This is a genomic window from Lysobacter sp. cf310 (assembly GCF_900114355.1).
Taxonomy (GTDB): Bacteria; Pseudomonadota; Gammaproteobacteria; order Xanthomonadales; family Xanthomonadaceae; genus Lysobacter.
In genome coordinates, this window is record NZ_FOSS01000004.1 from 194,827 (window position 1) to 250,944 (window position 56,118).

Here is a 56,118-nt window from a genome sequence, read left to right on the forward strand (position 1 = left end):
GGCTGGCTGCAGATGCTGGGCAGCGCGCTGGTGATGGGCGTGGCGGTGTGCGGCATGCACTACACCGGCATGCTCGCGGCCAGTTTCGCGCCCAACGAGGCCGGCGCGGCCGCCCTGGCCGGCGGCATCAGCGGCGCCAACCTGGGCATGGGCATCTTCGCGGTGACCACGCTGCTGCTGGCCACGGTGCTGGTCCTGAGCATGCTGCGTCAGCGTCAGCGCGCGATGGTGCAGATCTGAGCTAGCCCGCCAGCGCCGCGGAATGCGAAGGGCCCGCCGATGCGGGCCCTTCGTTTTGGCGCACCGATGCGGGCCGCCGCCGCGTTCTTCGACCGCGCTCACGCGGCCTGCGCGCGACGCCGGTATCATCGCCGCGTCCCGCGTCCCGATGCAGCCAGGCCCCCGAATGAAGATAGACGGTACCCGCAGTCACGACCGTGCCACCGAGGTGGTGCTGGCCTATTACGCCGCCTTCAACCGCGCCGATTGGGACGGCATGCTCGCCCTGCTGTCCGACGACGTCGCCCACGACCTCAACCAGGGCCCGCGCGAAACCGGGCGCGCCGCGTTCGCCGAGTTCCTGCAGCGCATGCAGGCCAGCTACCGCGAGCAGCTGCACGACATCGTGGTGCTGGTCTCGCCCGACGGCAGCCGCGCGGCCGCCGAGTACGTGGTGCACGGCCAGTACCTGGCCAGCGACGCCGGCCTGCCGGAGGCGCGCGGGCAGAAGTACGTGCTGCCCGGCGGCGCGTTCTTCGAGTTGCGCGACGGCCGCATCCAGCGCGTGAGCAACTACTACAACCTGCAGGACTGGATCGCCCAGGTCAGCTGAGCGCGGCGGCCGCGTTTACGACCGATCCGTAACATCCGCTTCGCTAGGCTGTCGCGGCGCCCGTCCGCTCCGAACGGCCCTGCATGCCCAGACTTCCGCGTACGCCCGCCTACTGGATCGCCGCGCTCGCCCTGGCTCTGGCCTTGTGCTTCCTGGGCAGCCGCGGCATCTGGGATCCGGACGAAGGGCGCTACACCAACGTCGCCCTGAACATGCTCGACACCGGCGACTGGATCAATCCGCGTCGCAGTCACGAAGTCGCGCACTGGACCAAGCCGCCGCTGACCTACTGGGCGATCGCCTCCAGCGTGGCGGTGTTCGGCCATCACGCCTGGGCGGCGCGGCTGCCCGCGGCGCTGGCCTATCTGCTCAGCGTGTGGCTAGCCTGGCGCATCGCGCGTCGGCTCGCGCCCGGTTCGCAGGCCCAGGCCGCGACGATCTACGCGACCCTGCCGTTCACCGTCGGCGCCTCGCAGCTGATCACCACCGACTACCTGTTGTCGGCCTGCACCGGGCTGGCGATGTGGGCCTATGTGGAAGCGCGCTTCGGACCGCCGCGCGCCGAGCCGGCGCGCGAACGCTTGCGCGCGCGCGGCTGGATCGCCTGGATGTGGGCTGGCTTCGCCCTGGGCTTTCTGTGCAAGGGCCCGCCGGCGCTGATCCTGCTGCTGCCGATCCTGGCCTTCAACCTGCTCGCGCCGGGCGGCTATCGGATCCTGCAGTGGTCGGGCCTGACGCTGTTCGTGCTGCTGGCGCTGCCCTGGTACGTCGCGGTGATCGCCAATCATCCGGGGCTGTTCAAGTACTTCATCGGCGACGAGGTGGTGAACCGCGTCACCACCAACGAATTCGGCCGTCACGGCGAGTGGTACGGCTGGCTGGAGATCTACCTGCCGACCCTGCTGCTGGGCACGCTGCCGTGGACGCCGGCGCTGTGGCGCTGGGCGCGCGCACTGCCCGCGCACGTGCGCGCATGGCGCGATCGCGCCACGCGCCTGGCCGAGGCGCCGGCGCTGCTGCTGGCGCTGTGGCTGTGGCTGCCGTTGCTGGTGTTCTGTCTGGCGCAGTCGCGCATGCCGCTGTACCTGCTGCCGCTGTTCCTGCCGTTGGCGGTGATCGCGGCGCGCCAGCGCCACGGCGAAGGCCGCGGCCTGCCGGCCTGGCCGCGACTGGCGGCGCTGGTCGCGGTGCTGTTGGCGCTCAAGCTGGCCACGGTGTACTGGCCCACGCACAAGGACGCCGCGGCCTGGGCCGAGGCGATCCGCGCGCGCGCGCCCGGCCCGGTGCACGAAGTGGTGTTCGTCGAGGACATGGCGCGCTACGGCCTGCACCTGCACCTGGACACCGAGATCGAGAAGGTTTCGCTGGAGCCGGCGCCGGGCGCGCCCTTCAATCCCGAGTTCGACGAATCGCTGGCGCAGGAACTGGCCGAGCACGAGCCCGGCACGATCTGGATCTGCAAGCAAACGATGTGGCCGCGCCTGCGCGCGCGCATCGCCACGCTCGGCTATCGCGCGAGCGCGCTGGGCGCGCCCTACGAGCGCCGGGTGATCTTCCAGGTCGAGTTCGCGCCGCGTCTGGCGCGGCCGGCCGACGCGCCGCGCTGACCCGGCTCAGGCACCGCGGTCGCTGCGCAGTTCCTGGGTGCGGTGATCGTCGCCGGCCGCCGCGCGCGCGGCGACCAGGCTGAAGGCGACGATGCCGACCACCACGATGGCCGCGCCCAACAGGCTGCGTCCCTGCGGCCAGGCCTCGCCCAGCCACAGCGCGCCGATCAGGGTGGCGAACAGAATCTCCGCGGCCTGCATCGCCTCGGCCGCGGCCAGCGCGGTGGGGTCGTTGCGAACCATGCCGGTGGCCTGGAAGAACAGCACGGTCGCGATCACGCCCGCACCCAAGGCCACGCCCGCGGCCAGCCACAACTGCCCGGCCGACGGCATGCCGGCCTGCGCGAAGGCGTACACCGCCACCGCGATCCACAAGGGCTGGCTGGCCAGGGTCATGCCGAACACGCGCTGGGTCGCGTTCAATTCGACGCCGCTGCGCTCCAGATGCAGCAGCAGGCCGCGATTGCCCAGCGGATAGGCGAAGGCCGACACCGCCACGCAGATCAATGCGATCCAGCCCTCGCGGTCCAGCTGGCCGCCGCCGTGACCCAGCTGCAGCAGCAGCACGCCGGCCACCACCACCGCGCCGGCCAGCAAGGCCGGCAGCGGAATCCGCGCGCGCGCGTCGCGGTACAGGAACGGCGCGCACAACATGCCGGCGATCACGGTGAGCTGGAAGGTGCCCGCGACCAGCCACGAGGGCCCGCTCGCCGCGGCCCAGCTCAGGCAGACGTAGAACAGCACGAAGCCGATGCCGCTCCACAGCAACCAAGGCCAGGGCTGCGCGCGGATCGCGCGCCACACCGGCGCCGCGCCGCCCTGCATCGGCATCACCACCAGCAGCAGCGGCAGGGTGATCAGATAGCGCAAGGACGCCGTCCACGCCCAATGCCCGCCGCCGACCGCGGCGGCGCGGTTGAGCACATAGGTGCAGGTGAAGAAGAACGCCGAGGCGAGCGCGATCGCGACCGCGGCCAGGGCGAGGCGACGTGGGGTCATGGCGGCGCTCCAGGCGCATGCGCGTCGGGATAGCGACGCAGGCAATCGAGGACGATGGCTTCGATATCTCGCTCGGGTTCGGTATCGAAATGACGCAGGTAATCGGGATAGCGCGGCCACTCGTGCACGTTGCGCGAACCGCCGTGCACGAGTTCGTTACGCAAGTCGAACAACCAGGCCGCCCTGTCCGCCGCCGAAGCCAGCGCCGACACCCGGCGCACGCCCTCGACGATGCTGTCCTCGACCCGGCCGCGCACGCCGAACAGCGCGTCCAGGGCGATGAAGTAGTGCAGGTAGTAGGCGATGTCGTCCGAGCCCATGGCCAGGTTGACGAAGCACAGCGCGTTGCCGAGCCGTTGCGCCGCATCCGCCGGCAAGGCGGCGCGCGCGAGGTTCCAGGCGCGGATGCGCGGCGCCAGCAAGGCGACTTCGTTCTCGTCGCCATAGCAGGGATAGATCAGGCCCAGCCCGGACAGCTCGTGGCCGCTGCGCAGCGGGCCGTCCTGCAGCAGCAGACAGTGCTCCTGCGCTTCCTGGGCGACGCGATGACGACGGCGTCCGTCGCTCCAGAACGCATACACCGCGGCCATCGCTTGTTGCGCGTCGCGCTTGTAGCGTTGGCGCACGCCTTCCTTGCTGCCCTGGTAGTCGCCGACCAGCCAGGCATGGAACAGGCCTTGGCGAAAGCCGATCCTGCTGCCGGTCAGGTGGCCGCTCAGCGGGCTCCAATTCGCGAGTACGCGGCCGCCGTTCAACGAACGCCAATAGCTATCGTCGTCGGGCCGCACGATGCGCAGGTTCGCAAAGCCCAGATCGGCGCTGGCGCCGACGATCCGGTACAGCGGATGGATCGCGATCCAGCGGCCGCTGTCGCCCAGCAGTTGCGCTTCCATCGCCGCATGCAGGCGATCGACCGCGTCGGCCTCGGCGACGGCCAGGCGATCGAACAAGGAACCCTCGTGCGCCGTGAGCACGCCGTCGAACAGGTTCGGATCCAGGCAATGCGCTTGCAGGGTGTCATGGATCAGATCGACCACGTGCATCAATTCGTGATGACCGCGCTCGGCGCGCTCCAGATAGCTCGCGGCCAGCAGCTTGACGCTACGTTCGGCGCGCGGCGTGCGCCACCAAGTGACCGTCGGACTGGGCGCGAACGGATGCAGATCGACCGCGATGAAGCTGGTCTCGCGCCCGCCCTCGGGCTCGCGGCCCAGGCGAATCTCGCGCAGCAGCGACAGCCAGCCGGCGCGCAGCGTGCGCATGCTCAGCCCCGTCTCCGAATCGGAATCTTCGCCACCGGCACCTGCACTTCGTCGACGCCGCCGACCCGGATCGGCGTGCCTGGCTGCGGGCCCCAGGCGTGCGCGTACACCACTTCCCAGGTCGCGGGCAGGCGGCCGTCGGGAGCGCGCAGCGCCTCGTAGGCCTGCGCCGCGCGCGCGAACCGCGCACGGCCGGTGAGGCTGCGGCGGCGCTCGCGCATGGCGTTGGTCGCGCCCAGGGTGCGCAGTTCGCGCATCAGGCCGCCGAGGTCGTCGTGGCCGAGCACGAATTCGTCGCGGTCCAGCACCGGGTCCTTGAAGCCGGCCGCGATCAAGGCGTCGCCGAACTGCGCGATCGACGGGAACAGGCTCACATGCGGCGTGTTGTCGGCTTCGGCGAAGGCGCCGCGCAGCTCGAACAAGGTGTCGGGGCCGAAGGTCGACACCAGCAGCAGGCCGCCGGGCTTGAGCACGCGGCGGAAACCGGCGAACACCGTCGGCAGGTCCTCGACCCATTGCAGGCACAGATTGGAATACAGCACATCGACGCTGGCGTCGCGCAGCGGCAGCGCGCGCGCATCGGCGCAGATCGCGTCGGGCCGGCGCGCACCGCCGAGGAAACGCGGCAATCCGCCGCCGGCGTTGTGACGGGTTTCCTGCAGCATCGGCAGGGCTAGATCCAGCGCGACGACCTGGGCGCGCGGCCAGCGCTTCTGCATCGCGATCGCGGCGTGGCCGGGGCCGCAGCCGACATCGACCACCAGCTCGGGCGCGCGGTCCTCCAGATAATCCAGCGTCTCGGACAGGCGCGCGCCGACTTCGCGTTGCAAGGCGGCGGCGCCGTCGTAACCGTGCGCGGCGCGGGAGAAAGCGCGACGGACTTGGCGGTGGTCGAACAGATCGGTCATCGGTAGGGCAACTTCGGTGGCGCGCGTTCGTCGTGGGCGCGACGTCCGCGCAGGGAGATCAGGGCGATGCGCCGGCGGCGCTGGCCGACGGCAGGGACGCGGCGAATTCGTCGATCAGGTGCGCGACCTGCTCGGCCGCGCTCAGGAAGGGCGCGTGGCCGGCGCGGTCCAGCACCACGCTGCGGCCGCCGGGCGCGAGCGCGGCCGCGGCCGGCATCGCACCGGCCGGCACCAGGCGGTCGCGGCGGCCGGAGATCCACAGGCTGGGCACGCGCAGGCTCGGCAACTCGGCGCGCACGTCGATCGCATCGAGCAAGCGCAGGCCTTCCTGCAAGGCGTGCTCGGCCGGCTCGCCGCGCTCGAAGGCCTGGCTGCGCAGCTTGCGCAACTCGTCCTGCGCGCTGGCCGAGCCCAAGGCCTCCAGGGCCAGAAAGCCCTCGAGCGTGCCGCGGAAATCGCGCTTGAGCGCGTCGCCGAAATCGCGGAACAGGTTAGGCGACACGCCGTGCGGCCAGTCGGCGCCGGTCACGAAGCGCGGCGAGGACGCGATCATCACCAGGCCGCGTACCTGTTGCGGATGGTCGAGCGCGGCGCGCAGCGCGAACTGCCCGCCCAGCGACCAGCCCAGCCAGACCGCATCGGGAATGCGCGCGACCAGCTCGGCGGCCAGCGGCGCGGGTTCCAGCGCGGTGCGGTCCTCGCGGGCGTGGCCGTGCCCGGGCAGATCGATCAGATGCAGGGTGTAGTCGTCGGCCAGGCGCTCGACCAGCGGCGCGAACAGGCCGCCGTGCATGGCCCAGCCGTGGATCAGCGCCAGCGAAGGTCCGCTGCCGAGGGTTTGCGCGTCCATGAGCAACCCTCAGCGCGCGTCGGCCGGTCGCCGCAGCGCGGCCAGGGCCGCGACCGCGTCGGCGGCGCGCTCTGCCGGCACCAGCAGATGGTCGTGATGCAGCCCCGCGAGCACGTTGCAGGCGATGCCGCGCGCGCTCAACGCGGCCGACACCGCGGCGGTCAGGCCGACCGCGTCCAGCGCCGAGTGCACGCTCAGGCTCAGCCAGGCGGCGACGAAGTCGTAGCCTAGCCCGCGCGCATCGGCGTCGGCGCGTGCGAGCACGTAGCTCGCGCCTTCGTCTTCGCGCACGCTGGCGTGAGCGAGCGCGGCCAGTTCGGGATCGTGCTGGATGCTGGCGACGTAGACGTACTCGCCGGCACGCCGCCGCACGTCCAGGCTGGCCAGCATCAGCGCGAGGTCGCGTTCGGCGACCGGGCGCGCGGCGACGGGCGCCGCGGTCATGGTGCGGGCGTGGCGCGCAGCTCGGCTGCAGCGACGGTCGGCGCGCGGCCCAGGCCGGCGCGCTCGGCGGCGCGCGCGAACGCTTCGATCAAACCGTCGACGTCGGCCGGCGTATGCAGCGCCGACAGCGTCACCCGCAGGCGGGCACGGCCCTCGGCCACGGTCGGCGGACGGATCGCCGCGACCCAGTAGCCGCTTTCCTCGAGCGAACGCGCCATCGCGATCGCGCGCGCGTCGTCGCCGCAGATCACCGGCTGGATCGGCGTGCTCGAGGACTGCAGTTCCAGGCCCAGCTTGCGCGCGCCTTCGCAGAAGCGCTGGGTCAGTTCGACCAGCTTGTCGCGCCGCCAATGTTCGTTGCGCGCCAGCTTGACCGCGGCCAGCGTGGCCGCGGCCTGGGCCGGCGGCAGTGCGGTGGTGTAGATGTGACTGCGCGCGGTTTCGGCCAGGTGGCCGATCAGGTCGGCGTCGCCGTGCAGCGCGGCGCCGTAGCTGCCCAGGGCCTTGCCGAAGGTCGCCAGCTGCAGCGGCACTTCGCGCACCGACAGCTTCACCGAGGCGACCGAACCGCGGCCCTCGGGGCCGATCACGCCCACGCCGTGGGCGTCGTCGATGTACAGCAAGGCTTTCTGCGCGCGCGCGATCAGGGCCAGATCGCGCAACGGCGCGATGTCGCCGTCCATGCTGAAGACGCCGTCGCTGGCCAGCATGGCCATGCCTTCGGGCACGCTGCGCAGCTGGCGGATCGCGCCTTCGGCGTCGGCATGCGGATAGCGGCGCAGGCGGCAGTTGGCCAGGCGCGCGGCGTCGATCAGGCTGGCGTGGTTGAGCCGGTCCTGCACGCAGACGTCGTCTTCGCCGAGCAGGCCCTGCACCGCGGCCAGGTTGGCCATGAAGCCGCTGCCGAACAGCAGCGCGCGCGGCGAGCCCAGCCAGTCGGCGATCTCGCGCTCCAGCGCCTCGTGGATGGCGTGATGGCCGCAGACCAGATGCGAGGCGACGCCGCCGGCGCCCTCGCGCGAGGCCGCGTCCTGCAAGGCGCCGACCACGCCGAAATGCTGCGACAGACCGAGGTAGTCGTTACCGCAGAAGTTGAGCAGCTTGCGGCCGTCGACTTCGCAGCGCGCGCCGTCGCGGTGGGTGACTTTGCGCATGACGCGGGTGCGCGAGGTCGCCTCGCGCTGTTCGCGCGCGGCGGCGATGCGTTCGGGCCATTGCGCTCGTTGCATGGTGGTCAGGCTGCGCAGGAGTGGGAAGGCGCCGCATCGGTTTCGACGATGTCGGCGTGTACGGTGGCCGATTCTTCCATGATCTGCATCGGCCGCAGGCCCAGGCGCTCGAACAGCGCCATATCGCGCTCGGTGTCCGGGTTACCCGTGGTCAATAGCTTCTCACCATAGAAGATCGAATTGGCGCCGGCCAGAAAGCACAGGGCCTGGAGCTCGTCGGACATGCTCTCGCGGCCGGCCGACAGGCGCACCATCGAGCGCGGCATCAACAGGCGGGCGACCGCGATGGTGCGCACGAACTCGAACGGGTCCAGCTCGGCGGTGCCGGCCAGGGGGGTGCCCTCGACCTGGACCAGGCGGTTGATCGGCACCGAATCCGGGTGCGCGGGCAGGTTGGCCAGGGTCTGCAGCAGGCCGGCGCGCTGGCTGCGCGACTCGCCCATGCCGACGATGCCGCCGCAGCAGGTCTTCATGCCGACGTCGCGCACGTGCGCCAGCGTGTCCAGGCGGTCCTGGAACTCGCGGGTGTGGACGATCTCGTTGTAGAACTCCGGCGCGGTGTCCAGGTTGTGGTTGTAGTAGTCCAGACCGGCCGATTTCAGGGCCTTGGCCTGGTCGCCCGAGAGCATGCCCAGGGTGGCGCAGGTCTCCAGACCCAGCGCCTTGACCTCGCGGATCATGGCCGCGACCTTGGGGATGTCGCGGTCCTTGGGCGAGCGCCAGGCCGCGCCCATGCAGAAGCGCGAGGCGCCGGCGGCCTTGGCCTGCTTGGCCTTCTCCAGCACCGCCTCGGTGCTCATCAGCTTGGTGGCGTCGACGCCGGTGTGGTAACGCGCGGCCTGCGGGCAGTAGCTGCAGTCCTCCGGGCAGCCGCCGGTCTTGACCGACAGCAGGGTGCTGACCTGTACCTCGGTGGCGTCGAAGTACTCTCGGTGGGCGCTGGCGGCGCGGTGCAGCAGTTCCGGGAACGGCAGATCGAACAGGGCGCGCACTTCGGTGCGCGACCAGTCGTGGCGCAGGTTCCGCGGGGGCGAAACGGCCGACTCGGCGACGGGGACTTTACTGACGACGGACATGGAGGTTTTCCGGCAGACGACACGGGGCAGAGCCGGCAGTCTGGAAAGCATGGACGACGCTGTCAACCAAACCCACCCCTGCGCGGTTGACGGCCGCCTGGCCCGGCTCGGGCGTGGGCTGTGGCCGGCGCGCTGCCTGGTCTGCGGCGAGCGCGGCGCGGACGGCCGCGATCTGTGCCGGGCCTGCGCGCGCGCCCTGCCCTGGAACGGCTGCGCCTGCCCGCGTTGCGCGCTGCCGCTGCCGACGCCGGCCCTGGCTTGCGGGCGTTGCCTGAAACGCCCGCCGGCACTGGACGCGGTGCGCGCCGCCTTCGTCTACGGCAGCCCGCTGGACCGCCTGCTGCCGCGACTGAAGTTCCACGACGACCTCGCCGCCGGCCGCCTGCTGGCCGCCCTGATGCTGGACGATCCGTGGCGTCCGGCGCCGGCCGCCCTGATCGCGATCCCGCTGGCGCGCGCCCGCCTGCGCGAACGCGGTTACGACCAGGCCCGCGAACTGGCCCGGCCCTTGGCGCGGGCCTTGGGCGCGCCCCTGCTCGCGGGCGCACTGCAGCGCACCCGCGACACCCCGCCGCAGTCCAGCCTGGGCGCGCTGGCGCGGCGGCGCAATCTGCGCGGCGCGTTCGCGGCCGGCTTCGGTGGCGCGCCGCCGGCGCGGGTGCTGCTGATCGACGACGTCATGACCACCGGCGCGACCCTGCATGCGGCCGCGCGCGCGCTGCGGCGCGCGGGCGTGGCGCGGGTGGAGGCCTGGGTATGCGCGCGGGTGCCGTGAGCCTCGCGCTGAACTGCTGCCACGCGATCGGTGCCGTGGCGGTCGCCTGGCTCAGGCGCGCGCTACGGCATCACCGGTGGCTGATAGCTCAAGGTCAGCCCGAGCGCCCACAGCAGGCCCAGCACCAGCGGGATATGCACCAGCAACTGCACGAAGGTGAAGCCGACGATGTCGCGCGCCTTCAGGCCCAGCACGCCCAGCAGCGGCAGCATCCAGAACGGATTGATCAGGTTGGGCAGCGCTTCGGCCGCGTTGTAGACCTGCACCGCCCAGCCCAGGTGCACCTTCAGGTCGATCGCCGCCTGCATCACGTAGGGCGCCTCGATGATCCACTTGCCGCCGCCGGAGGGCACGAAGAAACCCAGCACCGCCGAGTAGGCGCCCATTACCAGGGCGAAGGTATCGGCGCTGGCGATGTGCACGAACACGCTGGACAAGTGATGGGCGAGGGTCTCGCCGCCGTGGCCCGGCGCCGAGGTCAGCAGCGCGGCGATGCCGCCGTAGAGCGGGAACTGGATCAGCACGCCGGTGGTGCTGGGCACCGCGCGCGCGACCGCGTCGAGGAAGCTGCGCGGGCGCCAGTGCAACAGCAGGCCCAGGGTCAGGAACAGGAAGTTGTAGGTGTTGAGGCTGGCGATCGCGCTCACCGCGGGCTTGCTCGCGAACTCGTAGACCAGCCAGCCCACGCCCAGCGCCGACAGCGCGATGGTGATCAACGGGCTGTACTCCAGCCACTCGCCCGGGCGCGTGCGCGGCGGCAGCGCCGGCGTGGCCTGGCGCTGATCGGCACCGAACTCGCTGGCGCGCCGCACCGAGGCGCCGCGCGGCGCGGTCACGTAGCACACCAGCAGCGACACCCCGATCAGCGCGGCGGTGAGCGCGATCGACTGCCACAGGAAGATGGTCTGGCTGAAAGGGATCACGCCGGTGATCGCCAGCAGCGCCGGCGGCATGCTGGCCGGGTTGGCCTGCAACTGCGCGGCCGAGGAGCTCAAGCCCATCGCCCAGACCGCGCCCAGGCCCAGGTAGGCGGCGGCGCCGGCGGCGCGGTAATCCATGTCCAGGTCCTCGCGCCGCGCCAACGCGCGCACCAGCAGGCCGCCGAACACCAGCGAGAAACCCCAGCTCAGCAAGGACGTCAGCATGCTCAGCAGGCCGACGTAGCAGATCGCGCCGCGACCGCTGCGCGGCACGCGCGCCAAGGCATCGATCAGGCGCGCCACCGCCGGCGCGGTCGCCACCACATAGCCGCCGATCACCACGAAGGCCATCTGCATGGTGAAGGGGATCAGGCTCCAGTAGCCCTCGCCGAACGCGCTGGCGGTGGCCTTGGGCGTGGCGCCGAAGCCCAGCGCGGCCAGCGCGACCACGATCACCGCCAGCGCCGCGAACACGTAGGCATCCGGAAACCAGCGCTCGGCCCAGGCGGCGCTGCGCAGGGCGAAACGCGCGAGCGCACCGTCGTTGGCGGGAGCGGACGCGGCGGTCGGGGTCATGGTCGAGGTTTCCGGCGGCGATGGACACGAAGATTCTGCGCGGCCCTGCGGCGAGCGCCGTTAGCACTTTAGTCGCAGCGAGGGCGCGGTTTGCGATGGGAGTCCGACATTGGCTCCTCAGTGATAGAAGACCTCTCCCGCTTGCGAGGTGAGGGGCAGCGCTTGCGAGCCACTGGTTCGCGCTGCACCGAATGCCCGACCGCTGTGCGCTCGGGCCGAGGTATGGGCCGGCGCGGGCAGCACACAAGCCCCTCTCCCGCTTGCGGGGTGAGGCGTGGCGCGAGCCACTGGCTCGCGCTGGGCCGAACGCCCGACCGCTGTGCGGTCGGGCCGGGGTGTGGGTTGGGGTGAGGGCAACGAGCGCCGTAGGCGCAAGCCTCTACTGCTGCTGCTCCAGCGGAGCAACAACAAAAGCACCCCTCACCCTAGCCCTCTCCCGCAAGCGGGAGAGGGGACCAAGCTTTGTGAGCTCAGCCTGGAACGAACTATCGCCGGACAGGGTTCAAGGTGAGTTTTTCGAACCATCTGCAGCAGGGCTCTCACGACTCCAAGCCGTGCGTGCGTCCAGCTCCGCACAGGTTGCATCGCACACCCACCCTCAATACCCACCGCTCTCCGCCGCGAACCGCACCGGCACCGTGATGGTCGCGCTGCCGCCGTTGTTGAGACTCACGCTCAGACTCACCGCGCTGTCGCCGGCGGTGCCGCCCGAGGCCGCGCAACTGCCGCCGCTGGCGACGCAGGACCAGGGGCCGTTCAAGCTCACACCGGTCGGCAGGTTGTCGCTGATCTGCGCGGCGGTGGCGACGTCCGGGCCGTTGTTGACCACGGTCAGGGTGTAGGTGGCGGTGCCGCCCGGGGTGTAGGTCGCCGCGCCGTCGCTCTTGCTGATGCTCAGGTCGGCCTGACGCAGCGCATTGGTGATGGTGCAGCTCAGGTCGTCGCCGGCGCTGGGCGAGAACTCGGGCCATTGCTGGCGATTGCCGACATTGTTGCCGCCGCCGGAGGGCAGCAGCGTCGCCGAGCCGACGCTGGCGTTGCTGCAACTCAGCGACACGCGGTAGGCGCTGGGCGCCTGGTCCGGGCCGGCCGGCGAGGTCTTGATCGCCTCTTCGAACTGCATGGTGCTGCCGGCGGGCAGGATGGTCACGCCCGTGCTCGCGCTGGTCGGCGCGGCGCCGCCGCTGGTGGCGGCGCTGGCGGCGAGGATGCCGCCGGAATAGATCCGCACCGTGGCCTGGTCGCTGGCGCCCACGCGCGCCTGCAACTGCTTGCTCAGATTGACCCAGACCGGCGTCGGCGTCGGGCGGCAGGCGCTGGCGTCGAAATTGGTGTTGCCGATCAGGCCGCGCAGCACCGCGCGCACGCCATTGTGCAGGCCGCTGCCGGCGGCGCTGGGCGCGGCGCAGGCGTCGTTGCTGGTGCTGCCGCCGCGATTCACCCGCACGCGCACGTTGATCACATAGGTATCGGTCTGCCCCGCCGTGAGGTTGCGCCACTGCCCCTGCAGCAGCCACGGGCCGCTGCCGCTCAATGCGCTCGAAGCGCCGCCGTTGAAGGTGTAGCCAGCCGAGACGATGCTGGTATCCGGATCCAGGCCGGGCGTATCGGTAAGGCTGTAGCTGGCCGTGACCAGGCTGGGGTTGTTGACCGTCACCGTGTAGCGGACGTCGGACAGATCGGCGCTGCCGGCCACCGCCACCGGCGCATCGGCATTCTTGTTGACGGCCAGGCTCGCGTCGTCGTCGGTGATGGTGTAGCTGCGCGTGTTCTGGGCGGCGCCGCCGCAACTGGTGATGGAGGTCAGCAGGAACGGCAGCGGCGAGCCGGTGGGCGGCGAGATCCGCAGCGCAATGGTTTCGTTGCCTTCCGGCAGGATGTCGTTGGTGATCGCGATCGGCAGCGTGATCAGGCTGCCGCTGCCGCCGTCGTAGGTGCCCGCGGGCACGGTCACGTTGAAGGTGGCCGCGTTGCCCGGCGTGGTGTAGTCCACGCCCAGGGTCGCGGTGCCGCCGGTGACCTGCACCTGCACGGTCAGCCCGCCCGCCGGCACGGTGCCGTTGATGCGCAGCGCCGGCAGATTGCCGCCGGTGGACTCGGGCGAGGAACTGCTGGGCTGATCGAATTCGACGAAAGGTCGCAGCACCAACTGGATCGCGTCGAGGAAGTTGCCGACCGTGAGATCGCCGCCCGCCGTGCTGATCGATTCGAAACCCAGGCTGTTGGTGCCGGTGGCGCCGGCGTAGGTGAAGTTGCCGCTGTAGTCGACCCAGCCGTTGCCGCCGGCGACCGGCGCGTTGGCGGTGCCCTGCGAGACCGTCGGGGTATCGAAGGCGCCGTTGCTGGTGGTGCCGACCCGGATCACGGTCGAGGACGCGCCGACCTTCATCTCGGCCACGTCGCGCACGCTGGCGCTGCTGCGGCCGCGGTGGCTGAACACCCAGTCGATGCGCTCGCCGTTGATCATGCACACGTTCTGATACATGCGCGAAGTCGCGGCGGCGTTGAGCTCGGCGAATTGCCTGCCCTCGCGCGCAGGCACGCCGTTGAAGCTGTTGGCCCAAAGCTCCATCAGCCGCCCGCTGGTGCCGACCGAGGCCGGCGGCACGCAGCTGCCGCCGGCGGTGCCGATGGGATGGGTGGTGGTCCAGCCGGGAATCGCGCCTTCCGGGATCAGCGCGTAGCAGGCCGTGGTGCCGTTGCCGAGCACGGGCGCTTCGAAACCGATGTTGATGAAGCTGCGTTGGACCTGCGCGGCGGCAGGCAAGGCGAGGCAGGCGATGGCGAGCGCGGACAAGCCGCGAAGCAGACGACGTTGAGTCATGTATCCCCCTGTTACGTGACCAGTGTCACAAAAAAACAGGAGAGAAGCCTGAATTGGTCTTCACGTCGTCCGCCCAGCGGCGCCGGCGGCGCCCCACGCGGCGCCCTATCAGGGCTTGGGCGGCGGGCTCGGCCGGGGGATGTCGGCGCGCGGGCGGCGGCCGGAGCCGATCACCGCTTCGGCACGGATTTCCATCGACGCGCCTTTCGAGAACAGCGCCGTGGTGCCGACCGCGGTCCAGGCCGGGTAATGGTCCTTGAAGAATTCGCGGTGCACTTTCAGCACCGGCTCGACCACGCGGCGGAACTCTTCGTGGTTCTGGGCCACATGGAAGCTGTTGAGTTCGACCACGTCCTCCAGGCTCGCGCCCGCCTGCTTGAGGTGGGCCTCGAGTTGCTGGAAGGCCCAGCGGATATTGGCTTCCTCGTCGGGGCCCGAACGCGAGGGAATGCCCGACACGATCACCCGGTCGCCGACGCGCAGCACCGGCGTGTAGTGGATGTCGTGATAGGACCCCTCCCAGCCGGTCGGCGCGAGGTGCTCGCGCGTGGGCGCGGCGGCGCTCGGGGTTTCGGCGGCGTGGGCCGCGGCGCACAGCATGGACAGCACCAGCACGACGGGCAGACGCGGCATCGCAGCACTCCGGTGACGGACGGTGCCGCGATTGTAGGCACGGGGCCGGCGCGAAGACTGCGCCGGGCCCGACGCTTCAGGCCGCGGCCGCGCCGCCGCCCAGGGCGTAGTCCAGCGCCAGGCCGGCGAACACCGTCAGCCCGACCCAATGGTTGTGCAGGAAGGCCTTGAAGCAGGCCGCGCGATCGCGGCCGCGCGCGATCGCGAATTCGTAGATCACCAGCACGCCCGCCAGGCCCAGGCCGCCGTAGTACCACACGCCCAGCCCGGCGCGTTGCCCGGCCAGCGCCAGCGCGGCCAGGAACAAGGCGTACAGCACGCCCTGGGCGATCAGGTCCAGCTCGCCGAACAGGATGGCGGTGGACTTGGCGCCCATCTTCAGATCGTCCTCGCGGTCGACCATCGCGTACCAGGTGTCGTAGGCGGTGGCCCACAGGATGTTGGCCGCGTACAGCAGCCAGGCCACCGCCGGCACTTCGCCGCGCACCGCCGCGAACGCCATCGGGATGCCCCAACCGAAGGCCATGCCCAGGTAGACCTGCGGCAGATAGGTGTAGCGCTTGAGATAGGGATAGCTGGCGGCCAGGATCACGCCGATCACGCTCATCAGCACGGTCAGGCGGTTCAGGCTCAGCACCAGCGCGAACGCCGCCAGCATCAGCACCGCGAACACCATCAGCGCCTCGCGCCCGCGCACCTCGCCGGTGGCCAGCGGGCGGTGCTTGGTGCGCTCGACGTGCGGGTCCAGCCAGCGGTCGGCGTAGTCGTTGATCACGCAGCCGGCCGAGCGGGTCAGCCAGACCCCGGCGCTGAACACGAACAAGGTCCACAGCGGGGGCACCCCGCGCGCGGCGATCCACAGGCCCCACCAGGTCGGCCACAGCAGCAGCAGCCAGCCGATCGGGCGGTCGCCGCGGACCAGCTTCCAGTACAGCCCCAGGCGGACTTTCCAGGCCGGCGGCGGCACCGATTCGGGGGTTTCGTAGCGCTCGTAACTCATCCGATCAGAGTACCAAGCCCCGCAAGCGCGCCGCGATGCCGGCCGTTCGCCGCCGCCGCGCCACGTCCTGGCGCGTTTGCGGCTAGAATGCCGGTCCCGCGTGGCCCCGACTTGACCGGTCGGAGCGCCGGGATCTCAGCCAGGCGCCCGTAGCTCAGCCGGATAGAGTAGTGGCTTCCGAAGCCATTGGTCGGGGGTTCGAATCCCTCCGGGCGCGCCATTCTCATGTCTACGGCATGGGAGCCGGCTTTATACTGGCGCGCGGCCGCACCTCGGTGCGGTTCTTGTTGATGGCTCCGCATGCCCGGCCGGGTGTGCGCAATAGGTGGATCGTGCGCAATTACGACCTCGAATTCCTGAAGAAATTCTCGATGGTGATCGGCTTCCTGATGCTGGTCACCCTCGGGCTGATGATCGCTGCCTACTTCGTGCACCAGCAGATCCCGCCGGAGATCGACCCGGCCGTGGTCAAGCGCACCGAGCAGCGCATCGCTCCGGTCGGCGCGGTCTACGCCGGCACCACCGGCGCGTCGGCCCAGGCCGCCGCCAAGGCCGCCGCGGCCGCCAAGGCCGCTTCGCAGGTCGCCTACGGCGGCACCACGGACGGCGCGGTGATCTTCGACAACCTCTGCGCGGGCTGCCACAAGTCCGGCGCCGGCGGCGCGCCGACCCTGGATCAGGCCCATTGGGGTCCGCGTCTGGCCAAGGGCAAGGACACCCTGCACAAGCACGCCATCGAAGGCTTCACCGGCACCACCGGCATCATGCCGCCCAAGGGCGGCAACCCGGCCCTGACCAACGAGCAGGTCTCGGCCACCGTCGACTGGATGCTGGCCAACCTGAAGTAAGCGCGGCCGCATCGCGCTGCGCCAACGACGCCGCCTTCGGGCGGCGTCGTCGTTTCCGGGCCGCGCGCATTACGGGACCGTAATACGGATACGCCCGATCCGTTCGATAATGCGCGACCTCTCCGTGGCGCCCACGCGATGCCTGCCTTCCGTTCCCGTTCCGCCGCCCTGCTGCTGCCCTGTCTGCTGCTGGCCGCCTGCGCCAGCCTGCAACGCGATCCGCTGCGCGCCGACGGCATGCCGTCGACGCCGATCGGCAGCGTGCAGGGACATGACGCGGCCAGCCCGCTGGTCGGGCGTCGGCTGGTGATCGAAGGCACGGTGACCGCGGCGCTGACCGGCGAGAACGACCGCTTCGTGGGCTGGTTCGTGCAGGACGGCGGCGACGACGACGAGGCCAGCTCCGACGCGCTGTTCGTGCGCGCCACGCCGGAGGTGTCGCTGCACACGGGCGACCGCGTGCGCGTGATCGGGCGCGTGCTCGAACTCGACACCGGCCGCGGCAGCCACCTCACCGCACTGGATCCCGAAGCCGCGCGCGTGCTCGGCCCCGGTCGCACCGAGACCCTGGTGCTGGACGCACCGCCCGCGGACTGGTCGCGCTACGAAGGCATGCGCATCGGCATCGGCCGCGCCCTGACCCTGGCCGACACCGACGACATCGCCCAGGACGGCCGCGCCCTGGTCGCCTTCGACGGCCCCTTGTGGCAACCCGGCGAACGCGCCGCGCCCGGCAGCGACGCCGCGCGCGCGATCGCCGCCGACAACGCCCGCCGCCGTCTGTGGCTGGACGACGGCCGTATCGTCGGCGCGCCCGCGCTGGACGCCGGCGTGCTCCCGCCCGGCTACGCGCAGGCGCGCAGCGGCAGCACGTTGGAAGGCGTGGAAGGCGTGCTCGACGCCCGCGACGGCGGCTGGCGCCTGCAACTGACCGCCACCCCGACCCTGCACGCCGCCGCGCGCGAACCGGCGCCGCAGGCCGGCGACGCCAGCGACCTGCGCATCGCCGCGTTCAACCTGGAAAACCTGTTCAACGGCGACGGCCACGGCGGCGGCTTCCCGACCCCGCGCGGCGCCCGCGACGCGGTCGAGTACCAGCGCCAGCAAGCCAAACTGATCGCGACCATCCAGGGCCTGAAGCCCGACGTCGCGGCGCTGATGGAACTGGAGAACGACGGCTACGGCCCGGACTCGACCCTGGCCCAACTGGTCGAAGGCCTGCGCCGCGACGGCGGCGACTGGCGCTTTGTGGCCACCTGCCACCTGCCCTGCGCGGCCGACGCGCGCGGCCCCGGCAACGACCAGATCCGGGTCGGCCTGATCTACCGCGCCGACCGCGTCGCCCCGCGCGGCGCCGCCGTCACCCTGACCGGCGGCCCCTTCGACAGCGGCAGCCGGGTCCCGCTGGCTCAGGCCTTCGTCGCCCTGCGACGCGGGCGCCCGGCCGGGCCGGCCTTCACGGTCGCGGCCAACCACTTCAAGTCCAAGGGCTGCGGCCAGCAGGCCCAAGGCGCGGACCGCGACGCCGGCGACGGCGCCGCCTGCTGGAACGCCCTGCGCACCGAATCGGCGCGCCGCCTGGACGCCTGGCTGAAGACCGACCCCACGCATTCCGGTAGCGATCTTGCCGTCATCCTCGGCGATCTGAACGCCTACGCCGAGGAAGAGCCCGTGCGCACCCTGAAGGACGCGGGCTGGCGCGACGCCTTCGCCGTGGCCAAGGTCGCGCGCCCCTACAGCTATGTCTATAAGGGCGAGCTCGGCCGCCTCGACCACGCCCTGCTCAGCCCCCGCCTGGCCACCCAGCTGCGCGGCGCGGTGGAATGGCACATCAACGCCGACGAGCCGCTGTCGGCCGGCTACCGCGCCGGCGCCGACGGCCCCTGGCGCAGTTCCGACCACGACCCCCTGCTGCTGACGTTCCGCCTGGCGCCGGCCCGCTGAGCGCCGGCCCGCTCACCACCGCTCGGTATGATGCGCGCATGACCACCCCCGCTTTCCCCGGCGACGCCTCGACCGCGCTGAGCCTGACCGGCCCGGCCGGCGCCCTCGAGGCCATCGTCGAAGCCGCCGAAGACACGCCGCGGCCGCTGGTCGCGATCGTCTGCCACCCGCTGCCCACCGAGGGCGGGACCATGCACAACAAGGTCGTGACCATGACCGCGCGCGCCCTGCGCGAGAGCGGCGCGGCCACGGTGCGCTTCAACTACCGCGGCGTCGGCCAGTCCGAAGGCGAGTTCGACCAGGGCCGCGGCGAAGCCGACGACCTGCGCGCGGTCGCCGCCTGGGTGCGCGCGACCCGTCCCGACGCCCAGCTGTGGCTGGCCGGTTTCAGCTTCGGCGCCTACGTCTCGCTGAAGCTGGCCGACGAACTCAAGCCCGGCATGCTGATCTCGATCGCGCCGCCCGCCGGACGCTGGGATTTCGCCGGCATCGTGCCGCCCGACTGCCCCTGGCTGGTGATCCAGGGCGAGGCCGACGAGATCGTCGACCCGCAGGCGGTCTACGCCTGGATCGACAGCCTCAAGCAGCCGCCGGACCTGGTGCGCATGCCCGACACCAGCCATTTCTTCCACCGCCGCCTGATCGATCTGCGCGGCGCGATCAAGAACGGCATCAAGCCCTACCTGCCTGCGCATCCGCATGAGTGAAGCCACCGCGGCGGCGCTGCCGTCCGCCGCCTATGCCGCCGGCGTCGCGCGCGGCGACTGGAACGACGACCCCGCCCAGCACCCCGCGCTGCGCGAACTCGACCGTCTGCACACGATCCTGAGCGAGCCGCCCAGGCGCGGCCTGTTCGACGGCCTGCTCGGCAAAAAGGCCGAGACGCCGAAAGGCCTGTACCTGTGGGGCGGCGTCGGGCGCGGCAAGACGTTTCTGATCGATCTGTTCTTCGACGGCCTGCCGATCCGCGAGAAGCGCCGCACCCACTTCCACCGCTTCATGCGCGAAGTGCATGCGCAGCTGCGCGCGCACGCGGGCGAGAGCGACCCCTTGGCCAAGATCGCGCGCCAGTGGCGGCGCGAACTGCGCGTGCTGGTGCTGGACGAATTCTTCGTCATCGACATCGGCGACGCCATGCTGCTGGGCCGCCTGCTCGAACGCCTGTTCGCCGAAGGCGTGGCGCTGGTGACCACGTCCAATACCGCGCCGCCCAATCTCTACGCCGAAGGCCTGCAGCGCGACCGCTTCAAGCCCGCGATCGCGCAGATCGAACAGCACTGCCAGGTGCTGCTGCTCGACAGCGCGCACGACTACCGCCTGCGCGCGCTGACGCGCTCGCCGGTGTACCGCACCCCGCTGGACGCCGAGTCCGACGCCTGGCTGGGCGCGCGCTGGAAAGAACTGTCGATGGCCTGCCCCAAGGAACAGGGCCCGCTGCACATCGACGGCCGCGACATCCCGGTGCGCGGCCTCGCCGAAGGCCACGCCTGGTTCGACTTCGCCGCCCTGTGCGAAGGCCCGCGCGCGGCCAGCGACTACATCGAAATCGCCACCGAGCATCACACCGTGCTGCTGGGCGACATCCCGCTGTTCGACGGCCGCAACGAAGACCCCGCGCGCCGCTTCGTCACCCTGATCGACGAGCTGTACGACCGCCACGTCAACCTGGTCTGCACCGCCGCCGCTGCGCCCACCGAGCTATACCGCGGCCACAAACTGGGCGGCGCCTTCGAACGCACGGCCTCGCGCTTGATCGAGATGCAGTCGGCGGAGTATCTGGCGTTGGAGCATCGGGGTTGAGGGGCATTGCAGGCATTGGTCGCGGCCTTGAGCGTCACGGCGGATGCTTTAAGGCCTGATCGGGCTGCAAGAGCAAATCCCCCTTAATCCCCATTTTTCAAAGGGGGAAAGGTGCTGGACTCAGATCACTTCGGGTACGTCTCCACGCGCGGTGGTGCGGAATAACTGTGCCGCATCGTGTGCATAACTCGTGCCATAAGGCCATGCATCTCCTGCCTCGTCACCACACGTATCCATTGCGCACACACTCCCGCAACAACCGACTCCGTTACCCTGCCGCTGGATGGAGCTGACGCAATAGGAGGGGGGAATGGGAGGATTAAGCCTGTGGCACTGGATCATCGTTCTGGGCTTGGGCGGCTGCTTCGCCTTGGTGGTGATCCTGATCATCGCCTTGTTGCGCATGCGCCGCGATAACTGACCGTGCGCGGCGCCGAGGCCGTCGTTGTGGCGCCTCAACCCGTAGGGTGCGGTGAGCGCAAGCGAACCGCACCAACGCAACTTCGGCACGGTCGCGAACCTTAAGGAAGCGCGTCTATGGCCAAACCCCGCTGGTCGCGGAGGCCACGACGATGCGGTTCGCTTGCGCTCACCGCATCCTACGATGGAGCGAACCCCGCGTGCGACGACCGCTGACCGTTGCGCCCGCGCCGCGCGATGGCCGTAGGGTGTGGTGAGCGCAAGCGAACCGCACCGGCGCAGCTTCGGCACGGTCGCGAACCTCAAGCAAGCACGGCTATAGCCAAAAACCGCTGGTCACGCAGGCCACAACGATGCGGTTCGCTTGCGCTCACCGCATCCTACGATGGAGCGAACCCCGCGTGCGACGACCGCTGACCGCCGCGCCCGCGCCCGCGCCCGCGCCCGCGCCGCGCGATGGCCGTAGGGTGTGGTGAGCGCAAGCGAACCGCACCAACGCAACCTCGGCACGGTCGCGCACCTCAAGCAAGCGCGGCTATGGCCAAACTCCGCTGGTCACGCAGGCCACGACGATGCGGTTCGCTTGCGCTCACCGCATCCTACGCAGGCCGAACTCCGGGCGCGACGACCATCGTCCGCCGCACCCAGCCCCAGTTCGTATGGGTCGCTCAGAACCGATAACGCGCGATCAGTTGATACACCGGCCCGGCCTGCTCGCTCTCGCGCTCATACTCGTCGTAATCGCGGTCGATCTGGTCGGCCAGGTTGTCGAACTTGTTGAAGCTCTCCTGCTTCTTGGCATCCAGCAGGTTCGAGCCGGTCAGGCGCAGCGAGAAGTTCTCGCCGAAGCGCTTCTCCAGGAACACCTCCAGATCGGCGCCGTAACGCGTGGTCACTTCCTCGGCCAGTACGCGCGAGCGCACATCGCCCTGGCGACGGTAGCTGGCGCCGAAGGCGATGCCGTAGTCGGCGATGTCGTGGATGAAGCCGACGTTGTAGACGTAGCGCGACTGGTTGTTGAAGCGGCGCTCACCCAGCTCGTCGTCCACCGAGCTGTCCAGCCAGGAATAGTTGGCGAACACGCCCGTGTTGGGCAGGCCCAGCGCGGTCAGCGGCGTGGACAGGTCGAACTCGATGCCGTAGACGTAGCCGTCGCCGACATTGGCGGCGGTGTAGACGAAACTGTCCGGATCGAACTGCGGATAGCCTGGCGTGGCGGGCGTCGCGCCCGGATGGTCGTCCAGGAACTCCTCCAGCTCGTCCTCGTAATCGTCGCGCGAGGTCGCGCTGGGTTCGCCGGTGTTGGCGATCTCGATCAGGTCCTTGACGTCGCGATAGAACAGGTTGACGCCGACGATGCCGTGCCGGCCCAGGCGGCGCTCGAAGCCCAGGTCCAGGCCCCAGGCGGTCTCCGGGTCCAGCTGCGGATTGCCGACGAAGTCGTTGTCGCCGTATTCCTCTTCCAGGGTCAGCGGCAGAATGTAGTTGAAGTTCGGGCGACGCACCGTGCGCGCCAGCGACAGAGTGATGCGGTCGTTTTCGCTGACGTTCCAGCGCAGGTGCGCCGACGGCAACAGGGTCGCGTAGTCGTTGGAGGCGCGCTCGTCGTCGTTGCGCACGTCCACGTCGGTGGTCTCGTAGCGCAGGCCCGCTTCCCAGTCGAAGGCGCCGCCCTTGCCGGAGAACATCAGATAGGGATCGACCCGGCGTTCCTCGATGGTGCTGCGGCTGCGCTCGAAGTCCGCGTACGGCGGCAGCGGCGCGCCCTCGTCGTCGCTGTCGACCTCGCTGGTGCGCAGGGTGGTCTCGCGGTTCTTGGCGGTGGTGTCGACGCCGAACTCCAACCGCACGCCGCCGCTGAGATCGCGCTGGTGCGACAGCGACGCCGTGCGCTCGCTGTCGACCTGATCGGTGAGGATGCGAGTGCCCTCGCGCTCGTCGAACGAGGGCGGCGTGTCGTCGTCGTCGAAACTGCTTTCCTCCTCGGTGTCGGTGTGCTCGTCCTCGAAGCGGGAATAGCCCAGGTCCACGGTGGTGCGGCCGCCCAGCATGTCGAAGCGGTAGCTGCCCGACAGCGCCAGGTTGTTCTGGTCGATGTCCACGACCTGGTCGTTATCCGACAACAGGTGCGCGCGGTCGTTGAGACGGGCGTCGTTGTATTCCAGCGAATGCTCGCGCTCGGTGCGGTCGGTGCGCACATACAGGCCGCTCAGCGACAGCCGGCCGCTGCCGATGTCGCGGGTGTAGGACAGATTGGCCGAGTAATCGGTGCCGTCGCGGGTGTCGGTCTGGTTCTCGGCATCGGTGAAGTCGCCGCCGGGCTCCTCGAAACGGTCGCTGCGCTTGAGCTTGGGGTTGTAGCGGCCCTGCACGTTGAAGCCGCCGAGCAAGCGGCCCTCGCCGACCTGGCCGCCCATCACCGCGCCGGCCGTGCCCTTGACCTCGCCGTCGTCGAAACGCAGCGCGCCGGCGCGCAGGTAACCGCCGTCGAACTCGTAGGCGTCGCGCAGCACGATGTTGAGCGCGCCCGCGACCGCGTCGCCGGAACGATTGGCGCTGGGGCTGCGGATGATCTCGATGCGCTCGACCAGTTCGGCCGGGATGCGGTCGACGAAGAAGGAACGGTCGTCGCCCGCGCCCGGCACCTTCTTGCCGTTGATCAGGATCTGGGTGTAGGCCGAATCCAGACCGCGCAGACGCGCGCCGTCGTACTCCAGCACGTCCGATACGAAGGTCACGCTGGGCACGCGCTTGAGCATGTCGCCCACGGTCAGCGGCTCGAAGCGCTGGAAGTACTCCAGGTCGTAGGACAACGTCGGCGCGACCGCCTCGGTGCGATTGCGATAGACGATCTCGCCCTGCACCACCACGGTATCGAGATCGCGCGCATCGGCGGCGGCGCTGGCGGCGGTGGTGCTGGCGGTCTGCGCGAGCGCGCCACCGGCGACGGCGAACAAAGCCGTGCCGGCGAGCGCGCGCGCCAGGCCGATGGCCAGGAGGGTCTTGGTCATTGCGGGTGTCCGCTTCGGGGAAGCGCGACTATCTACGTCACCTGCATGGCGGGACGATGACACCGCGCGCATTTGCCTCCGACAGGCCGATGTCCGCAAGCTGTCATCTGCACCGGCTACGCTCCGCGCGCCGCGGGCCGTCGCTCCGCTCCCATCCAACGAGACCCTCATGCGCCTGCGTATCGCGCCGCCAGTCACCCTGCCTTTGATCGGTTTGTTGCTGTTGTCCGCCTGCGCCAGCGGCCGTGTCGAACGCGAGCCCGACGAAACCGGCGCCGAGCCCATGCTGGCGACCGCGAACGTGCCGCACCAGGTGATCCGCGAAGCCTTCCTCACCGCGCGCACGCCGGAAGAGAACGTGGACTCGCCCGCCTCGTGGATCGCGCCCGACGGCCGCGTGCTGCTGCTGGCGACCTCGAAGAAGACCAGCCGCCTGATGATCTACGACGGCGACACCGGTACCGACCTGCGCCGCTACGGCAGCGCCGGCGCCAAGCCCGGCCAGTTCCTGCGCCCGAACGGCATCGCCATCCACGGCGATCGCGTCTACGTGGTCGAGCGCGACAACCACCGCGTACAGGTACTGCAACTGCCCGGCCTGGAATCGCTGGGCAGCTTCGGCAGTGCCGAACTCAAGCAACCCTACGGCTTGTGGGTACGCGACAACGGCGACGGCCGCGTCGAAGTGCTGGTCAGCGACGCCTACATGGCCGGCGAAGACGCCAACGGCGACGAAATCCCGCCGCCACTGGCCGAGTTGAACGCACGCTACAAGCGCTACCAGGTCGGCACCAGCGCTGGCGCGTTCGAAGCGCGCTACCTCGGCGCCTTCGGCGATACCACCGAAGCCGGCGCTATCCGCGTACCCGAATCCCTGTGGGGCGACGTCGCCCACGACCGCCTGCTGATAGCCGAGGAAGACCTGAAGACCGGCACCGCCGTGCGCGAGTACGACCTGTCGGGCAAGTACCGCGGCCGCACCCTAGGCTTGGGCCTGTTCAAGGCGCAAGCCGAAGGCATCGCCCTATGGACCTGCCCCGACGGCAGCGGCTACTGGATTGCCACCGACCAGTTCAAAGACCGCAGCCTGTTCCACGTCTTCGACCGCCAGACCCTCGCCCACCTGGGCGCGTTCTCGGGCGAGATCGTGGGCAACACCGACGGCGTGTGGCTGCAGCAGCACGCGACGAAGCGCTTCCCGCAAGGCGTGTTCTACGCCGTGCACGACGACATGGGTGTGGGCGCGTTCGACTGGCGGGATATCGCCAAGGCGTTGTCTTTGCGCGAGAGTTGCAGCGGCTGAAGCGCTACCGTCTGCCTGATGCCGGTCCGGCAGCGCGGTTGAAAGCCCCAGAAACGAAGAACCCCGCGAGCGATTGCGGGGTTCTTTGTTTCCACGCCATGGAAGCCGGCATCACTGCTGCGGATCAGGGCTTGGAAAGTGCACTCTGGCCCCTGTTCGCTGGAGCCGATCGCGCGCTTGGCCGCACGCTTCTCGCGCCGCGACAGCGAATTGAATCCATATACGAGACCGGGGGCGTACAGTTCCCAAGTCACGTCGCAACCGCTCGCCGCAGCCGTTGTAGACGCAGAAATGTAGGTTGCGACAGCATCACCCCCGATCTCAATCCATGAATTGAGGGTCACCTAATCGACCATACTTGGCTGCCTTCTGCTTATCGGGCTTCAAGCCCATCCGCCCCCCCATGTAAGCGATAGATAGGTGGGTGCAAGCCAGCTTGTTGCCCGCGTGGCATGCAGTGCGAAGCCACCCGACAGCCTCGTCATTTGCACCGTCTTCCGCACAAATAATCGCAGCTGCATGTGCAGCTGCGCTTGACCCTTGCTTCGCTGCAATGACGTAGTACCTCTTCGCCTCATCACGAGAACCGGTCGCCAAGTAGTGTTCCGCGACCGCCATCGAAGCGTCCCTATCCCCTCGTTGACTTTTGATGTCCGCCGACGCAAGTTCGGGTTCCGTCAGAGTCCTCATAGCTTCCTCGGGCCAAGTTCGTAGAACCATTCAGGTTTAATAAGCAGATAGCCAAGTGGGCCGCAGGTTCCGTTCCAATCAGCGGCGGCGGTATTCCACGCGAGCTTCTTTGCGGTCAATTCATAGTCATATACTCCAAGAACATGTTCCAGCGCGGTCTGAGCGTCGATCTGAAAGATGTTGAAGAGCTTCTACTGGTGCGCTTGAACTCCGACAAAAATTTGTCGCCGGACAGTTCACGCGGCGTCCGAATATAGATTCCGCCCGCAATCAGCACGGCGACGGAAATCGGAATTGCTATAGGTATCTTCATTTGAGCCTCAAGAAAGAAGGGGCAGAGCGGAATTTCTCAAGAAATCGACTCTGACCCCTGCTTCGTGGTCGCCTAGGAGATACCGGCAACCTGCTTGCGGTTGCATGTGAGACCGTACTCCGAGCCCGTTTCTCCTACTTTGTTGGGATTGCAGCCCAGCGAACGGGATCTCATGTCCTTCGACCGTCTAGAAATTTCTTCTCAACAGCCTTAGCCCTGGAGGCATGTTGAAGATATATACGATCAATTGGACTAATAAGTGTGCAGTTCGCATCCAGGAGAAATCCAATGAAATCTTCTGGGGAACCGATGTATTTCCCTGCGCGGCGAGCCCCCTCCTCAAGCAGCAAGCTCATCGGGATCGCCCCTAACTTTAGGAAATCATTGACAACCGCAGAATCGCCTTCCTCCAAGATGATCACAGCCAGCTCCAACGTGGAGCACGCCCGCAATGCGGCGACTATCTCTTCATTAACAGTCACAAGGGCTTAACCTCATTACAAAGTGCAATCTGCAACCCAGAATCAACGCACAACATGATGTTCTGAAGGCAGAGCGCCACGATAGCGCTCTGCTGTGAAACCAAAGTCTCGTACGCAACTTCACCGAGCAAGGGGGTGCTCGGCACTGCTACCGGGAGAACAGAAGGCGTCGTTTTATCTCGTCGTACTCGCGATCCCGCCCTCGATCACATACCTCTAGGGGCTCTCCGTAACGCTCAATGGCATCGACCAAGTCAAGCAACTTACCGGTCTCGTTCCCCATAGCGACCTTCGTGACAACCAGGCCCTTCGCCAGGCAGATGTCTACGGTATCCCTCGGTGATTCCAGGAGATACGCGATGTATGCATCGACATAGAAGTCAAAGGCGACGTCGCCCATCCAGGCCAAGTCCTCTATGTAGACATGGTCAAGTTCTCTGAACAGAGCAACACCTTCTTCGAGTGATTTTCCGAAGAAATGCTCATACGCAACTCGTTCATCCAACTGGACCAGGTTGCTCGGACTAATTTCCAGCAAGGTCGGGATGCTCAGAATACGTCCTCCATAAAGCATAGACCGACCCTTGCGCATCACTCGTTCCTCGCGATTTACCCACAGGACGACCTCGGCACCTAATGAGTTTCGAGCCGGTGGAATCGGCCCACCTCTAGATGCTGAGTCAGTCATTGCCGTCTGACTCTTGGCGCCCCGAGATCTATCGTCGCGTCGCGACCAGGCGTTCCCTTCGCGATTTCCAGGCCATCGCAGATCAGTTTCGCGACCAGGCCGCTTGTCGGTGGACGAACAGCATATGCCTCATCGAATCGCCCGCTGACCGCAAGATCCGAGATGACTTTTCCCCGCTGCGTAACCACCAACTCGCAAGCATGCGATTCCGGAGCCACTCCCACCACCTTCAACCGAAGGTCCCCCATGCACGCGGCCAGGATCAGCAACGACGCGACACTCAGAATGCGCAGATTCATGGACATGGCTCGCTGCTACTTGCCGATGATCTTCGGGATTTCTTCGACCATCGCATCGATCGCGACCCGCGTCTTGGACGGAAGATAACGCGACTGCGGCCACACTGCGTGCACGTCGTTGGGAAACACCAACTCGTGGCCCATTACGCACTCCAGCTCGCCGCTGGCGAGATGGCGCGACAGCATCCAGCACGGCAACCAGGCCAGGCCGACACCGGCGATCGCGGCATCGGCGATCGCCTGCAGATCGTCCATGCGCAGCCTTACGTCCATGCGCGGTTCGCGCACGCCGTCACCATCGCGCACCTTCCAGCGCAGGTCCTGGCCGGCACGGCCGTAAACGATGCAAGCGTGACCATCCAGCGCTTCGGCGTTCTCCGGCCGGCCGCGTTGGGCCAGATACGCGGGCGATGCGCCTATGCCCATGCGCTGCGTGCCCAGACGACGCGCGACCAGATTGGCGCTGTCCGGCAACGGGCCTATGCGTACGGCCAGGTCGATGCCTTCCTCGAGCAGATCGGCGACTCGGTCGCTAAAAGTGATTTCCACCTGCAGCTCCGGATGCTGCTGCGCCAGCCTCATCAGCACCGGCGCCACGCAATGGCGCCCGAACAAGACCGGTGCGCTCACCCGCAAGCGGCCGCGCGGCTCGCGCCGTCCGCTGTCCAGGGCGGCTTCGGCCGCGTCCAGCTCGGCCAGCGCACGCACGCAACGTTCGTAGTAGGCCTGACCGTCTTCCGTGAGGCTCTGTCGGCGCGTGGTGCGATGGAACAGGCGCGCGCCCAGGCGCCGCTCCAGGCGCGCCACGCTCTTGGCCACGGCGGAGCGGGTGAGGCTCATGCGTTCGGCCGCGACCGCGAAGCTGCCCGAATCCACGGCCTGCACGAAGGCAGCGATGCCGGTGAGTTTGTCGTCCATTGGCGCCTAATGGGATACAGACTAGCGATTGATTTGAGCCACCGGGGCCCATGAGGCGACTATATCGTATGGATCCCCGTCCGGACCGCCCGGACCCCCTACGGAGATCCACCCCATGCAGGCTTACCACCTCGTCAGCGGCGCCCAGGTTGCCGGCTTGGAGCGCGTCGAGCGCCCCGCCCCGATTGCGGGGCCGAACGAAGTGCTCGTGCGCACCCATGCCGTGTCCTTGAACTATCGCGACCTCATGTTCGCGCGCGGCCAATACGGCGCGATCGCCAACCGACCGACGATCCCGGTCGCCGATGGCGCGGGCGAAGTTATCGCGATCGGCAGCGGTGTCACCCGCTTCAAGCCTGGCGACCGCGTCATCAATGCCTACTTCCCCGACTGGATCGACGGCCGGCCGACGCCGGTCAAAACGCGCGACTCGTTCGGCGCGCAGATCGACGGCGTGCTTGCCGAACAGTTCGTCGCGAATGAGGACGCGCTGGTCGCGATCCCGTCCCACCTCGACTATGCCGAAGCGGCCACGCTGTCCTGCGCCGGCATTACCGCCTGGAACGCTATGTTCGTCGAGGCCGCGCTCAAGCCCGGCGACAGCGTGCTGCTGCTGGGCACCGGCGGCGTTTCCATCCTCGCGTTGCAGCTGGCCAAGGCCGCTGGCCTGCGCGCCATCGTCACCTCGTCCAGCAACGACAAGCTGGAACGCGTGCGCGCCCTGGGCGCCGACGCCACCATCAACTACCGCGACACGCCGGAATGGCAGAACGAAGTGCTGCGCCTGACCGGCGGCATCGGCGTCGATGCCGTGATCGAAGTCGGCGGCGAAGGCACCCTGGCCCGATCGATCCAGTCCACGCGTATGGGTGGCACCGTCGCGGTGATCGGCGGTGTCACCGGCTTCGGCGGCACCGAGGTCGACCCGCTCGCACTGATCGTCGGCGTGAAGCACCTGACCGGCATCTTCGTCGGCAGCCGCGCGATGCTGGACGCGCTGGCTCAGTTCGTCGAGGTCAATCGCATCGCGCCGGTAGTCGACCGCGTGTTCGATTTCGAACAGGCGCGCGAGGCCTATGAATACCTCGATGCGGGCAAGCATTTCGGCAAGGTTGTGGTGCGGGTGCGGAGCTAAGCGCTTAAGGGCCGCGGGCTTGCGTCGGAAAACCTCTTCCGCCAAGCCCGCGCGCCTGTTCGCTTTGAGCACAAACTGGTCAATGCCGATATATACGACTTCCCCGTGCCCTCGGCGTTTCGGACCTCCAGATCACTCTTGGGGACGCAGTACCTCATCGGCACGATCGGCCGTGAGTAACTCAAGCAAAACATATGCTGGTCTTCGAAGTACAGGAGCCACGACGAGTAGCTGTAGCTGTCGCTTTCTAGAACCAGCGGCTTCAACTGATCGCCAGAGATGTGAACTTCCCTTGTCAGATAGAGCCAGCCGATTGTCATGACGAGCGCCGCAATCCCCGCGGCTGCCAACACTTACGCATAGTCGGCATGTTTCTTGCTCTCGCTACGGCAACTGCAATTCCGGATGCTCGGCCAACCAAATCGCCGCAATAGCGTCAGGGCCTCTCATCCTCCATTCCCAAGCTTCTTCCAACGTTAGACGCCGGATGCCGCTCATGTATAGGTCTGTTTGCCTGGGATAGCTGCCGTCGAACAGCGACACGCCCCATGCGAAACCTGCGTCGTCGAGGCCCAAGCACAGGCAGGGATGGAAGAACGGATCTTCGTAGATCTCGCCCGGCTTCAATGGGTTCGCTTCGTTAGGAATATCTGGCATCAATCGCTGTCTCTACTGTCAACGACGTTACAACTAACGTCGCTGTCCCCGCCAAACCCGCAACCCCGCATACACCAACACCAACACCGCCAGCGACGCCCCGATCGCCGTCCACTCCCGCAACGTCATCGTCGCCAGGATCGCCACCATCGTGAGCACCGCGATCAGCGGCACGATCGGGCCGCCCGGCAGCACGAAGGGCGCGCCGCGTTCGCGCAGGTCGATGCGCTGGGCGCGCCAGGCGGCGATGGAGACGGCGGCGAAGACCAGGCAGATCGCGCCGCCGGAGATCAGGGCCAGGGATTCGAAGCTGCCGCCCAGTGCGAGCACGGCGCCAACGGCGGCGTGGGTGAACAGCGCCAGACGCGGCACGCGGTGCCTGGCGTCGACGCGGCCGTAGGCGTGCGGCAGGTAGCCGTCGCGGCCCAGCGCGAACAGCAGGCGCGAGGACGCGAACAGGTTGCCCATCAGGAAGCCGGTCATCGAAACGCAGGCGGTGATCAGCAGCAACGCGCGGCCCGGCGCCCAGATCGCGCCGGCGGCGTCGGCGATGGGGGCGCCGCTGGCGGGCAGCGCGGCGCCCAGCGTGCCTTGGCAGACCACCTGCAGGCCGATGTACAGCAGCACCACGATCGCGATCGCCGACAAGGTCGCGCGCGGCACGTGGCGCGAGGGGTCGCGCACTTCGCCGGTCGGCACCAATGCGGTTTCCATGCCCGAGTAGGCGAACACCACCAGTACCATCGCGCTGCCCATCGCGCTCCAGGAGCCGATACCGCTCCAGGCCACGTGCTGCCAGTCGACGAACAGCAGGCCGAACGAGGCCAGCAGGAACAGCGGCGTGAGCTTGAGCGTGGCCAGCAGCACGATCATGCGTGCACCCAGCTTCACGCCGAAGGCATTGAGCGCGAACAAGCCCGCGTACACGCCCAGGATCAGCAGCGCGCGCGGCAGCGGTTGCGCGAACGCGGGCCAGGCCTGCGCGACCTGGCCCGCGAGCGCGGCGGCGACGCCGGCGCTGGAGGCGGTGTTGCAGATCCACATCAGGGCGCCGGCGACGAAACCGGCGAACGCGCCGTAGGCGGCGCCGACGTAGGTGTAGGGCCCGCCGGTGGCGGCGGCGCGGCTGCCGACGGCGGAAAAGCACATCGCGATCGGCACGATCGCGATCGCGCCGGCGATGAAGGCCAGCGGCGCGGCGCCGGCCAGGCGCGAGGACAGCAGCGCGGGCAGCATGAAGATGCCGGCGCCGACGATGATGTTGATGATGGAGGCGCCGAGCTGGAACGGCCCCAGCGCGCGCACCAGCGCGGCGTCGCCCTGCAGCGCGGCCGAAGGCGCGGGAGCGGACCCGTCGGCGGGCGTGGCGGCTGTGCTCATGGCAGGTCCCCGGGAGGCTGCGTCGCAGCCTCGCACGGCCGGCGCGCAAAGGCGAGACCGCGCGGGCCCCGCAGCGGCGGAGTAAGCCGCGATCCGCGTTCGACAAGTATCGCCACGGCGCGATGCGTGACGGCGTGGATCGCGACTTACTCCGCAGCTGCGCGGGCGGAGGACGCGCTCACCCTAGCCCCGCCGGCGCGGCACATAAATCCGGGGTTTCACTCAGACGAACGGCATCGCTTTCGCGTTTTCGATCAATCGCCCTGGCACATGAACTCGACGAAGGCGCGCAGCTTGGGGGCCAGCTGCCGACGTGCCGTGTAATAGATGTAGAAGCCGGCGAACGGCGGCGTGTAGGCGTCCAGGACCTGGATCAGGCGGCCGGCGGCGACATCGTCGGCCACCAGGGTCTCGAACAGCTGGGCCAGGCCCAGCCCGGCCAGGGCCGGGCCACGCGACAGCGAGCTGTCGTTGAAGATCAGTCGGCCGCCCACGTCCACCTCGAAATCCTGGCCGTCGCGGCTGAACTCCCAGGCTTGCATGCGGCCGCTGCCGGGCAGGCGCTGGCGGATGCAGTCGTGCCGAATAAGGTCCTCGGGCACCTCGGGCCGGCCGCGGCGGGCGTAGTAGTCGGGCGAGCCGACCACGATGGTGCGCTGGGCCCCGCCCAGGGGCCTGGCCACCATGTCGCGCGCCAGGCATTCGCCCAGGCGGATGCCGGCGTCGAAGCCGCCCGCGACCAGGTCGGCCAGGGTGTCGTCGGCGAACACTTCCACCTGCACGTCCGGATAGCGCGCCAGGAACTCGGGCAGGCGCGGCTCGATGAGCGTGCGCGCCGCGATGCGGCCGGCGTTGATGCGCAGGCGCCCGGTCGGGCGGTCGCGCACCGCGTCGAGGTCGTCGAAGGCGGCATCGATCTGGTCCAGGCCCGGCGCGACCTGGGCCAGGAAGCGCGCGCCGTGTTCGGTCAGGCCGACCCGGCGGGTGGTGCGGTTGAGCAGGCGCACGCCCAGGCGCTCTTCCAGGGTGCGCACGGTCTGGGACAGGGCGGAGGGCGATACGTCCAGTTCGGCCGCGGCGCGGGTGAAGCTGCCGAGCCGGGCGACGCGCGCGAAGGCGATCACGGCGGGGAGCGGGTGCGCGGCCATTATGAAGTACTCCTTCAGAACACGTTCGGATAATCCCCATTTTTCGCGCAGTCGGCCAGTCCTAGAGTCGCTCCCACGGTTCCACCCCGCCTAGGAGAGCACTCATGCACACCCCCACCCTTGGTTTCGGACTGCGCGACAAGGTCGTCTTGGTCACCGGCGCGTCCTCCGGCATCGGCGCGGCCAGCGCGGCCGCCTTCGCCCGCGAGGGCGCGATCGTCCTGGCCGCCGCCCGCCGCGCCGCCGAAGGCGAAGCCGTGGTCGCGGCGATCCGCGCCGACGGCGGCCAGGCCCGCTTCCTGCAGGCCGACGTGACCCGCGAGGACGACATCCGCCGCCTGGTCGAGACCGCGGTGGCCGACTACGGCCGCCTCGACGTGGCCTTCAACAACGCCGGCACCGACGGCCGCTTCTCGCCCTACATCGAGCAGGACAACGCCAACTACGAGCAGGTGATGAACACCAACGTGCGCAGCGTGTTCTGGAGCATGAAGCACCAGATCGCGGCGATGCTGAAAAGCGGCGGCGGCGCGATCGTCAACAACGCCTCGATGGGCGCGCTGATCGGCTTCCAGAACGCGGCCGTGTACGTGGCCAGCAAGCACGCGGTGATGGGCCTGACCAAGACCGCGGCGCTGGAATACTTCCCGCAGGGCATCCGCATCAACGCGGTGCTGCCCGGCATCATCGACACCCCGTTCCAGGACCGCGTCTGGGGCGACGAAGCCAGCAAGCAGGCCTTCGCCCAGGCCACGGTCGCCGGCCGCAGCGGCACGCCCGAAGAAGTCGCGAGCGCGGCGCTGTTCCTGGCCTCGGAGCACGCCAGCTTCTTCAGCGGCCAGGGCCTGGTCATGGACGGCGGCTATGTCGCGCAGTGACTGTGACGACAACGCCGCCTCTCTCTCAAAGGAGCCCGCCATGCATCCGGACGCATCCGCGTTCACCCTCATCGCCGAACTCCAGGCCCAGCCGGGCCTGGGCGATACCCTGCAACGCGAACTGCAGGCGCTGATCGCGCCTACCCTGAGCGAGCCCGGTTGCCAGGGCTATACCCTGCACCGCTCCAGCGACGACACCGACTTGCTGCTGATCTACGAACACTGGCGTTCGCGCGCCGCGCTCGAGGCGCATATGGCCATGCCTTATCTGCGCGACTTCTTCGCGCGCACGCCGCAGCTGTTGTCCGAACCGGTACGCCTGCGCTACTTCGCATCGGCGCTGCCGGCCGCCTGATTCCTCCTTCCCCCACCGGAGCAACGACATGAACACCCGCACTCTCGGCCCGCAGGGCCCGCGCGTTTCCGCGCTGGGCCTGGGCTGCATGGGCATGAGCTTCGCCTACGGCCCCGCCGACCAGGACGAAGCCGTCGCCACCCTGCATCGCGCGCTCGATCTGGGCGTGAGCTTCCTCGACACCGCCGACGTCTACGGCCCGCACACCAACGAGCGTCTGCTCCAGCGTGCGCTGCAAGGGCGCCGCGATCAGGTGTTTCTGGCCAGCAAGTTCGGCATCCTGATGGATCCCACGCAGCCGCAGCTGCGTGGCGTGAACGGGCGGCCGGAGTACGTGCGCGCCAGCATCGAGGGCAGCCTGCAGCGCCTGGGCACCGATCATCTGGATCTGTACTACCTGCACCGCGTCGACCCGAACGTGCCGATCGAGGACACCGTCGGCGCGATGGCGGAGTTGGTCGCGCAGGGCAAGGTGCGTTATCTCGGCCTGTCCGAGGCCTCGGCGGCCACGCTGGAGCGCGCGCATGCGGTGCACCCGATCACCGCGCTGCAGAGCGAGTACTCGCTGTGGACGCGCGATGTCGAGCGCAACGGCGTACTCGAAACCTGCGCGCGCCTGGGCATCGGCTTCGTGCCTTACAGCCCGCTGGGCCGCGGTTTCCTGACCGGTCAGATCGCCTCCGCCGACGATCTGCAGAGCGACGATTTCCGTCTGCAGACGCCGCGCTTCCAGGGCGAGAACTTCCAGCGCAATCTCGCGCTGGCCGACACGGTGAAGACGCTGGCCGCCGGCAAGGGCTGCACGCCCGCGCAGCTGGCGCTGGCCTGGGTGCTGGCGCAGGGCGAGCACCTGGTGCCGATCCCGGGCACCAAGCGGCGCAAGTATCTGGACGACAACGTCGGTGCGCTGGGCGTGCAGTTGGATGCGGGCGATCTGGCTGCGCTGGATGCGGCGTTCGCGCCGGATGCGATCGCGGGCGATCGTTATTCGGCGGTGGGTATGACCATGGTGGGGCGTTGAGGTAACGCGGGTTGCGAGGCCGCCGTGCGTAACAGCGGCTTCGTCGATACGCGCGGCTTTGGGGTAGGAGCGGCGTGAGCCGCGACCTCGAAGCCACGATCGGCAGTGTAGCTTTCGTCGTAACCGGCATGGCGCGATCGCGGCTCACGCCGCTCCCACAGAGAGCGGCGTTCGTTTGGCGTTCTGGCGCCAGGCACGCTTTGGGCCGCGGCCGGGCTCCCTGTGGGAGCGGCGTGAGCCGCGATTGCGAACTCCGGCGACCGGCGCCGGCTACCGGTTGGCGTGGTCGCGGCTTGCGCCGCTCCTACAGGAAGCTGGGTCGCGATCATCGCTGGCGCCGAGACGATGACGCCCACCGTCTTCTGTGGGAGCGGCGTGAGCCGCGATTGCGAACTCCGCGACCGGCGCCGGCTACCGGTTGGCGTGGTCGCGGCTTGCGCCGCTCCTACAGGAAGCTGGGTCGCGATCATCGCTGGCACCGAAACGATGACGCCCACCGTCTTCTGTGGGAGCGGCGTGAGCCGCGATTGCGAACTCCGGCGGCCGGCGCCTGCCGCCGGTTGGCGTGGTCGCGGCTTGCGCCGCTCCTACAGGAAGCTGGGTCGCGGTCGCGGCCGTTCGGTCACCACCGATACCGCACCGTCGCCGTGACCGTGCGCGGGTAGCCGTAGTAGCACCACAGCGCGCTGTTGCAGGCGCTGATGTATTCCTTGCCGAACAAATTGCTGGCGTTGAGCTGGAAACGCCATTGGTCGTAGTCGTAATGCACGCTGGCGTCGAACAGGGTGTAGGACGGCGTCTTCCACTCGTTGTAGAGATCCCCGTAATGGTCGCCGACGTAGCGCACGCCGCCGCCCACGCCCAGGCCCGACAGCGCGCCGTAGCCGACGGTGTAATCCGCGCCCAGCGAGGCGGCATGGCGCGGTTGCAGCGCGACCTGCTTGCCCACCGAGGCCGCATCGGTGCTGCGGGTGATCTCGGCGTCGGTGTAACTGTAGGCGCCGTACAGGCTGAGGCCGCCGCGCAGGTTCCAACGCCCTTCCAGCTCCAGCCCGCGCACGCGGGTTTCGCCCTGCTGTACCGAATACAGCGTGTGGTTGGGGTCGACGCTGAGGCTGTTCTGCTGATCGATCCGGTACACCGCCAGCGTCGCCAGACCGCGGCCGCTGGCCGGCTGGTACTTCAGGCCGGCTTCGACCTGCTCGCCGGTGGTCGGCTTGAACGCGCGCCCGAAGAAGTCGGCGCCGACCGTGGGTTGGAACGACTGGGAATACGCCAGGTAGGGCGCCAAGCCCGACTCGAACACGTAGTTCACGCCGAGGCGGCCGGAGAAACGGCGGTCGTCCTGGCTGCTGCGCACGACCGGATTCGCGATCAGATTATCGGTGCGCGTGCGCACCCAGTCCTGGCGGCCGGCGGCGGTGATCACCCAGCCGCCGTAGCGGATCTGGTCCTGCAAGTACACGCCCAGCTGCTGCTGCACCTTGTCCTCGTGCGAGGTATAGGCCGGCACCACGAAGGGCGCGCCGTACACCGGATTGAAGATGTCCAGCGGCGGCACCCCAAACGCGAAGGCCGAGGCGTAGTCGCTCTGCAGGCGGCGGTAGTCGACGCCGGTGAGCACCGTGTGGTTCCAGCGCCCGGTGTCGAAACCGAACTGCAGGTTGTTGTCGACCGCGAAGGACTTGGAGTGTTCCTCCAGCGGGAACAGATAGCGCGTGAGCGTACGCTGGTCGGCCTGCAGGCCGAACGCGCCGACGCCGGCATCGTGATCGACGTCGACCCGGGTGTAGCGCAGGTTCTGGCGGAACTCGGCGCCGCCGTCGAAACGATGCACGAACTCGTAGCCGGCCGACTTGGAGGTCTTGAGGTAATCGTTCCAGCCCGGCTCGCCGGTAAAACGGTTGACCGGAATCTTGCCGTTGGGATTGGGCAGCAGCGTGCCCGCCGCCGGCAGGAAGCCGCCGCCCTGGGCGGTGTCGGCCTTCTGCCAGCGCGCCAGGAAGGTCAGCGAAGTCGCGTCGCTGGGTTTCCAGGTCAGCGCCGGGGCGAAGTAGTAGCGATCGTCCTGCACGTAATCGACGACGTTGTCGCTGTTGCGGGCCAGGCCGGTGAGCCGATAGAACAGGGTGCCGCTGTCGCCGAGCGGGCCGCCGAAGTCGAACGCGGCCTGGCGCAGGTCGTAGTTGCCGATCTGCAGCTCGACCTCGTGCAGCGGCTGTTCGGTCGGGCGCTTGCTGACCAGGTTGACCAGGCCACCGGGCGGCATCGCGCCGTAGGAGACCGAGGTCGGGCCCTTGAGCACGTCCAGCCGTTCCAGCCCGTAAGGCTCGACGCGGGTGGCGCCGGTCCAGACGCCGTCGGTCAGGGCCAGGCCGTCCAGGTAGCGCGCCGGGCTGAAGCCGCGCACCAGCAGCCAGTCGCTGCGGGTGTCCTCGCCGTAACCGCCGCCCTGCGCGCCGGCCACGTACCACACCGCTTCCTCGACGCCATGGATGCCGCGGTCGCGCATCTGCTGCGCGGTCACCACCGAGATCGACTGCGGCGCCTCGATCAGCGGCGTGTCGGTCTTGGTCGCGGTCTGGCTGCGCTTGGCGATCGGTGCGCGCACTTCGACGCTGTCCAGGTCGGTGGCCTGATCGCCGGGCGTGGCGGCGGGTTCGGCGGCGACGCTCAGGCCAGGCAGCAGCAACAGGCCGGCCAGCGCGTAGCGCACGGCCCAGGCGGAGGCGCGCACGCGGGTGGAAGTCGGGCAGGACGGCATCGGAGCCTCGGGCAGGAAGGGGCGTGGTCCACAGACAGCGCATCCGGCGCGGGACATACACGCAAACAATAATCATTCTCATTTTAGCCCCGAGCCGCCACAGCGCGCAAACCCATGCCCGACGGTGCGGTCGACATCACCGATCGTGCGCCGGCGCGGGCCGCGCCTGGTCTAGCATCGAGCCCTCGCCCACGGATCCCCTGCCTCGCATGCGCCTGTCCGCCCTCCTGATCGCCAGCACCCTGTTCGCGACCACCGCCGCCGCGCAGACCGCGCCCTCGCCCGAGCTCGACCGCGCCACGCGCGCGGTGCAGGCCGACGTGGTGCGCTGGCGCCGCGACCTGCACCAACACCCGGAGCTGGGCAACAACGAGGTGCGTACGGCCAAGCTGATCGCCGAGCAGCTGCGCCGGATCGGGCTGGAACCGAAGACCGGCATCGCCCACACCGGCGTGGTCGCGGTGCTCAAGGGCGGCCGCCCGGGCCCGCGCATCGCGATCCGCGCCGACATGGACGCGCTGCCGGTGACCGAGCCGGCCGGGCTGGCGTTCGCGTCCAAGGTCACCACCAGTTATCGCGGCCAGCCGGTCGGCGTGATGCACGCCTGCGGGCACGACGCGCACGTGGCGATCCTGCTCGGCGTGGCGACCGCGCTGGCGGCGCAGAAGGCGACCCTGCCGGGCGAGGTGATGTTCGTGTTCCAGCCGTCCGAGGAAGGTCCGCCGACGCCGGGCGAAGCCTTCGGCGCCGCACTGATGCTGGAGCAGGGCGTATTCCGCGACTTCAAGCCCGAGGCGGTGTTCGGCCTGCACGTGTGGGCGGGCCTGCCGGTGGGCAGCATCGGCGTGCGCGCCGGCCCCTCGCTGGCCAGCGCCGACGAGTGGAGCCTGACCGTGCGCGGCAAACAGACCCACGGCTCGCGGCCCTGGGACGGCGTCGATCCGATCACCGTCGGCGCGCAGATCCTGCTGGCCTCGCAGAGCATGATCGCGCGCCAGATCAACATCGCCGCGACCCCGGTGGTGCTGACCGCGGGCCAGTTCAACAGCGGCGTGCGCTTCAACATCATTCCCGACGAGGCCAAGCTGGTCGGCACCCTGCGCACCTTCGACGCGGGCGTGCGCGAGGACGTGATCGCGCGCTTCCGCCGCACCGCCGAGGATCTGGCGCATGCCAGCGGCGCCAGCGCCGAACTGACGGTGGTCAACAATGCGCCGGCCACGATCAATAACCCGGCGTTGACGCAGCGCGTGCGGCCCTCGCTGCAGCGCGCGGTCGGCGCGGACAAGGTGGTCGAGATGCCGATGGTGACGGTGGCCGAGGATTTCTCGCAGTTCGCCAATACCGTGCCCGGTGTGTATTTCTTCGTCGGCTCGACCGCGGCGGGCATCGATCCGGCCAAGGCGCCGATCAATCATTCGCCGCAGTTCGTGCTCGACGAGGGCGCCTTGGACGTGGGCACGCGGGCGATGCTGCAGTTGGCGCTGGATTACCTGGGTGGCGCGCCGCAAGGCTGAGCGCTCCTGCCCGGGGTAGGAGCGGCGCGAGCCGCGACCGCCAAACTTCGATCTACAGCGCAGCCCACGACGCAGGCGTAGTAGCGCGGTCGCGGCTCGCGCCGCTCCTACAGGAAGCGCTGGCGGCTGATGACTCGCGACCCGAGGATTCCCCATCGGACGCCGCTCCTATCGGGGCTTGCTGTGGGAGCGGCGTGAGCCGCGATCGCGAACCTCGCCGGCCTGCGCTGGGGTCGGAGCTTGCGTAATCGCGGCTCACGCCGCTCCCACAGGGGAAGCGGCACGGGTAGGCGGGACGGCATCGACCCTGCGGCCCCAACGCCAATCGACCAAGGTCGGGCAGTTCCCGGCGCGGGGCTTGGGCTAGGATCGGGACTTTCCCTCCGGAGTCCGTCGATGAAGCGTCCGCTGTCCGTCGCGTTGAGTTGCGCCCTGCTCGCCCTGCCGCTGGCCGCCACCGCGCAATCGGCGCAACGTCCGGAGGTGCAGGCGGCGGCGGCCAAGGTGAAGGACCAGGTGATCGCCTGGCGGCGCGACTTCCATCAGCACCCCGAGCTGTCCAACCGCGAGGAACGCACCGCGGCCAAGGTGGCCGAGCACCTGCGCGCGCTGGGCCTGAAGCCGCGCGTGGGCATCGCGCGCCATGGCGTGGTCGCGATCATCCAGGGCGGCAAGCCCGGGCCCAAGCTCGCGCTGCGCGCCGACATGGACGCGCTGCCGGTGACCGAACAGGTCGACCTGCCGTTCGCGTCCAAGGTCACCACCCAGTTCAACGGCCAGACCACCGGCGTGATGCACGCCTGCGGCCACGACGCCCACACCGGCATCCTGCTCGGCGTGGCCGACGCGCTGGTGGCGATGAAGGACGAGCTGCCCGGCCAGGTGATGCTGGTGTTCCAGCCCTCCGAGGAAGGCGCGCCCGGCAACGAGGAAGGCGGCGCGTCGCTGATGCTCAAGGAAGGCCTGTTCAAGGACTTCAAGCCCGACGCCATGTTCGGCCTGCATGTGTTCTCGACCCTGCAGGCCGGTCAGATCGGCGTGCGCCAGGGCCCGCTGATGGCGGCCTCGGACCGTTTCAGCATCAAGATCAAGGGCCGCCAGACCCACGGCTCGCGGCCCTGGGGCGGCATCGATCCCATCGTCGCCGCGGCCGACGTGATCGGCAGCGCGCAGACCATCGTCAGCCGCCGCACCGACATCGCCAAGCTGCCGGCGGTGGTGACCTTCGGCGCGATCAAGGGCGGCATCCGCTACAACATCATTCCCGATGAAGTCGAAATGGTCGGCACCATCCGCACCTTCGACGAGGGCATGCGCGCGAAGATCTTCGCCGACCTGAAGAACGTCGCCGACCACGTCAGCGCCGCGCACGGCGCGACCGCGGTGTCGGCGGTGCCCGACAGCGAGGGCAACCCGGTCACCTACAACGACCCGGCCCTGACCGCGCGCATGCTGCCCAGCCTCAAGGCCGTGGCCGGCGACGCCAACGTGGTGGAGCCGTCGCTGCAGATGGGCGCGGAGGATTTCTCCTACTACGCCAAGGAAGTGCCGGCGATGTTCTTCTTCGTCGGCGCGACCGAGAAGGGCGTGGATCCGGTGACAGCGCCCAGCAATCATTCGCCGCAGTTCAAGCTGGACGAGTCGTCCCTGGATTTGGGTTTGCGTGCCTTGTTGCAGGTGACCTTGGATTATTTGCATCAGCCTAAGGGTTGAACGTCGGCGAGTTCGCGCGCTGTTTAGGCCCTCTCCCGCCTGCAGCCCCTCTCCCGCTTGCGGGGTGAGGGGCAGTGTTTGCGAGCCATAGTCTCGCGCTGCACCGGACGCCCGACCGCTGTGCGGTCGGGCCGGGGTGTGGGTTGGGGTGAGGGCCGACGCGAGTACCCAACTTCGACCTCATCCGCTGCCCTCATCCGCCCTGCGGGCACCTTCTCCCGCAAGCGGGAGAAGGGAGCAGCGGGAGAAGGGAGCAGCGGCGGGAGAAGGGAGCAGCGAAAGAGGGAGCCGCGATAGAGGGAACCGCGAAGCTTCGCCGCCGACGCGCTGCGCCTTACAACTCCCCCCCCGAATACGGGTCGATGTCGTACGCATACCGTTCGGCCAAGTGCCCCGGCTGCGCCTGCACGCGCGCGATCCAGGCGCGAAACTGCGGGTACGGCGCCAGGTCGAAGCCCGCGTCTTCGGCGCGGCTCGCATAGGCATACAGGGCGATATCCGCGATGGTGTAGGCCTCGCCGGCCGCGAACGGCCGCTGCGCGAGCTCCGATTCCAGGATCCCCAGCGCGCGCAAGGCCGCGCCGCGCTTGGCTTCGATCAAGGCCGGCGCGCGCTGCGGCAGCTTGCCGGTCAGGGTCCAGTAGCGCAGCGAGCCGATGCTCATCTCCACGTACTGCTGCTCGAACGACAACCACTGCCGCACCTTGGCCTGCGCGAACGCGTCGGCGGGCAGGTAGGCCGAACCCTGCGCCAGGTAGTCGAGGATGGCGTTGGACTCGGCCAGCACGCGCCCATCCTCGAGTTCGATCGCCGGCACCGCGCCGGTCGGGTTGATGCGCCGGTAGTCGTCGCGGCGGCCCTCGCCTTCGAAAATGCTGACGATGCGCGTGCGGTAGGGGCGCTGCAGGTGCTGCAACAACTGGCGGATCTTCCAGGCGTTCTGCGAGGGCAGGTAGTCGTAGAGGGTGAGCATGGCGCGGGTTCCAGGGGCGATGGCGCCAGTCTCGGCCGCCGCGCGCGGGCGCGATATCCGATTCTTGCGGCGGCCACGGGGCCGCGCGCGGCAAGCGGGTAAAATGCGCGCATGACCCAAGAACTCCCCCTCGGCCGCCACGTCGACTACCCGCGCGAGTACGACCCCTCGCTGCTGTTCCCGATCGCGCGCGCGCTCGGCCGCTCGCACATCGGGCTGTCCGATCAGGCCCTGCCCTTCGTCGGGCTGGACCGCTGGCATGCCTACGAGCTGAGCTGGCTGGACCCGCGCGGCAAGCCCTGCATGGCCACCGCCACCCTGACGGTGCCCGCCGATTCGCCCAACCTGGTCGAGTCCAAGTCGCTCAAGCTCTACCTCAACTCCTACAACGCCTCGCGCTTCGACAGCGCCGAGGCGGTGCGCGCGCGCATCGTCGCCGACCTCAGCCAGTCCGCCGGCGCCGCGGTCGAGGTGGCGTTCGGCCTGCCGCCGGTGCGCGAGGGCGCAGGCGAATCGCTGGACGGCCTGGAGGTCGCCATCGACGACTACGGCCCGCCCAACGCCGCCCATCTGGCCGCCGACCCGGCCATGGTCGTCGAGGAGACCCTGAGCAGCGGCCTGCTCAAGTCCAACTGCCCGGTTACCGGTCAGCCGGACTGGGCGCGCGTGGACATCGCCTACCGCGGCCCGCGCCTGGACCGGGCCGGCCTGCTGCGCTACCTGGTCTCGTTCCGCGACCACGCCGAGTTCCACGAGCAATGCGTGGAGCGGATCTTCGCCGACCTGCTGCGCCTGGCCGCGCCGCAGGCCCTGTCGGTGGAGGCGCGCTACACCCGCCGCGGCGGTCTGGACATCAACCCCTGGCGGGCCACGGCAGGTTTTTTGCGCCCCGCGGCACACCGCGATGAACGTCAATAACGAAGGCCCCTGACGTTCACACGGACGCAATGCCTTTTTAACAATCGGCATGTCATCGTGCTTCCGCCAATTCGGCAGGAGCACGCAAACCCATGACTACCCCGGACAAGAAAGCCGATTTCTCCGACGTGCAAAGCAGCGTCGACAGCACCGAGCAGGTAACCCAGCGGGCCGACTTCAGCGACGTCCAATCCTCGGTCAGCTCCACCGAAGACATCACGTCGTCGACGGCGCCCACGGATCAGACCTACACGGTGGAAAAGGGCGACACGCTGTCGCACATCGCCAAGCAGTTCTACGGCAAGGCGAACAAGTGGAACGCGATCTTCGAAGCCAATCGCGACCAGCTCGACGATCCCGACAAGATCAAGCCCGGTCAGGTGCTGAAGATCCCCGCGATCAACGATTGATTCCCACGACCAGATCCGCCGGGAGCCACGAGTTCCGGGCGCGTTCGACTTGCCTGTTCGCACCTATTCCAGGAGAAACACCATGATGATCCGCAACCGCATGCACTACGCTCTGGCCGCAGCTTTGGTGGCTTCGCTGGCCCTGGCCGGCTGCAAGAAGAAGGAAGAACCCGTAGCGGTGACCCCGCCGCCGGCCGCCGAGCCGGTCGCGCCGACCCCGGCACCGGCGCCTGTCGCCGCCACCGCGGCCGTCGCCAGCGTCGACCTGGGCAGCGCCGTGGGCGCCGACAAGAAGGTCACCGCGCCGGCGACCACCTTCAAGCCGAAGGACACCATCTACGTCGCCATCTCCACCACCACCTCCGACCCGGCCGCGACCGTGCCGGCGAAGCTGGGCGCGAAGTGGACCTTCCAGGACGGCCAGACCGTGAAGGACGACAGCGCCGACGCGCAGCTGATGGGCCCCGGCGTGACCAACTTCAGCATCAACAGCCCGAAGGGTTTCCCGACCGGCAAGTACAAGGTCGACGTGTCGCTGGACGGCGCCGTGGTCCAGTCGAAGGAATTCGAGGTCAAGTAACTCTCTCCCCGCCTGATGGGCGGGCAAGCCCGGGCGCGGTTCCACGAGGACCGCGCCCTTTTTTTGTCCGCGATTCCCGCCGCCGGCGCTCAACCGCCGGGGAATTCGCCGTCCAGGTAGTACCAGCGGCCGTCCTCGCGCAGGAAGCGGCTGACTTCGTGCAGGCGCACCGCCGAGCCGCCGCCGACCCGGTAGCGGGCGACGAATTCGACCGTGGCGCGGTCGCCGTCGGCGCCGTGCCGCTTCACCGCCAGCCCCAGCCAGCGCGTGGCGGCCGGGTCCAGTTCCAGCTCGGCCGGGCGCGTGCTCGGGTGCCAGGTCGCCAGCACGTAGTCGCGCAGGCCCAGCACGTAGGCGCTGTAGCGCGAGCGCATCAGGGCCTGGGCATCGGCGGCCGCGGCGCCCGCGTGCAGCGGTCCGCAGCAGACGGCGTAAGGGCGGGCGGGGTCGCAGGGGCAGGCGGACATGCGGGCTTTCCGGGTCGGTCGGCCGCGAAAACCGCAGCCGGGAGGCGAATTCTCGGCGAGCGCACGCCGCTGCGACTACCATGCGCGTCCCGAACCCCGCCGCGCGACCTGCCATGAAACCGCCTGCCTACCTCGACGACGCCCAGATCGAACGCCTCGCCGACCTGCTCGACCAACGCGCCGTTCCGTTCAAGGGCTTCAACCTGGAGGCGCTGGACGGCTTCCTGTCGGCGCTGGTGGTCGCGCCCGAGACCGTGCCCGCGGACGAGTGGCAGCCCGTGGTCTGGGGCGGCACCCCGCCGCGATGGAGCGACGAGGCCGAGGCGGCGCAGATCGAAGCGCTGCTGCAGGGCCACTGGAACATGGCCGCCGCGCGCGTGCGCCACGGCGACGACGACCTGCCCGACCACCTGGCGCCGCTGCTGTGGCTGCCGGAGGACGTGGAAGTCGACCAGGGCGACGACCTCGATGTCGGCCGCGACTGGGCGTTCGGCTTCTTCCGCGGCGTGGAACTGCGCGAAACCGCGTGGGAGACCTGGCTGGACGAGAACGACTGGATGGACGAGATCTTTGTTCTGTTCGATCGCCTGGCCAGCGGCGAAGTGCTGGGCGAAGACCCGGAAGCGCCGGGCACGCCGATCAGCTACCGCGAGCGCCTGGAAATCGTCTCCAGCCTGCCCGGCATGCTGGCCGACCTGCACCACCACCGCATCGAAGCCCTGACCCCGCGCGAACCGCTGCGCCGCGCGGACACGCCGGACCGCAATGCGCCTTGTTCCTGCGGCAGCGGCAAGAAGTACAAGAAGTGCTGCGGGGCTTGAGCCGGTAGCGCCGTTTGCGCGCTGCGGCAGGCAAGCGTCGGGCGTCGTTCCCGCTCAGGCGGGAATGACGCGCCAAACAAGCGCGCGAGCGACTCCGACGGTTGCTTGATCCACCGCCCTCTTCGTAACCCCCTCTCCGCGCTTCCACCATGCAGAGCCCATCCCACCCCTGCCTCAGCTGCGGCGCCTGCTGCGCCCACTTCCGCGTCGCCCTGCACTGGAGCGAAACCGACGCCTTCGATGCCAAGGGCACACCGGCCGAGTTGACCGAAACGCTGGACGCCCACCGCGTCGCGATGCGCGGCACCTACGGCGGTCGCAGCCTGCGCTGTATCGCGCTGCAAGGCGATATCGGCGTATCCGCCCACTGCGGCGTCTACGCGCAGCGCCCGTCGCCCTGTCGCGAACTGCAAGCCGCGTGGGAGTACGGCGAGCCGAGTCCGCAATGCGACCAGGCCCGCATTGCATACGGGCTGGCGCCACTAGAACCGGAAACCTGGGTGCGGGCTGACGGCGGATAACAGCGTGATCGTCGCGCCACCGCGAAGGCAGCCACATTCCCGCCGCCTGCCTTGCTTTGGGGTAGGAGCGGCGTGAGCCGCGACCACGACGCTTCGCTCGGCTGCGCCGGCCGGCGATCGCGGCTCACGCCGCTCCTACCCCAAAGCCCACCTGTCGCTGCCTACGGCGCGATACTCACACGAGCGCCCGCGCAGGCCGGAAAGCATCATTCCATCTCGCATGCCCCAAATGCCTGGGCCGCCTTTGCCACGCCCCGCCCGAACCGCGACAATGGCGGGCCGGATCGCAGCGCCATCGCGACCCGCCAGAACCCTGCTTCGCCCATGCGCTTGCGCACGGGACGGCCCCACTGGAGATCGTAATGACCGAGTTCGTAGCGACGCCGCCCGCTGGCGGCGCCAAGATCACCAAGACCCCGACCGGCCTGAATGTGCCGGATCGCCCGATCATCCCGTTCATCGAAGGCGACGGCACCGGCCCGGACATCTGGCGCGCGTCCGTGCGCGTGCTCGACGCGGCCGTGGCCAAGGCCTACGGCGGCGCCAAGAAGATCGAGTGGCTCGAGGTCTATGCCGGCGAGAAAGCCAACAACACCTACGGCACCTGGCTGCCCGACGGCACCGTGCAGGCCTGCCGCGACTACCTCGTCAGCATCAAGGGCCCGCTGACCACGCCGGTCGGCGGCGGCATCCGCTCGCTCAACGTCGCCCTGCGCCAGATGCTGGACCTCTACGTCTGCCTGCGCCCGGTGCGCTGGTTCGAGGGCGTGCCCTCGCCGGTCAAGAAGCCGGGCGACGTCGACATGGTGATCTTCCGCGAGAACACCGAGGACATCTACGCCGGCATCGAGTGGGCCGGCGGCAGCGCCGACGCGCAGAAGGTGCTGGACTTCCTGCAGAAGGAATTCCCGCAGGCCTTCGACAAGATCCGTTTCGGCACCGCCGACAAGAACGGCGCCTGGCTGAAGGAACTCGAGGCCATCGGCGCGCCGGCGCGCGAGCTGCCGGTCGAAGTCGGCCTGGGCATCAAGCCGGTCAGCCGCCTGGGCACCGAGCGTCTGGTCCACAGCGCGATCGCCTACGCCATCGAGAACAAGCGCAAGTCGGTGACCCTGGTCCACAAGGGCAACATCATGAAGTACACCGAAGGTGGCTTCCGTGATTGGGGCTACCAGGTGGCGCGCGACTTCTTCGGCGCGGTCGAGCTCGACGGCGGCCCCTGGCACGTGATTCCGGAAGGCAAGCCGGGCGCGGGCCTGGTCATCAAGGACGCGATCGCCGACGCCTTCCTGCAGCAGATCCTGCTACGCCCGAAGGAATACGACGTCTCGGCCACGCTCAACCTCAACGGCGACTACCTCTCCGACGCGCTCGCCGCGCAGGTCGGCGGTATCGGTATCGCGCCGGGCGCCAACATCAACTACGTGACCGGCCACGCCGTGTTCGAAGCCACTCACGGCACCGCGCCGAAGTACGCCGATCTGGACAAGGTCAATCCGGGTTCGGTGATCCTGTCGGGCGAGATGATGCTGCGTTACCTGGGCTGGACCGAAGCCGCCGACGCGATCATCGCGGCGATGGACCAGGCCATCGCCAGCAAGCGCGTGACCTACGATTTCGCCCGTCTGATGGACGGCGCGACCGAGGTGAAGTGCTCGGAGTTCGCCGACGAGATCATCAAGCATCTCTGAAGCGACGACGTTCGCATCGCTGTATGACAAAGGGCGCTACGGCGCCCTTTGTTTTGGGCCGAGTCCTGGACGGACCTGCGCGTTCAGGCAGGTGAAATCGGGAGCCGCGGCGACCTTCACTTGATAGGCCCGCGGAAAGCTGGCAGTTTCGTCGCCACGAGCACCGCCTCGCGCCCGCACAGGAAAGGATTTCCGATGGCCGACCCCACCCCCGTACTCCCCTACGACGCGTCCCACCCCGATCACGCCCGCTATCAGAAAGTCTTCGACGGCGTGAAAGCCACCGGGCAGTGGAACGACGCCGAATCCCGCAACGTGGCCGCCGGGCTGTACGACCAGCTCAAGCGCAATCCGCAGATGGGCGACTTCGACCGCATCGTGGTCGGCAAGCCCGATGCCGCGGTGCCCTCGGTGTTCGCGATGAAGGGCGCCGGCACGCCGCCCGACGCCCAGCCCTGGGTCAGCGTGCCCACCGCGATGGCCAAGACCAGCGCCGACCAGACCCTGAGCGCCTACGCGCACACGCCGCAGGTCGGCAAGGACGGCTACCTCACCGATCCGGGCATCACCAAGCAGCCGATCGCGGCGCTGGAGAAGGGAACGCTCAAGGACGTCCATGCGGTGGTCATGCACCGCACCGAGGGCTCGACCGCGCAAGGCGCGTTGAACTCGTTCAAGACCGGCACCGGCACCCACTTCCTGATCGACAAGGACGGCACGATCTACCAGACCGCCAGCCTCAATCAGCAGACCCAGCACGTGGGCAAGATCCGCGGCCGCTGCGTCGAGGAAGGCAATTGCTCGAAGGAAGAGAAGGCGTTCTTCGACAAGACCGGCTGGAACCCGAAGGCGATCCACGATCACGAGAAGGCCAAGCCCTACCCGGACCGCTTCCCGATGAATTCCGACAGCGTCGGCATCGAGGTGGTCGGCAGCTACAACAGCAAGACCAAGACCTGGGACGCGCCGACGCCCGAGCAGACCGCGTCGATCAACAAGCTGGTGGGCACGCTGCAAAAGGAATACGGGCTCAATGACAAAGACGTCTACAAACACGATGCCATCTCGTACAAGACCCTGGGCGAAGGCGCGGATCTGTATGTGCCTGGCAATCGCACTCCCCCTGCTCCCGTCGTGCAGCCATCCGGGCCCACCCGCTAAGTCCGGCGCCGCCTCCGCGATCACGGTCACGCGCGTCGATCGCGCGGTGTTCGATGCCGCCTCGGGCAAGGACCCCACGCTCAAGCCCCGCTGCGAGGCGTGGACGCTGAACGACAAACAGGTGGCGAATTACTTCGCCGCCGCGCGCGAATACCCGGACGGCACCCACGACGCCTATTACTGGCTGCCCTGCTCGATCAAGGGCCGCCTGCGCGCGGGCGGCCAGGATTGGGAGTTCGAGATCAACGCCGCCGCCACCGCGACCTGGACGCGCGGCGACAGCGTGCGCAAGTGGGGCTGCGATGCGAAGGCCTGCGAGCCGCTGGTGCTGATGATGCCGGACGGCAACAATCCCTGAGCGGGCGCGTGACCGACGCCCCGCCGCCGCCCGTGGACTGCCGGGGCCGCCGCGTCCACGTCGGCTCGCGCGTGCGCGTGCTGAAGATTTCAGCCGGCTGGAACGCCAGATTCCCGCCGACGAGTTCGCGCGGCTGTCGTCGCTGGTCGGCCAGGTGCTGCCGATCAGCGAGATCGACGAATGGGGCTCGGCCTGGATCGAAGCCGAGTTCCCGCATTCGCCCGGACGCATCTACAGCCACGATCTGGCGCTGGATTCGGACGAGATGGAGTTGGTCGACGACGAGTCTGCGTCAGTCCCGTACAGCTCGCCATAGGACACGGTTTCCCACAAGGACGAATGGCTCGAAAGCGCCGGACGCTGCGGGCCGCGACGGGCCGTCTTCGCCGCGCACCGCTTACGAAGGCGGGTTTCAATAGACGACACCATAACGGCATCGACCCGCTCGGTGGAATCGCCGGACCGGCCGCCGCGGCCGCCGATCCGCTTACAGACTCATGTCGGTGATGTGCTTCTTGAACGCCATCGTTCGCATGTACTGCGGATAGTCGCGCTCCAGGAAGGCCCGCATGTCGGCTTCCTCGTCCGTAGCCAGGATGCGCGCCATGTTGCCGCGCGAGTCGATGCGGATATGGCCGGCGTAGGTGATAGTGCCGGCTTCGACGGTGAACTTGTTCGAGGAGTGGAAGCTCGCCTCACGGCCGGTGACGACGATCTTGCTCCACATGTAGTCGCCCGCGGTCACCGGCATCACCCAGTATTTTTCCGGTTGATTCACGAACACGGCCTCGTCGGGGCCGATGAAGGCCTCGGCCATGGACGAACCGAAGGTCTCCTGGGCGCGGAACTTCTTGAACTGCAATTGCAGCCAGGTCAGGTTGCTCTCGACCTTGAACACCAGCACGCCCTTGCCGGGCGCGATGCGCTTGCCGTCGGCGAGATTGCGCGAGGTCGCGCAGGCGGACAACAACAGGACCAGCGATAGGATCGCCAGGCACCGCAATGCATGCATCAGTTTCATGGAACCCCTGTTCGCGTATCGGTAGGCGCACGACGCGCCGCCGCGCCCCCTGGCGCGGGCGCCATGGTCGGCAACGCGGTCGGATCGTGTCAACGCGGGCGCATGCCCCTGCGCCGAACCGGTTGGCCGCAAAAAAAAGGGCGCCCTGCGGCGCCCTTCGTTGATGCCGGCGGTGCGCGTCGGCTTAAGGCTTGGCGGCCTTGGGCGCGGCGGCGGGCGGTGCCGCCGGCGCGGCAGGCGCGGCGCCGGTCAGCACCTGCGCGTCGCCGTACGGGCCGCGGCCGAGCTTGCCGGTCTTGATCCAGTCCAGCTGCATGCGGAAGTAACCGTCGGCGATGCGGGTCTCGGTGCGCTCGCCGTTGGCGTCGGTTTCGAACTTGAGGATGCCGTGGTCGGTGTCGGGGAACACCACCAGGGTCAGCGGACGGCCTTCGGCGGCGACCGACTGCAGGCGCTGGCGGGTTTCCTCCGGCGGTGCTTCGCGGTCGGCGCCGGCCAGCATCCACAACTGCGGCACCTTGAGTTCGCGCAGCACCGGCATCGGGTCGTAGTCCCAGCTGGTGCCCTTGTCCAGCTCGGGCTCCATCGCCTTGAGCTGCTGCGGGGTGTGCGAGACGACCAGGCCGGTGTACTCGCCCTTCATCGCGCCCCACCACTTCTCCTGGCCGTACTTGTTGCGCGCCACGGTCAGCGCGTCCCAGCCGTCCTTGCCGTGCGAGGCGACGATTTTGCCGGTGGCGTCGGTGACTTCGCGCGCCTTGGCCACCACGTCGTCGCCGTAGCCGGCGTTGCGCAGATCCAATGCGACCTGGCCGGCGTCCTCGCCCAGCGGGCTGATCGCCATGCCGTAGCCGACCGCGACGAAGGCGGCCTCGGGCGTCTTGCTGGCGGCCAGCGGCGCGATCCAGCCGGCCTGGCTGCCGCCCGAGAAACCGATCCGGCCGGCGCGCTTGCCGGCCAGGCGCTTGGCTTCGCGCAGCGCGGCCTTGGCGTCGTCGGACAGCAGATAGAAATCCTGGGTGTACTTGCCGCCGGATTCGCCGGTGCCGCGCTTGTCGTAGACGAACACGCCGACGCCGTTGGCCGGGTACAGGTTCTGCATGTGATAGCGGTTGACGCCGGAGTAGTCCTCCGAGCCGTGCACGGTGACGATGATCGGCACCGGGCCGGTGCCGGGCGGGAGCACCAGGCGGCCGCGCAGGTTGACGTCGTTGCCTTCGAAGCGGGTCTCGGTGATGTCGAACTTGAGCTTGCGCCCGTTCTTGCCCTCGAAGGCGATCTTGCCCTGGCCGCAGTCGCCGAAGCTCACGCGCACGTTGTCGGGGCGCTCGGTCCAGCCCAGGGTGCTGGCCCACTGGCCGTCGCGCTCGCTCAGGCGGCCGGTGCGGCCGTCGATCAGGCGCCAGCGCAAGGCGCCTTTGTCGGCATTGGCGACGTCGACGATGCTGCCGTCGTCGAGGCGGTAGGCGCCGGCGTGGCAGCTGGTGGTGTCGGTGGCGTTGGAGGCGAACGCGGCCGGGCTGGTCAGCAACAGCAGCGGCAGCAGGGAGCGCGGAATTCGGCTGTACGGCATGGGGCAGTCTCGGTGGTCGGCGCGCGGCGCCGGGGTGGTATCCACAGGATCGATGCGAAAACCCGGGTCAGCGTTGCAATTGTTCCGCATCGCAGCCACAGGTCATGTGCAAGACGATCATAGACCGCGCGCAGCGTTCGGGATCGGGCGATCCGTCGCCGCGGCGCCCATGCTCGGCCGCAGGCGAGCATGCTACGGCAGACCGGCGCCGGCCGAGGCGTCGGCGGGTCGGGGATGCGAACCCGGTCCGGTTCGGGATGGTCCGGTTCGGGATGCGTCGGGCCGGTTCGGAGCAAGGGCCGCGCTGCGCCGGCGCGGCCGTGCCGGAAGGTGCAGGGCCGGCCCGAGGCTACGACCCCGCGGACCGGCCACTGCGGTTGCTCAGGGATTGAAGCGCAGGTAGAGGTTGGCCCAACGCTGGCCGATGGCGATGGTCTGGTTGGCGGTGTAGTGGATGCCGTCGGGCGCGAAGCCGCAGCGGATGTCGTCGGTGGCGACGAAGAACACCCGGGACGGATCGGCGGCGGCGGCGTTGACCATGCCCATGTTCACCTGATGCACGGTGGCCTGGTAGGACGCGAAGGCGGGCATGTAGGGATTGATCTGGGTCAGATAGAACTGCAGCTCAGGCGCCTCGATATCGGTGCGCACGTCGGCGATGAACTGCTTGATGTTGGCCTCGTACTGCGCGGCGCCGCCGTAGATCGCGTCGGTCTCGCCCTGCAGCCAGAACATCGCGCGCAGCCTGGGCGTGTAGCCCTGCGCGCGCAACTGGGCGAGCATGGTCTGGATGTGCTGGATCATCGGCGGATACAGCGCTTCGTAGCCGGCCGGATTGCGCTTCTGGAAGCCGTAGTACAGGCCCGCCCCGCCGACGGCGTACTTGATCACCGCGATCGGCGCCTTGCTCAGCGCGGCCAGATCGCCGCCCAGCGACAGCTCCGGGCCGAAGCCGTCGTAATTGCCCGAGAAGCCCGAGCCCTGGGTGTCGAGCTGCCCCATGGAGCCGATGTTGGCGACAGCGTCGGATAGCGAGCGCTGGTGATAGCCCAGCAAGGCGCGCGAATCCGGCCAAGCGGCGTAGTGCAGGTTGGCGCTGCCGAGTTGATCGGTGCGCGCGGTCCAGCCGTGCGCGTTGGACTGCCCGGCCACGATCACCACGTCGATCGGCATCGTCGCGCGCGCCGGCAACGGCGTCTTGCTCAGGCGCACGTTGTCCAGATCGGTGTAGCCGTAATTGGGCACGACCTGGCGCAGGCGGATGCGCAGGCGCTCGCCCACGCCGGCCGGCGCCGGGCCGCTGTCGAACAGGCGCGTGGTGTCGGTGAACTGCGCCGAGGGTGCGAGATTGCGGCCGATGCCGCTCCAGGCGCCGACCAGATGGCCGTTCTCGGTTTCCAGGCGGATGTCGTAGCCGGCAAAAAGATCCTTGCCGTTCTGATCGGGCGTACGCGTTCCGCTGGCGACACTGAGGGTATAGCGGGTATTGGCTTGCAGGCGCTCGCTCAACAGCTGTTGCAAGCCGCCGCCGTCGCTGTAATGGAATTCGGCCTGGGCACCGTCGAAGCCGACGGTGGCGCCGGGATAGAACGCGTCGCTGCCGGCCGCATTCGGCGCGATCAGACCGCTGAGCGAGTTCGTGCCGGTCGCGGTCCAACCGCTGGGCACCCGCACCGCGGCAGCCCCCGCGATGGGATCGAGCTCGAAGCTGGGGTTGTCGATCGCGATGGCGGTCTGCGCGCTCGCGGCGCCGGCAAACGGTAGGCACAGCGTCGCGATGGCGAGGAAACGGGCAATGACGGACATGGCAAGACTCACGGGTCGTAAGCGACGGTTCCAGCGGCGTCGATAGCGGATCGACGTCGCCGGAGGCACGGGCAAACTGCGCTCACCTCGGGAACATCTCCGAACCGTTCCAGTCCAGGACAGCCGGTGCGTGCGATGTGCGCGCGGCTGGGCCCGGCGTCGGACCGACCGCGCATGGGATCGAAATGCGAGCGCGGGTCGTATGCGTCGGTTCGGTAGGGTGCTGGGCGCTCCAGGCTTGAGGTGTTGCAGGATGCGCGATCAGTCTTGGCGGGTGAGCGCGCGCGCGTCCATGTGACCTTGGTCGCGTGCGATTCGCGGTTGCCTGGCGCGCGGATTCGTCCACGTTTTTCGTGGTTGTTTGGTGCGCTGTTATGGGCGGTTTCGGTTTTGGGCGGGGGTGGCGGCGTGGTCGCGGTGGCGCGGTCGCGGCTTGCGCCGCTCCTACAGGGGCCGGCGGGTTTGCGTCGGATGTGTGTGATGCGATCGCGGCTTACGCCGCTCCCACAGAAATCCACGCCTCTTCGATGTAGGGGCGGCGCAAGCCGCGACCGCGTCGCTTCACCAACGACGCCAGCTTCGCGCTCTCTGTGGGAGCGGCGTAAGCCGCGATGGCGCGCAACCTGCCACAGGCGCCGTCCCCGCTCGCGGGACGACGCGGTCCAGGTGTTCGCTCAGCGCGCGGCGGCGGCCGGCGCGGTGGCCGCCTCGGCTTGGCTCGTAGCAACGAAGCGACGCATCTCGCGCTCCAGCACCGGCAGCGGCACCGAACCCAGGTTCAGCAGGGTGTCGTGGAACTTGGCCTCGTTGAAGCGCGTGCCCAATGTCGTTTCGGCTTCGCTGCGCAGCTGGCGGATGCTGCGATAGCCCAGGTAATAGGCCAGGGCCTGGCCGGGCCAACTGATGTAGCGGTCGACCTCGGTACGGATGTCGTGCGGCGCCAGCGCGGTGTGCTGCGACAGATAGTCGATCGCCTGCTGGCGGCTCCAGCCGTATTCGTGCAGACCGGTGTCGATGACCAGGCGCGCGGCGCGCCACATTTCGAAGGTCAGGCGGCCGAAGTCCTCGTAGGGCGTTTCGTACACGCCCAGCTCGATGCCCAGCCATTCGGTGTACAGGCCCCAGCCTTCGCCGTAGCCGGAGAAATAGGTCTGGCGGCGGAAGTCCGGACGGTCCGGTGCTTCCAGCGCCATCGCCGCCTGGTGGCTGTGCCCGGGCACGCATTCGTGCAGGGTCAGCGCAGCCAGCGTGTACAGCGGCCGCGATGGCAGGTCGTAGGTGTTCATCAGGCACGAGTCCAGGCCGCCGCGCCCGGAGGTGTAGACCGGCGCGATGTCGTCGGGCACCGGCAGGATCGCGAAGCGCTTGCGCGGCAGCTGGGTGAACAGATCCTCGAGGCGGCCGTCGACCTTTTTGGTCACGTAGGCCGAATACGACAGCAGCTCGCGCGGGGTCTTGGCGTAGAACTGCGGGTCGCTGCGCAGGAACGCCAGAAACTCCTCGAAGCTGCCCTTGAAGCCGGCCTTGCGCATCACCTCGCGCATCTCGGCCGAGATGCGCGCGACCTCCTGCTTGCCGATCTCGTGGATCTGCGCGGGAGTCAGCTCGGTGGTGGTGTATTCGCGGATCTGGCTGCGGTAGAAGGCCGCGCCGTCGGGCAGCTCGCGCGCGGCGGTGCTGGTGCGCGTGCGCGGCAGGTATTCCTCGCGCATGAAGCGCAGCAGCTTGGCGTAGGCCGGCGCGACTTCGTCGCGGATCGCGCGCTCGCCCTCGGCCTGCAGGGCGCGCCGCGTCTGTTCTCCCAAGTGCGCGGGAATCGCGGCGAAGGTGGCGGTGAACGGATTGTCGGCGCCGCTCTTGGCATAGGCCTCAATGGTGCGGTCGCGGCCTTCGATCGCCACGCGCGGCACGCTGTAGCCGCGCGCCAGGCCCGCGCGCATGTTGGCGATGTTCTCGTCGAAGTAGCGCGGCAGGTCGTGCAGGCGGCCGAGCAGGCGGCGGTACTCCTCGGCCTTCTGATAGGGGCGACGCGGATTGAGCCCGCCCCAGAAGAAGGTGTCGCTGTTGAACGGCGCCTCATAGGTGCGGTAGCGCGCGTTGTTGAGCTCGATCGCGACCGAGGTGCGGAACACCGCGGCGTTGATGCGTTCCTCGTCCGACAGTTGCGTCTCCGGCAGCGCGTCGAGCTGGGCCAGCGCCTTTTCCCAGTAGGCGACGCGGCGCTGCCAGGCCTGCGGGGTGACGCTGGGCATGCGGTCGCCGTCTTCCCAGCGGCCGTCGGGCTCGCGCACGCGCACGAATTCCTGCTGACGCCAGCGCCACTCGGCGTCGTACAGCTCGCGCAACTGGCGCGTGGCCTCGTTGGGCGCGGCGACGGCGACGGCTTCGGCGGCGCTGGCGGGCGTTACGCCGGCCAACGACAGCACGGCAAGCAGCAGGGGCGGACACAGCAGGCGAACGATCATGCGTGGACTCTCGGCGTAGGCGGATGCGGGCGGAGCGGGAGACGCGCATCGATCCGACCCAATCGCGGCAGGCGCGCAGCCAAGGTCGTTGCGGTCCCGATGAGGTCGATACAGCGTTGCACGCCGTTGGGGTG

49 protein-coding genes and 1 tRNA gene (1 of these 50 only partly in view) are annotated in these 56,118 nt (G+C 68.8%); 25 read left to right on the forward strand and 25 right to left on the reverse strand.

Annotation, left to right across the window (positions count from 1 at the left end; all coding sequences use genetic code 11):
- The 3 genes from BMZ45_RS15360 to BMZ45_RS15370 all read left to right on the forward strand — a co-directional run.
- Positions 1 to 240, forward strand: the 3' portion of a protein-coding gene (locus tag BMZ45_RS15360; RefSeq protein WP_091637411.1) for an MHYT domain-containing protein. Its footprint begins 510 nt before the window's first position; only the last 240 of its 750 coding nucleotides appear in the window; its start codon lies beyond the left edge, outside the window; it ends in the stop codon at positions 238 to 240.
- Positions 241 to 406: 166 nt separating this feature from the next.
- Positions 407 to 832 carry a ketosteroid isomerase-related protein gene (locus BMZ45_RS15365; RefSeq protein WP_091637412.1) on the forward strand — a complete coding sequence of 142 codons (426 nt, stop codon included), beginning with the start codon at positions 407 to 409 and terminating at the stop codon, positions 830 to 832.
- An 83-nt stretch (positions 833 to 915) separates the two neighbouring features.
- Complete coding sequence (locus BMZ45_RS15370; protein WP_091637413.1) at positions 916 to 2,439, forward strand: ArnT family glycosyltransferase; 1,524 nt, start codon at positions 916 to 918, stop codon at positions 2,437 to 2,439.
- 6 nt (positions 2,440 to 2,445) lie between these two features.
- Here the strand turns inward: BMZ45_RS15370 and BMZ45_RS15375 are convergent, their stop codons facing one another.
- From BMZ45_RS15375 to bioB, 7 genes are read right to left on the reverse strand one after another with little or no spacing between them, the layout of a single operon-like run.
- Positions 2,446 to 3,438, reverse strand: coding sequence for a multidrug resistance efflux transporter family protein (locus BMZ45_RS15375; RefSeq protein ID WP_091637414.1), 993 nt, complete (start codon positions 3,436 to 3,438; stop codon positions 2,446 to 2,448).
- Positions 3,435 to 4,700 carry a hypothetical protein gene (locus BMZ45_RS15380; RefSeq protein ID WP_091637415.1) on the reverse strand — a complete coding sequence of 422 codons (1,266 nt, stop codon included), beginning with the start codon at positions 4,698 to 4,700 and terminating at the stop codon, positions 3,435 to 3,437. The genes BMZ45_RS15375 and BMZ45_RS15380 overlap by 4 nt, the downstream gene beginning before the upstream one ends.
- Before the next feature lie 2 nt (positions 4,701 to 4,702).
- Positions 4,703 to 5,608 (reverse strand): malonyl-ACP O-methyltransferase BioC, encoded by a 906-nt coding sequence (gene bioC / locus BMZ45_RS15385; RefSeq protein WP_091637416.1) that lies wholly within the window; start codon positions 5,606 to 5,608, stop codon positions 4,703 to 4,705.
- Between the two features lie 58 nt (positions 5,609 to 5,666).
- The gene (gene bioH, locus BMZ45_RS15390; RefSeq protein ID WP_091637417.1) at positions 5,667 to 6,458 is read right to left on the reverse strand and encodes a pimeloyl-ACP methyl ester esterase BioH; all 792 of its coding nucleotides are present in this window, start codon (positions 6,456 to 6,458) and stop codon (positions 5,667 to 5,669) included.
- A gap of 9 nt (positions 6,459 to 6,467) precedes the next feature.
- Positions 6,468 to 6,902, reverse strand: coding sequence for an ACT domain-containing protein (locus BMZ45_RS15395; protein ID WP_091637418.1), 435 nt, complete (start codon positions 6,900 to 6,902; stop codon positions 6,468 to 6,470).
- Complete coding sequence (gene bioF / locus BMZ45_RS15400) at positions 6,899 to 8,131, reverse strand: 8-amino-7-oxononanoate synthase (protein ID WP_091637419.1); 1,233 nt, start codon at positions 8,129 to 8,131, stop codon at positions 6,899 to 6,901. The genes BMZ45_RS15395 and bioF overlap by 4 nt, the downstream gene beginning before the upstream one ends.
- Before the next feature lie 5 nt (positions 8,132 to 8,136).
- On the reverse strand, positions 8,137 to 9,207 hold the full coding sequence (gene bioB / locus BMZ45_RS15405) for a biotin synthase BioB (RefSeq protein WP_091637420.1): 1,071 nt from the start codon (positions 9,205 to 9,207) through the stop codon (positions 8,137 to 8,139).
- A gap of 49 nt (positions 9,208 to 9,256) precedes the next feature.
- On the opposite strand from bioB, the gene BMZ45_RS15410 reads away from it, so the two are divergent.
- Positions 9,257 to 9,982 (forward strand): ComF family protein, encoded by a 726-nt coding sequence (locus BMZ45_RS15410; RefSeq protein ID WP_091637421.1) that lies wholly within the window; start codon positions 9,257 to 9,259, stop codon positions 9,980 to 9,982.
- Between the two features lie 62 nt (positions 9,983 to 10,044).
- Here BMZ45_RS15410 and BMZ45_RS15415 read toward each other — a convergent pair whose 3' ends face one another.
- The 4 genes from BMZ45_RS15415 to ubiA form a co-directional block, all read right to left on the reverse strand.
- Positions 10,045 to 11,478 (reverse strand): short-chain fatty acid transporter, encoded by a 1,434-nt coding sequence (locus tag BMZ45_RS15415; RefSeq protein WP_091637422.1) that lies wholly within the window; start codon positions 11,476 to 11,478, stop codon positions 10,045 to 10,047.
- Positions 11,479 to 12,076: 598 nt separating this feature from the next.
- Positions 12,077 to 14,302, reverse strand: a complete 2,226-nt coding sequence (locus BMZ45_RS15420; protein WP_091637423.1) for a DUF11 domain-containing protein — start codon at positions 14,300 to 14,302, stop codon at positions 12,077 to 12,079.
- Positions 14,303 to 14,410: 108 nt separating this feature from the next.
- Entirely contained in the window at positions 14,411 to 14,935 is a 525-nt protein-coding gene (locus BMZ45_RS15425) for a Rid family hydrolase (RefSeq protein WP_091637424.1), read from the reverse strand.
- 76 nt (positions 14,936 to 15,011) lie between these two features.
- Entirely contained in the window at positions 15,012 to 15,935 is a 924-nt protein-coding gene (gene ubiA, locus BMZ45_RS15430; protein ID WP_091637425.1) for a 4-hydroxybenzoate octaprenyltransferase, read from the reverse strand.
- 143 nt (positions 15,936 to 16,078) lie between these two features.
- On the opposite strand from ubiA, the gene BMZ45_RS15435 reads away from it, so the two are divergent.
- The 5 genes from BMZ45_RS15435 (at position 16,079) to zapE (ending at position 20,527) form a co-directional block, all read left to right on the forward strand.
- Positions 16,079 to 16,155, forward strand: a tRNA-Arg gene (locus tag BMZ45_RS15435).
- 112 nt (positions 16,156 to 16,267) lie between these two features.
- Complete coding sequence (locus tag BMZ45_RS15440; protein ID WP_091637760.1) at positions 16,268 to 16,783, forward strand: c-type cytochrome; 516 nt, start codon at positions 16,268 to 16,270, stop codon at positions 16,781 to 16,783.
- A 138-nt stretch (positions 16,784 to 16,921) separates the two neighbouring features.
- On the forward strand, positions 16,922 to 18,727 hold the full coding sequence (locus BMZ45_RS15445; RefSeq protein ID WP_091637426.1) for an ExeM/NucH family extracellular endonuclease: 1,806 nt from the start codon (positions 16,922 to 16,924) through the stop codon (positions 18,725 to 18,727).
- 38 nt (positions 18,728 to 18,765) lie between these two features.
- A complete protein-coding gene (locus BMZ45_RS15450; protein ID WP_091637427.1) occupies positions 18,766 to 19,434 on the forward strand; it encodes an alpha/beta hydrolase in 669 nt (222 codons plus the stop codon).
- A complete protein-coding gene (gene zapE / locus BMZ45_RS15455; protein ID WP_091637428.1) occupies positions 19,427 to 20,527 on the forward strand; it encodes a cell division protein ZapE in 1,101 nt (366 codons plus the stop codon). The genes BMZ45_RS15450 and zapE overlap by 8 nt, the downstream gene beginning before the upstream one ends.
- Positions 20,528 to 21,615: 1,088 nt before the next feature.
- Here the strand turns inward: zapE and BMZ45_RS15460 are convergent.
- Positions 21,616 to 23,958, reverse strand: coding sequence for a TonB-dependent receptor plug domain-containing protein (locus BMZ45_RS15460; RefSeq protein ID WP_091637429.1), 2,343 nt, complete (start codon positions 23,956 to 23,958; stop codon positions 21,616 to 21,618).
- Between the two features lie 169 nt (positions 23,959 to 24,127).
- On the opposite strand from BMZ45_RS15460, the gene BMZ45_RS15465 reads away from it, so the two are divergent.
- Positions 24,128 to 25,261 carry a phytase gene (locus BMZ45_RS15465; protein ID WP_091637430.1) on the forward strand — a complete coding sequence of 378 codons (1,134 nt, stop codon included), beginning with the start codon at positions 24,128 to 24,130 and terminating at the stop codon, positions 25,259 to 25,261.
- A 1,633-nt stretch (positions 25,262 to 26,894) separates the two neighbouring features.
- Here the strand turns inward: BMZ45_RS15465 and BMZ45_RS15470 are convergent.
- From BMZ45_RS15470 to BMZ45_RS15475, 3 genes are all read right to left on the reverse strand, one after another.
- On the reverse strand, positions 26,895 to 27,338 hold the full coding sequence (locus tag BMZ45_RS15470; protein WP_139215530.1) for a hypothetical protein: 444 nt from the start codon (positions 27,336 to 27,338) through the stop codon (positions 26,895 to 26,897).
- Between the two features lie 92 nt (positions 27,339 to 27,430).
- Positions 27,431 to 27,733 carry a hypothetical protein gene (locus tag BMZ45_RS21315; protein ID WP_139215531.1) on the reverse strand — a complete coding sequence of 101 codons (303 nt, stop codon included), beginning with the start codon at positions 27,731 to 27,733 and terminating at the stop codon, positions 27,431 to 27,433.
- A gap of 15 nt (positions 27,734 to 27,748) precedes the next feature.
- A complete protein-coding gene (locus BMZ45_RS15475) occupies positions 27,749 to 28,651 on the reverse strand; it encodes a LysR family transcriptional regulator (protein WP_091637432.1) in 903 nt (300 codons plus the stop codon).
- Positions 28,652 to 28,766: 115 nt separating this feature from the next.
- Between BMZ45_RS15475 and BMZ45_RS15480 the strand changes: the two genes are divergently transcribed.
- The gene (locus tag BMZ45_RS15480) at positions 28,767 to 29,786 is read left to right on the forward strand and encodes a zinc-dependent alcohol dehydrogenase family protein (protein ID WP_091637433.1); all 1,020 of its coding nucleotides are present in this window, start codon (positions 28,767 to 28,769) and stop codon (positions 29,784 to 29,786) included.
- A gap of 384 nt (positions 29,787 to 30,170) precedes the next feature.
- On the opposite strand, the gene BMZ45_RS15485 is transcribed toward BMZ45_RS15480, so the two are convergent.
- The 3 genes from BMZ45_RS15485 to BMZ45_RS15495 form a co-directional block, all read right to left on the reverse strand.
- Complete coding sequence (locus tag BMZ45_RS15485; RefSeq protein WP_139215532.1) at positions 30,171 to 30,443, reverse strand: hypothetical protein; 273 nt, start codon at positions 30,441 to 30,443, stop codon at positions 30,171 to 30,173.
- A gap of 33 nt (positions 30,444 to 30,476) precedes the next feature.
- The gene (locus BMZ45_RS15490; RefSeq protein WP_091637435.1) at positions 30,477 to 31,823 is read right to left on the reverse strand and encodes an APC family permease; all 1,347 of its coding nucleotides are present in this window, start codon (positions 31,821 to 31,823) and stop codon (positions 30,477 to 30,479) included.
- A 254-nt stretch (positions 31,824 to 32,077) separates the two neighbouring features.
- Positions 32,078 to 32,971, reverse strand: a complete 894-nt coding sequence (locus BMZ45_RS15495; RefSeq protein WP_091637436.1) for a LysR family transcriptional regulator — start codon at positions 32,969 to 32,971, stop codon at positions 32,078 to 32,080.
- Between the two features lie 104 nt (positions 32,972 to 33,075).
- Here BMZ45_RS15495 and BMZ45_RS15500 point away from each other — a divergent pair, with 104 nt between their 5' ends.
- The 3 genes from BMZ45_RS15500 to BMZ45_RS15510 are packed head-to-tail and all read left to right on the forward strand — an operon-like array spanning position 33,076 to position 35,225.
- Positions 33,076 to 33,849, forward strand: a complete 774-nt coding sequence (locus tag BMZ45_RS15500) for a glucose 1-dehydrogenase (protein WP_091637437.1) — start codon at positions 33,076 to 33,078, stop codon at positions 33,847 to 33,849.
- Between the two features lie 40 nt (positions 33,850 to 33,889).
- Positions 33,890 to 34,204 (forward strand): putative quinol monooxygenase, encoded by a 315-nt coding sequence (locus BMZ45_RS15505; protein ID WP_091637438.1) that lies wholly within the window; start codon positions 33,890 to 33,892, stop codon positions 34,202 to 34,204.
- Positions 34,205 to 34,232: 28 nt separating this feature from the next.
- Complete coding sequence (locus BMZ45_RS15510) at positions 34,233 to 35,225, forward strand: aldo/keto reductase (protein ID WP_091637439.1); 993 nt, start codon at positions 34,233 to 34,235, stop codon at positions 35,223 to 35,225.
- Between the two features lie 622 nt (positions 35,226 to 35,847).
- Here BMZ45_RS15510 and BMZ45_RS15515 read toward each other — a convergent pair.
- Positions 35,848 to 37,989 (reverse strand): TonB-dependent siderophore receptor, encoded by a 2,142-nt coding sequence (locus tag BMZ45_RS15515; RefSeq protein WP_091637440.1) that lies wholly within the window; start codon positions 37,987 to 37,989, stop codon positions 35,848 to 35,850.
- 209 nt (positions 37,990 to 38,198) lie between these two features.
- Here BMZ45_RS15515 and BMZ45_RS15520 point away from each other — a divergent pair, with 209 nt between their 5' ends.
- Both BMZ45_RS15520 and BMZ45_RS15525 read left to right on the forward strand, forming a co-directional pair.
- Positions 38,199 to 39,506: an amidohydrolase gene (locus BMZ45_RS15520; RefSeq protein WP_091637441.1), complete on the forward strand. Its 1,308-nt coding sequence runs from the start codon at positions 38,199 to 38,201 to the stop codon at positions 39,504 to 39,506.
- Positions 39,507 to 39,902: 396 nt separating this feature from the next.
- The gene (locus BMZ45_RS15525; RefSeq protein WP_091637442.1) at positions 39,903 to 41,219 is read left to right on the forward strand and encodes a M20 family metallopeptidase; all 1,317 of its coding nucleotides are present in this window, start codon (positions 39,903 to 39,905) and stop codon (positions 41,217 to 41,219) included.
- A gap of 334 nt (positions 41,220 to 41,553) precedes the next feature.
- Here the strand turns inward: BMZ45_RS15525 and BMZ45_RS15530 are convergent, their stop codons facing one another.
- A complete protein-coding gene (locus tag BMZ45_RS15530; RefSeq protein WP_091637443.1) occupies positions 41,554 to 42,192 on the reverse strand; it encodes a glutathione S-transferase family protein in 639 nt (212 codons plus the stop codon).
- A 111-nt stretch (positions 42,193 to 42,303) separates the two neighbouring features.
- On the opposite strand from BMZ45_RS15530, the gene queF reads away from it, so the two are divergent.
- The 3 genes from queF (at position 42,304) to BMZ45_RS15545 (ending at position 44,100) form a co-directional block, all read left to right on the forward strand.
- Positions 42,304 to 43,110 carry an NADPH-dependent 7-cyano-7-deazaguanine reductase QueF gene (gene queF / locus BMZ45_RS15535; RefSeq protein WP_091637444.1) on the forward strand — a complete coding sequence of 269 codons (807 nt, stop codon included), beginning with the start codon at positions 42,304 to 42,306 and terminating at the stop codon, positions 43,108 to 43,110.
- Between the two features lie 92 nt (positions 43,111 to 43,202).
- Complete coding sequence (locus BMZ45_RS15540; protein ID WP_091637445.1) at positions 43,203 to 43,520, forward strand: LysM peptidoglycan-binding domain-containing protein; 318 nt, start codon at positions 43,203 to 43,205, stop codon at positions 43,518 to 43,520.
- Between the two features lie 82 nt (positions 43,521 to 43,602).
- Positions 43,603 to 44,100 carry a hypothetical protein gene (locus BMZ45_RS15545; protein WP_254776667.1) on the forward strand — a complete coding sequence of 166 codons (498 nt, stop codon included), beginning with the start codon at positions 43,603 to 43,605 and terminating at the stop codon, positions 44,098 to 44,100.
- A gap of 89 nt (positions 44,101 to 44,189) precedes the next feature.
- On the opposite strand, the gene BMZ45_RS15550 is transcribed toward BMZ45_RS15545, so the two are convergent.
- On the reverse strand, positions 44,190 to 44,567 hold the full coding sequence (locus BMZ45_RS15550; protein ID WP_091637446.1) for a YchJ family protein: 378 nt from the start codon (positions 44,565 to 44,567) through the stop codon (positions 44,190 to 44,192).
- Between the two features lie 113 nt (positions 44,568 to 44,680).
- Between BMZ45_RS15550 and BMZ45_RS15555 the strand changes: the two genes are divergently transcribed.
- The 6 genes from BMZ45_RS15555 to BMZ45_RS21725 all read left to right on the forward strand — a co-directional run bounded on the left by BMZ45_RS15555 (position 44,681) and on the right by BMZ45_RS21725 (position 49,435).
- Positions 44,681 to 45,388 carry a UPF0149 family protein gene (locus BMZ45_RS15555; protein WP_091637447.1) on the forward strand — a complete coding sequence of 236 codons (708 nt, stop codon included), beginning with the start codon at positions 44,681 to 44,683 and terminating at the stop codon, positions 45,386 to 45,388.
- A 149-nt stretch (positions 45,389 to 45,537) separates the two neighbouring features.
- The gene (locus tag BMZ45_RS15560) at positions 45,538 to 45,909 is read left to right on the forward strand and encodes a YkgJ family cysteine cluster protein (RefSeq protein WP_091637448.1); all 372 of its coding nucleotides are present in this window, start codon (positions 45,538 to 45,540) and stop codon (positions 45,907 to 45,909) included.
- 362 nt (positions 45,910 to 46,271) lie between these two features.
- The gene (icd, locus tag BMZ45_RS15565) at positions 46,272 to 47,600 is read left to right on the forward strand and encodes an NADP-dependent isocitrate dehydrogenase (protein ID WP_056177530.1); all 1,329 of its coding nucleotides are present in this window, start codon (positions 46,272 to 46,274) and stop codon (positions 47,598 to 47,600) included.
- A 195-nt stretch (positions 47,601 to 47,795) separates the two neighbouring features.
- The gene (locus BMZ45_RS15570) at positions 47,796 to 48,761 is read left to right on the forward strand and encodes a peptidoglycan recognition family protein (protein WP_091637449.1); all 966 of its coding nucleotides are present in this window, start codon (positions 47,796 to 47,798) and stop codon (positions 48,759 to 48,761) included.
- Between the two features lie 46 nt (positions 48,762 to 48,807).
- Positions 48,808 to 49,119 carry a hypothetical protein gene (locus tag BMZ45_RS15575; protein WP_091637450.1) on the forward strand — a complete coding sequence of 104 codons (312 nt, stop codon included), beginning with the start codon at positions 48,808 to 48,810 and terminating at the stop codon, positions 49,117 to 49,119.
- 154 nt (positions 49,120 to 49,273) lie between these two features.
- Positions 49,274 to 49,435: a hypothetical protein gene (locus tag BMZ45_RS21725; RefSeq protein WP_175489098.1), complete on the forward strand. Its 162-nt coding sequence runs from the start codon at positions 49,274 to 49,276 to the stop codon at positions 49,433 to 49,435.
- Between the two features lie 171 nt (positions 49,436 to 49,606).
- Here the strand turns inward: BMZ45_RS21725 and BMZ45_RS15580 are convergent, their stop codons facing one another.
- The 4 genes from BMZ45_RS15580 to BMZ45_RS15595 form a co-directional block, all read right to left on the reverse strand.
- Complete coding sequence (locus BMZ45_RS15580; protein WP_091637451.1) at positions 49,607 to 50,140, reverse strand: hypothetical protein; 534 nt, start codon at positions 50,138 to 50,140, stop codon at positions 49,607 to 49,609.
- 184 nt (positions 50,141 to 50,324) lie between these two features.
- The gene (locus BMZ45_RS15585) at positions 50,325 to 51,713 is read right to left on the reverse strand and encodes an alpha/beta hydrolase family protein (protein WP_175489099.1); all 1,389 of its coding nucleotides are present in this window, start codon (positions 51,711 to 51,713) and stop codon (positions 50,325 to 50,327) included.
- A 381-nt stretch (positions 51,714 to 52,094) separates the two neighbouring features.
- Positions 52,095 to 53,519 carry a sialate O-acetylesterase gene (locus BMZ45_RS15590; protein ID WP_091637453.1) on the reverse strand — a complete coding sequence of 475 codons (1,425 nt, stop codon included), beginning with the start codon at positions 53,517 to 53,519 and terminating at the stop codon, positions 52,095 to 52,097.
- Between the two features lie 674 nt (positions 53,520 to 54,193).
- Positions 54,194 to 55,984 carry a DUF885 domain-containing protein gene (locus tag BMZ45_RS15595; RefSeq protein WP_091637454.1) on the reverse strand — a complete coding sequence of 597 codons (1,791 nt, stop codon included), beginning with the start codon at positions 55,982 to 55,984 and terminating at the stop codon, positions 54,194 to 54,196.
- Between the last annotated feature and the right edge of the window lie 134 nt (positions 55,985 to 56,118).

Bases quoted from the DNA above. Each gene is read 5' to 3' on its own strand.
- BMZ45_RS15495 (WP_091637436.1), bottom strand. From the start codon at position 32,971: ATGGCCGCGCACCCGCTCCCCGCCGTGATCGCCTTCGCGCGCGTCGCC.
- BMZ45_RS15580 (WP_091637451.1), bottom strand. From the start codon at position 50,140: ATGAAACTGATGCATGCATTGCGGTGCCTGGCGATCCTATCGCTGGTC.
- BMZ45_RS15460 (WP_091637429.1), bottom strand. From the start codon at position 23,958: ATGACCAAGACCCTCCTGGCCATCGGCCTGGCGCGCGCGCTCGCCGGC.
- BMZ45_RS15410 (WP_091637421.1), top strand. From the start codon at position 9,257: ATGGACGACGCTGTCAACCAAACCCACCCCTGCGCGGTTGACGGCCGC.
- bioF (WP_091637419.1), bottom strand. From the start codon at position 8,131: ATGCAACGAGCGCAATGGCCCGAACGCATCGCCGCCGCGCGCGAACAG.
- BMZ45_RS15465 (WP_091637430.1), top strand. From the start codon at position 24,128: ATGCGCCTGCGTATCGCGCCGCCAGTCACCCTGCCTTTGATCGGTTTG.
- BMZ45_RS15590 (WP_091637453.1), bottom strand. From the start codon at position 53,519: ATGTCCGTCATTGCCCGTTTCCTCGCCATCGCGACGCTGTGCCTACCG.
- BMZ45_RS15550 (WP_091637446.1), bottom strand. From the start codon at position 44,567: ATGTCCGCCTGCCCCTGCGACCCCGCCCGCCCTTACGCCGTCTGCTGC.
- BMZ45_RS15380 (WP_091637415.1), bottom strand. From the start codon at position 4,700: ATGCGCACGCTGCGCGCCGGCTGGCTGTCGCTGCTGCGCGAGATTCGC.
- BMZ45_RS15415 (WP_091637422.1), bottom strand. From the start codon at position 11,478: ATGACCCCGACCGCCGCGTCCGCTCCCGCCAACGACGGTGCGCTCGCG.
- ubiA (WP_091637425.1), bottom strand. From the start codon at position 15,935: ATGAGTTACGAGCGCTACGAAACCCCCGAATCGGTGCCGCCGCCGGCC.
- BMZ45_RS15570 (WP_091637449.1), top strand. From the start codon at position 47,796: ATGGCCGACCCCACCCCCGTACTCCCCTACGACGCGTCCCACCCCGAT.
- BMZ45_RS15500 (WP_091637437.1), top strand. From the start codon at position 33,076: ATGCACACCCCCACCCTTGGTTTCGGACTGCGCGACAAGGTCGTCTTG.
- BMZ45_RS15520 (WP_091637441.1), top strand. From the start codon at position 38,199: ATGCGCCTGTCCGCCCTCCTGATCGCCAGCACCCTGTTCGCGACCACC.
- BMZ45_RS15490 (WP_091637435.1), bottom strand. From the start codon at position 31,823: ATGAGCACAGCCGCCACGCCCGCCGACGGGTCCGCTCCCGCGCCTTCG.
- BMZ45_RS15475 (WP_091637432.1), bottom strand. From the start codon at position 28,651: ATGGACGACAAACTCACCGGCATCGCTGCCTTCGTGCAGGCCGTGGAT.
- BMZ45_RS15485 (WP_139215532.1), bottom strand. From the start codon at position 30,443: ATGCCAGATATTCCTAACGAAGCGAACCCATTGAAGCCGGGCGAGATC.
- icd (WP_056177530.1), top strand. From the start codon at position 46,272: ATGACCGAGTTCGTAGCGACGCCGCCCGCTGGCGGCGCCAAGATCACC.
- BMZ45_RS15560 (WP_091637448.1), top strand. From the start codon at position 45,538: ATGCAGAGCCCATCCCACCCCTGCCTCAGCTGCGGCGCCTGCTGCGCC.
- BMZ45_RS15515 (WP_091637440.1), bottom strand. From the start codon at position 37,989: ATGCCGTCCTGCCCGACTTCCACCCGCGTGCGCGCCTCCGCCTGGGCC.
- zapE (WP_091637428.1), top strand. From the start codon at position 19,427: ATGAGTGAAGCCACCGCGGCGGCGCTGCCGTCCGCCGCCTATGCCGCC.
- BMZ45_RS15595 (WP_091637454.1), bottom strand. From the start codon at position 55,984: ATGATCGTTCGCCTGCTGTGTCCGCCCCTGCTGCTTGCCGTGCTGTCG.
- BMZ45_RS15365 (WP_091637412.1), top strand. From the start codon at position 407: ATGAAGATAGACGGTACCCGCAGTCACGACCGTGCCACCGAGGTGGTG.
- BMZ45_RS15470 (WP_139215530.1), bottom strand. From the start codon at position 27,338: ATGCGCAAGGGTCGGTCTATGCTTTATGGAGGACGTATTCTGAGCATC.
- BMZ45_RS15480 (WP_091637433.1), top strand. From the start codon at position 28,767: ATGCAGGCTTACCACCTCGTCAGCGGCGCCCAGGTTGCCGGCTTGGAG.
- BMZ45_RS15585 (WP_175489099.1), bottom strand. From the start codon at position 51,713: ATGCCGTACAGCCGAATTCCGCGCTCCCTGCTGCCGCTGCTGTTGCTG.
- BMZ45_RS15395 (WP_091637418.1), bottom strand. From the start codon at position 6,902: ATGACCGCGGCGCCCGTCGCCGCGCGCCCGGTCGCCGAACGCGACCTC.
- BMZ45_RS15445 (WP_091637426.1), top strand. From the start codon at position 16,922: ATGCCTGCCTTCCGTTCCCGTTCCGCCGCCCTGCTGCTGCCCTGTCTG.
- BMZ45_RS15530 (WP_091637443.1), bottom strand. From the start codon at position 42,192: ATGCTCACCCTCTACGACTACCTGCCCTCGCAGAACGCCTGGAAGATC.
- BMZ45_RS15425 (WP_091637424.1), bottom strand. From the start codon at position 14,935: ATGCCGCGTCTGCCCGTCGTGCTGGTGCTGTCCATGCTGTGCGCCGCG.
- BMZ45_RS15555 (WP_091637447.1), top strand. From the start codon at position 44,681: ATGAAACCGCCTGCCTACCTCGACGACGCCCAGATCGAACGCCTCGCC.
- bioH (WP_091637417.1), bottom strand. From the start codon at position 6,458: ATGGACGCGCAAACCCTCGGCAGCGGACCTTCGCTGGCGCTGATCCAC.
- bioB (WP_091637420.1), bottom strand. From the start codon at position 9,207: ATGTCCGTCGTCAGTAAAGTCCCCGTCGCCGAGTCGGCCGTTTCGCCC.
- BMZ45_RS21315 (WP_139215531.1), bottom strand. From the start codon at position 27,733: ATGAATCTGCGCATTCTGAGTGTCGCGTCGTTGCTGATCCTGGCCGCG.
- BMZ45_RS15505 (WP_091637438.1), top strand. From the start codon at position 33,890: ATGCATCCGGACGCATCCGCGTTCACCCTCATCGCCGAACTCCAGGCC.
- BMZ45_RS15510 (WP_091637439.1), top strand. From the start codon at position 34,233: ATGAACACCCGCACTCTCGGCCCGCAGGGCCCGCGCGTTTCCGCGCTG.
- BMZ45_RS15420 (WP_091637423.1), bottom strand. From the start codon at position 14,302: ATGACTCAACGTCGTCTGCTTCGCGGCTTGTCCGCGCTCGCCATCGCC.
- BMZ45_RS15540 (WP_091637445.1), top strand. From the start codon at position 43,203: ATGACTACCCCGGACAAGAAAGCCGATTTCTCCGACGTGCAAAGCAGC.
- BMZ45_RS15450 (WP_091637427.1), top strand. From the start codon at position 18,766: ATGACCACCCCCGCTTTCCCCGGCGACGCCTCGACCGCGCTGAGCCTG.
- BMZ45_RS15545 (WP_254776667.1), top strand. From the start codon at position 43,603: ATGATGATCCGCAACCGCATGCACTACGCTCTGGCCGCAGCTTTGGTG.
- queF (WP_091637444.1), top strand. From the start codon at position 42,304: ATGACCCAAGAACTCCCCCTCGGCCGCCACGTCGACTACCCGCGCGAG.
- BMZ45_RS15375 (WP_091637414.1), bottom strand. From the start codon at position 3,438: ATGACCCCACGTCGCCTCGCCCTGGCCGCGGTCGCGATCGCGCTCGCC.
- BMZ45_RS15525 (WP_091637442.1), top strand. From the start codon at position 39,903: ATGAAGCGTCCGCTGTCCGTCGCGTTGAGTTGCGCCCTGCTCGCCCTG.
- bioC (WP_091637416.1), bottom strand. From the start codon at position 5,608: ATGACCGATCTGTTCGACCACCGCCAAGTCCGTCGCGCTTTCTCCCGC.
- BMZ45_RS15370 (WP_091637413.1), top strand. From the start codon at position 916: ATGCCCAGACTTCCGCGTACGCCCGCCTACTGGATCGCCGCGCTCGCC.